Annotated in this window: 40 protein-coding genes and 1 other annotated feature (1 of these 41 only partly in view); of the genes, 30 read left to right on the top strand and 10 right to left on the bottom strand. The window is 49.0% G+C overall.

Annotated features, from left to right (window positions below):
• Window positions 1–1,420, top strand: a 1,420-nt coding sequence (gene yfcC, locus PUQ60_RS02285; RefSeq protein WP_273482824.1) for a putative basic amino acid antiporter YfcC, incomplete at its 5' end; no start/stop codon positions are given.
• 86 nt (window positions 1,421–1,506) lie between these two features.
• Window positions 1,507–2,655, top strand: coding sequence for a beta-aspartyl-peptidase (gene iadA / locus PUQ60_RS02280; protein ID WP_273482822.1), 1,149 nt, complete (start codon window positions 1,507–1,509; stop codon window positions 2,653–2,655).
• A gap of 677 nt (window positions 2,656–3,332) precedes the next feature.
• On the opposite strand, the gene PUQ60_RS02275 is transcribed toward iadA, so the two are convergent.
• Window positions 3,333–4,925 (bottom strand): PTS sugar transporter, encoded by a 1,593-nt coding sequence (locus tag PUQ60_RS02275; protein WP_273401229.1) that lies wholly within the window; start codon window positions 4,923–4,925, stop codon window positions 3,333–3,335.
• Window positions 4,926–5,593: 668 nt separating this feature from the next.
• Between PUQ60_RS02275 and pheS the strand changes: the two genes are divergently transcribed.
• Window positions 5,594–6,637, top strand: coding sequence for a phenylalanine--tRNA ligase subunit alpha (gene pheS / locus PUQ60_RS02270; RefSeq protein ID WP_273379376.1), 1,044 nt, complete (start codon window positions 5,594–5,596; stop codon window positions 6,635–6,637).
• 20 nt (window positions 6,638–6,657) lie between these two features.
• On the top strand, window positions 6,658–9,078 hold the full coding sequence (gene pheT, locus PUQ60_RS02265) for a phenylalanine--tRNA ligase subunit beta (protein WP_273379374.1): 2,421 nt from the start codon (window positions 6,658–6,660) through the stop codon (window positions 9,076–9,078).
• Window positions 9,079–9,308: 230 nt separating this feature from the next.
• Here pheT and PUQ60_RS02260 read toward each other — a convergent pair whose 3' ends face one another.
• Window positions 9,309–10,250, bottom strand: coding sequence for an ion transporter (locus PUQ60_RS02260; RefSeq protein WP_022359086.1), 942 nt, complete (start codon window positions 10,248–10,250; stop codon window positions 9,309–9,311).
• 350 nt (window positions 10,251–10,600) lie between these two features.
• On the opposite strand from PUQ60_RS02260, the gene PUQ60_RS02255 reads away from it, so the two are divergent.
• The 7 genes from PUQ60_RS02255 to yqeB all read left to right on the top strand — a co-directional run bounded on the left by PUQ60_RS02255 (window position 10,601) and on the right by yqeB (window position 15,749).
• Window positions 10,601–10,951, top strand: coding sequence for an arsenate reductase family protein (locus tag PUQ60_RS02255; protein WP_022359085.1), 351 nt, complete (start codon window positions 10,601–10,603; stop codon window positions 10,949–10,951).
• Window positions 10,930–11,766 (top strand): selenium cofactor biosynthesis protein YqeC, encoded by an 837-nt coding sequence (gene yqeC / locus PUQ60_RS02250; protein ID WP_273379359.1) that lies wholly within the window; start codon window positions 10,930–10,932, stop codon window positions 11,764–11,766. Before PUQ60_RS02255 ends, yqeC begins: the two co-directional genes overlap by 22 nt.
• A 5-nt stretch (window positions 11,767–11,771) precedes the next feature.
• Window positions 11,772–12,806, top strand: a complete 1,035-nt coding sequence (selD, locus tag PUQ60_RS02245; protein WP_273379356.1) for a selenide, water dikinase SelD — start codon at window positions 11,772–11,774, stop codon at window positions 12,804–12,806.
• A gap of 12 nt (window positions 12,807–12,818) precedes the next feature.
• The gene (yedF, locus tag PUQ60_RS02240) at window positions 12,819–13,436 is read left to right on the top strand and encodes a sulfurtransferase-like selenium metabolism protein YedF (protein ID WP_022359082.1); all 618 of its coding nucleotides are present in this window, start codon (window positions 12,819–12,821) and stop codon (window positions 13,434–13,436) included.
• Window positions 13,433–14,572: an aminotransferase class V-fold PLP-dependent enzyme gene (locus tag PUQ60_RS02235; protein WP_273379353.1), complete on the top strand. Its 1,140-nt coding sequence runs from the start codon at window positions 13,433–13,435 to the stop codon at window positions 14,570–14,572. The genes yedF and PUQ60_RS02235 overlap by 4 nt, the downstream gene beginning before the upstream one ends.
• A 16-nt stretch (window positions 14,573–14,588) precedes the next feature.
• The gene (locus tag PUQ60_RS02230; RefSeq protein ID WP_273400987.1) at window positions 14,589–14,819 is read left to right on the top strand and encodes a DUF3343 domain-containing protein; all 231 of its coding nucleotides are present in this window, start codon (window positions 14,589–14,591) and stop codon (window positions 14,817–14,819) included.
• A 114-nt stretch (window positions 14,820–14,933) separates the two neighbouring features.
• Window positions 14,934–15,749, top strand: a complete 816-nt coding sequence (gene yqeB, locus PUQ60_RS02225) for a selenium-dependent molybdenum cofactor biosynthesis protein YqeB (protein WP_107000533.1) — start codon at window positions 14,934–14,936, stop codon at window positions 15,747–15,749.
• Between the two features lie 235 nt (window positions 15,750–15,984).
• On the opposite strand, the gene PUQ60_RS02220 is transcribed toward yqeB, so the two are convergent.
• Together PUQ60_RS02220 and PUQ60_RS02215 are read right to left on the bottom strand one after the other, a co-directional pair.
• Window positions 15,985–17,034, bottom strand: coding sequence for a transglutaminase domain-containing protein (locus PUQ60_RS02220; RefSeq protein ID WP_273379347.1), 1,050 nt, complete (start codon window positions 17,032–17,034; stop codon window positions 15,985–15,987).
• A 29-nt stretch (window positions 17,035–17,063) separates the two neighbouring features.
• Window positions 17,064–17,333 (bottom strand): hypothetical protein, encoded by a 270-nt coding sequence (locus tag PUQ60_RS02215; protein ID WP_273379345.1) that lies wholly within the window; start codon window positions 17,331–17,333, stop codon window positions 17,064–17,066.
• A 311-nt stretch (window positions 17,334–17,644) separates the two neighbouring features.
• Between PUQ60_RS02215 and PUQ60_RS02210 the strand changes: the two genes are divergently transcribed.
• A complete protein-coding gene (locus tag PUQ60_RS02210; RefSeq protein WP_273379343.1) occupies window positions 17,645–19,042 on the top strand; it encodes a sodium-dependent transporter in 1,398 nt (465 codons plus the stop codon).
• 58 nt (window positions 19,043–19,100) lie between these two features.
• On the opposite strand, the gene PUQ60_RS02205 is transcribed toward PUQ60_RS02210, so the two are convergent.
• Complete coding sequence (locus PUQ60_RS02205) at window positions 19,101–19,286, bottom strand: hypothetical protein (RefSeq protein ID WP_273379341.1); 186 nt, start codon at window positions 19,284–19,286, stop codon at window positions 19,101–19,103.
• 394 nt (window positions 19,287–19,680) lie between these two features.
• On the opposite strand from PUQ60_RS02205, the gene PUQ60_RS02200 reads away from it, so the two are divergent.
• The 4 genes from PUQ60_RS02200 to PUQ60_RS02185 all read left to right on the top strand — a co-directional run bounded on the left by PUQ60_RS02200 (window position 19,681) and on the right by PUQ60_RS02185 (window position 22,926).
• On the top strand, window positions 19,681–20,325 hold the full coding sequence (locus PUQ60_RS02200; protein WP_118293482.1) for a hypothetical protein: 645 nt from the start codon (window positions 19,681–19,683) through the stop codon (window positions 20,323–20,325).
• 73 nt (window positions 20,326–20,398) lie between these two features.
• The gene (locus PUQ60_RS02195) at window positions 20,399–21,187 is read left to right on the top strand and encodes an ABC transporter permease (RefSeq protein WP_273418829.1); all 789 of its coding nucleotides are present in this window, start codon (window positions 20,399–20,401) and stop codon (window positions 21,185–21,187) included.
• A complete protein-coding gene (locus PUQ60_RS02190) occupies window positions 21,174–21,887 on the top strand; it encodes an ABC transporter ATP-binding protein (RefSeq protein ID WP_117796190.1) in 714 nt (237 codons plus the stop codon). The genes PUQ60_RS02195 and PUQ60_RS02190 overlap by 14 nt, the downstream gene beginning before the upstream one ends.
• Before the next feature lie 13 nt (window positions 21,888–21,900).
• Entirely contained in the window at window positions 21,901–22,926 is a 1,026-nt protein-coding gene (locus tag PUQ60_RS02185; protein ID WP_337626151.1) for an NrtA/SsuA/CpmA family ABC transporter substrate-binding protein, read from the top strand.
• Between the two features lie 105 nt (window positions 22,927–23,031).
• Here PUQ60_RS02185 and thrH read toward each other — a convergent pair whose 3' ends face one another.
• Together thrH and PUQ60_RS02175 are read right to left on the bottom strand one after the other, a co-directional pair.
• Window positions 23,032–23,634: a bifunctional phosphoserine phosphatase/homoserine phosphotransferase ThrH gene (gene thrH, locus PUQ60_RS02180; RefSeq protein WP_022359071.1), complete on the bottom strand. Its 603-nt coding sequence runs from the start codon at window positions 23,632–23,634 to the stop codon at window positions 23,032–23,034.
• Window positions 23,635–23,969: 335 nt separating this feature from the next.
• Window positions 23,970–25,706 carry a carbon starvation CstA family protein gene (locus tag PUQ60_RS02175; protein WP_117796188.1) on the bottom strand — a complete coding sequence of 579 codons (1,737 nt, stop codon included), beginning with the start codon at window positions 25,704–25,706 and terminating at the stop codon, window positions 23,970–23,972.
• A 113-nt stretch (window positions 25,707–25,819) separates the two neighbouring features.
• Window positions 25,820–26,074: a binding site (T-box leader), on the bottom strand.
• 313 nt (window positions 26,075–26,387) lie between these two features.
• Between PUQ60_RS02175 and PUQ60_RS02170 the strand changes: the two genes are divergently transcribed.
• Together PUQ60_RS02170 and PUQ60_RS02165 are read left to right on the top strand one after the other, a co-directional pair.
• A complete protein-coding gene (locus tag PUQ60_RS02170; protein WP_273379334.1) occupies window positions 26,388–28,145 on the top strand; it encodes a SulP family inorganic anion transporter in 1,758 nt (585 codons plus the stop codon).
• A 39-nt stretch (window positions 28,146–28,184) separates the two neighbouring features.
• Window positions 28,185–28,547: an MGMT family protein gene (locus PUQ60_RS02165; RefSeq protein WP_273379333.1), complete on the top strand. Its 363-nt coding sequence runs from the start codon at window positions 28,185–28,187 to the stop codon at window positions 28,545–28,547.
• Between the two features lie 130 nt (window positions 28,548–28,677).
• Here the strand turns inward: PUQ60_RS02165 and PUQ60_RS02160 are convergent, their stop codons facing one another.
• Both PUQ60_RS02160 and PUQ60_RS02155 read right to left on the bottom strand, forming a co-directional pair.
• On the bottom strand, window positions 28,678–30,045 hold the full coding sequence (locus PUQ60_RS02160) for an NAD(P)/FAD-dependent oxidoreductase (RefSeq protein WP_022359067.1): 1,368 nt from the start codon (window positions 30,043–30,045) through the stop codon (window positions 28,678–28,680).
• A 217-nt stretch (window positions 30,046–30,262) separates the two neighbouring features.
• A complete protein-coding gene (locus tag PUQ60_RS02155) occupies window positions 30,263–32,209 on the bottom strand; it encodes a DEAD/DEAH box helicase (RefSeq protein ID WP_273379330.1) in 1,947 nt (648 codons plus the stop codon).
• Between the two features lie 244 nt (window positions 32,210–32,453).
• Here PUQ60_RS02155 and PUQ60_RS02150 point away from each other — a divergent pair, with 244 nt between their 5' ends.
• Window positions 32,454–33,119: a Crp/Fnr family transcriptional regulator gene (locus PUQ60_RS02150; RefSeq protein WP_181357208.1), complete on the top strand. Its 666-nt coding sequence runs from the start codon at window positions 32,454–32,456 to the stop codon at window positions 33,117–33,119.
• Between the two features lie 68 nt (window positions 33,120–33,187).
• Here PUQ60_RS02150 and PUQ60_RS02145 read toward each other — a convergent pair whose 3' ends face one another.
• Entirely contained in the window at window positions 33,188–34,132 is a 945-nt protein-coding gene (locus PUQ60_RS02145; RefSeq protein ID WP_273379327.1) for a LysR family transcriptional regulator, read from the bottom strand.
• A 381-nt stretch (window positions 34,133–34,513) separates the two neighbouring features.
• Between PUQ60_RS02145 and PUQ60_RS02140 the strand changes: the two genes are divergently transcribed.
• The 11 genes from PUQ60_RS02140 to PUQ60_RS02090 form a co-directional block, all read left to right on the top strand.
• A complete protein-coding gene (locus tag PUQ60_RS02140; RefSeq protein WP_107000520.1) occupies window positions 34,514–35,191 on the top strand; it encodes a F0F1 ATP synthase subunit A in 678 nt (225 codons plus the stop codon).
• 39 nt (window positions 35,192–35,230) lie between these two features.
• Window positions 35,231–35,455, top strand: a complete 225-nt coding sequence (atpE, locus tag PUQ60_RS02135; protein WP_022359062.1) for an ATP synthase F0 subunit C — start codon at window positions 35,231–35,233, stop codon at window positions 35,453–35,455.
• Window positions 35,456–35,486: 31 nt separating this feature from the next.
• On the top strand, window positions 35,487–35,975 hold the full coding sequence (locus PUQ60_RS02130; RefSeq protein WP_273379323.1) for an ATP synthase F0 subunit B: 489 nt from the start codon (window positions 35,487–35,489) through the stop codon (window positions 35,973–35,975).
• Entirely contained in the window at window positions 35,962–38,034 is a 2,073-nt protein-coding gene (gene atpA, locus PUQ60_RS02125) for a F0F1 ATP synthase subunit alpha (protein WP_022359060.1), read from the top strand. Before PUQ60_RS02130 ends, atpA begins: the two co-directional genes overlap by 14 nt.
• Before the next feature lie 14 nt (window positions 38,035–38,048).
• On the top strand, window positions 38,049–38,951 hold the full coding sequence (gene atpG / locus PUQ60_RS02120) for an ATP synthase F1 subunit gamma (RefSeq protein WP_118522633.1): 903 nt from the start codon (window positions 38,049–38,051) through the stop codon (window positions 38,949–38,951).
• A gap of 41 nt (window positions 38,952–38,992) precedes the next feature.
• A complete protein-coding gene (gene atpD, locus PUQ60_RS02115) occupies window positions 38,993–40,393 on the top strand; it encodes a F0F1 ATP synthase subunit beta (RefSeq protein WP_117796308.1) in 1,401 nt (466 codons plus the stop codon).
• 6 nt (window positions 40,394–40,399) lie between these two features.
• The gene (atpC, locus tag PUQ60_RS02110; RefSeq protein ID WP_118491617.1) at window positions 40,400–40,813 is read left to right on the top strand and encodes an ATP synthase F1 subunit epsilon; all 414 of its coding nucleotides are present in this window, start codon (window positions 40,400–40,402) and stop codon (window positions 40,811–40,813) included.
• A 118-nt stretch (window positions 40,814–40,931) separates the two neighbouring features.
• A complete protein-coding gene (locus tag PUQ60_RS02105; RefSeq protein ID WP_022359056.1) occupies window positions 40,932–41,891 on the top strand; it encodes a LysR family transcriptional regulator in 960 nt (319 codons plus the stop codon).
• Window positions 41,892–42,130: 239 nt separating this feature from the next.
• Window positions 42,131–43,498, top strand: a complete 1,368-nt coding sequence (locus PUQ60_RS02100; RefSeq protein ID WP_273379317.1) for an MATE family efflux transporter — start codon at window positions 42,131–42,133, stop codon at window positions 43,496–43,498.
• Between the two features lie 14 nt (window positions 43,499–43,512).
• A complete protein-coding gene (locus tag PUQ60_RS02095; RefSeq protein WP_337366973.1) occupies window positions 43,513–44,106 on the top strand; it encodes a cytidylate kinase-like family protein in 594 nt (197 codons plus the stop codon).
• A 409-nt stretch (window positions 44,107–44,515) separates the two neighbouring features.
• On the top strand, window positions 44,516–45,095 hold the 5' portion of the coding sequence (locus tag PUQ60_RS02090) for an RNA methyltransferase (protein ID WP_118524525.1). Its footprint extends 254 nt past the window's final position; 580 of the gene's 834 nt are visible here — the first part of the coding sequence; its start codon is at window positions 44,516–44,518; its stop codon lies beyond the right edge, outside the window.

Below are 45,095 nucleotides of genomic sequence, written 5' to 3'. Positions count from 1 at the left end.
TCTGACATTTCTTGTACCAAAGGGATTTTACGAAACACAGGATATTTCATATATGATCAATGGTGTTGAGAAAACCCGTACAGTAATCAAAGACGGAAGTTTCCAGTATCTGACAGATGATGCAGGAAATGTAGTAACAGAAGGAGTAGCACTCTTTAGCGGAGATGGTGGAACAGGATTCTTCAACTATATGTATAACGGAATCGTAAATAGTTCTGCAATCGAGATTATCGCATTCCTTATGGTAGTAGGTGGTGCATTTGGTATCATGATCCGTACAGGTGCGATTGAATCTGGATTGATCGGATTGATCCGTAAGGCCAAGGGAGCAGAAAAACTACTGATTCCGATACTTTTCGTACTGTTTTCTCTTGGTGGAGCAGTTTTCGGAATGGGAGAAGAAGCGCTTCCGTTTACTATGATTCTTTGTCCGTTGTTTGTAGCAGTTGGATATGATTCAGTTATCGCAGTTCTTGTTACTTATGTTGCCACACAGATTGGTTTCGGTTCATCTTGGATGAATCCGTTCTCTGTAGGCATTGCACAGGGTATTGCAGGTATTGACGTATTCTCCGGTGCAGGATTCCGTATGGTAATGTGGGTCGTATTTACAGCACTCGGCTGTGGAATGACTATGTTCTATGCATCAAAGATTAAAAAGAATCCGACAATCTCAATCGCATATAAGACGGATTCATATTTCCGTGAGCAGAATGAAACAACAGGAATTGACGAAGGACATTCATTTGGTCTTGGACACATTTTAGTCCTTCTGACACTGGCTGTTACAGTAGTATGGGTAGTTTGGGGAGTTATGACTCAGGGATACTACATGCCGGAGATTGCAACACAGTTCTTTATTATGGGAATTGTTTCCGGTGTGTTTGGAGTTATCTTTAAACTGAATGATATGAAACTGAATGATATTGCAACATCTTTCAAAGATGGAGCAAAAGACCTGATCGGTGCTGCCCTTGTCGTTGCTATGGCACAGGGAATCATGCAGGTTCTTGGTGGTTCTGATCCGACAACACCTACAGTTATTAATACAATTATGTATAATATTTCAAATGCATTGTCTGGAGTTTCCGGAGCAGTTGCAGCCGTACTTATGTATCTGTTCCAGTCCGTATTTAACTTCTTCGTTGTATCCGGAACAGGACAGGCTGCCATCACAATGCCGATCATGGCTCCGCTGTCAGACCTGTTAGGTGTTTCGCGTCAGACAGCTGTAGTTGCATTCCAGCTTGGTGATGCATTTACAAACCTGATTGTTCCTACATCCGGATGCTTGATTGGATCTCTTGCAATTGCAAAGATTGAGTGGTCTAACTGGATTAAATTCATGTGGAAATTCCTTGGTGTCTTAATGATTGGTGCAATCATTACAGTTCTTGTTGCAGTTGGAATTGGATTCTAAAATATGTATTTTATCTCAGTCGAGAAGACTCCCACCTCTTTTGGTGGCGAGTAATAGCAAATTTGTCTCAGTGGGAGTGATTTGTAATGAAATTAATTCAGAATATTGATGTTTATGCTCCACAGCATCTGGGGAAAAAAGATGTACTTATAATCAATGATAAGATTGTTAAGATTAAAGATACGGGTTCTATATCCGCAGACGGATTTCTTTCTGAGACAGAAAGGATCAATGGAGAGGGACTACTTTTAACTCCGGGATTCATTGATAGTCATGTTCATGTACTCGGAGGCGGTGGCGAAGGCGGATTCGCCAATCGTACTCCGGAAGCAACCATGGAAGGACTTACGAAGTTTGGAGTGACAACCGTTGTTGGCTGCCTTGGAACAGATGGAATCGGTCGTGATATGTGTGCACTGGTTGCAAAGACAAAAGGATTGAATGAGCAGGGAATGTCTGCATACTGTTATACCGGAAGTTATCAGATTCCGGTCCGCACGTTGACTGACAGTATTGTGAAAGATATTATGATGATTCAGGAAATCATTGGAACGGGAGAAATCGCGATCTCTGATCATCGTTCTTCACAGCCGACTTTCGAGGAATTTGCACGTGTCATTGCGGATACAAGGCTTGGTGGTGTTCTTTCCGGGAAAGCTGGCATTGTAAATGTTCATCTGGGCGATAGTCCGAGATGCTTAGATCTGATTGAACGAGTAGTCGATGAGACGGAGATACCGGTAACTCAAATACTGCCAACACATATCAATCGAAATGAGATGCTTTTTGGCAAGTCGATTGAGTATGCACTGAAAGGCGGAGCAGTAGACTTTACTGGAAATGAAGATATTGACTATTGGGAAACTATCTGTGATGAGGTACGTGTATGTAATGGTATCAAACGGATGTTAGATGCAGGAGTAAATCCTGACCGCATGACAATTTCTTCTGATGGACAGGGAAGCCTTCCGATGTACAGTAGTGATGGCAAATTCCTTGGAATGGGCGTTGGACAGTCCAGCTGCCTTCTGAAGGAAGTAAAGGAATGTGTATTTAAAACAGAAATTCCTTTAGAAATAGCAATTTCTACAATTACATCGAATCCAGCAGATATTCTTTGTCTTAAGGGAAAAGGTAAGGTTGAAGAAGGCTATGATGCGGATCTTTGTATTCTCGACCAGGAACTTCAGCTTGTTGAAGTGATTGCAAAAGGGAATACAGTTTATAAAAAATAAAGGATATCAGATGTGAGAAGCATCAGTCACTTAGTTGGCTGGTGCTTTTTTGCGTGCTTATACAGTTGATAAAATGATAACCTTGCATAAAAAGAGATGCTGTCTGCTGGTAGAATTAAAAAGAAAAAAAGTTGTTGACATACACCACAAATATAATAACAATTCTAAATGTTTGAATTATAATTATTCTATATGATAGAAGAAGGAGATAAATAATAAATGGATGATTCCTTTCACTACTTGGGAGAGTTATTCTTTTATCTATTTAAGCGACCAGCTTAAGGCAAAGTTGACGGTATATCGGACGTTTTGTCCGAAACCATAGCCTGATCCCTTCTTTTACATACGACAGTATGCCTGAGATACCTTTAGCCAGCCGATAATAGCTGAAATGGATTTTTTCTTTTATAGGGTCTGCTTTCTGTATGATTGCAACCTTCAGGGCATGCGTTTCTGATTTCATGGACATATGTGCCAGAAATGCCATGCACAGGGTAATATAAAAATTTAGGGCATTGATTGCAGTGAGCTTCCTCACACGGAAGTTTTCAAACTGAAACGTCTGCTTTTTTAGAGGTTTCTGGGCTTTGTGCTTGCAAAATGCTTGCAGTTTGAAGAAAATGCAACGAATAAACAAGCAAGGAGCCGATAGGGCTCCTTATGAGGGTAGGTAGGCGCTATTGCTGTTTGTTCAGTAATAACGCCTCTTTTTTCCTTCTTTCCACCATATTTGCCACCATCGTAACCACAAACGCACAACCCATTGCAGCAATCATTGCAACCACAAATGCCAGTCCCTTCCCTTCATTTGCCATAAATGGCGCAAGCACCGCCGGTACATAGGCGGTTCCTTTTACGTTGAAGAGTCCCACAATGGCGCCTCCGACTGTGGCACTGGCAAGTGCACCGGCGAATACGATTTTATTGGAGAACATAAAGGGATAAGAGGCCTCTACAAATGTTCCGAAACAGATATTAATAATGCATCCCGGAAGTGCAACGGCTGCCTCGCCTTTCTGTTTTGGCATAATGACGTTTGCCAGCGTGATGCCGGCAGATACCATAACAAGTCCTGTCATATCAATCGCTCCGAGGAAACTGAATCCCATTTCCTCCATTTCCAGCAATACAATAGGAAGAATTGCCGCGTGGTATACACCGCCGATGATGGCAGGCCAGATGAGAAGTCCTGCTACTGCTCCTGCAAGCAGGGAATTATAAGCAATGCATAGATTGATCAGGGAACAGATTCCGTTGCCGATCCACAAGGCAACCGGGGCAATCAGAAATTTTCCCACCAGACCGGCTGCCAGACCGCCGAGACCGCCGGAAGCGATATTGACGGTTGTGCCCGGCACATTGTGACGGAAGCAGAACACACTGATATAGTAGGCAAGTACACCAGCCAGGATTCCGATCACCAATCCGCCAAGAATTCCGCCGTCTACAGACAGAATGCCGGCTACAATACCTCCAACGACTCCCACCTCGTCCAGACCGGAGACTTGTTTGGCGGCGATAGCACAGATAACGATAGGAATGGAATTGACTAAGGTATCAAAGACATCGGACAGCTTTTCACATCCCGGAATTTTACTGCATGCCAGACAGAGTGCCATGGCAATAAATGCAGGAAGACTTGTCATCATAATTCCACGGAAATTGATGCGTTTCCAGATATTTCCCTGATTTTTTGCAGCTGCATTTTCACCGGTGTTACCGATGACAGGCATATATTTAATGTTCCAGTATTTTGCAAGCGCTGTTGTGAATGCAACCGCTCTGGTCCGGTTGGTTGTACCGGTGGTTCCAGATGCAGATAACACATTGCAGCCCATATTCTGTGTCAGGGCGACACCGCTTCCACCAGTTCCGGCCATTGGAATTTTGGCTCTTGCACAGGCTTCCATGGTTTGTCGGTTGGCACCGTCCGGGCTGGCACTGACGAACATCACTCCGTCAATCTCACCATCATTGATTTTCTTGGCAAGCTGAGCATCCACTTTCGCTGCCTCGGCATCGACCTCGCGCAAAGTTCCCTGAAATACGGGCTGCACTTCTTTACCATTCCAGGTAAATAAAGTTGCCGGGCTGTCCGGACCAACATTATCCAGACTGCCAGATGCCAGTACATACTGGACAAATACAATCTCCATATCTGCGGCTTTTGTCTGTCCAAAGAGTTCCTTCATCATTGCGGGAAGATCATTTCCACCTTGCTTGTAAAGATTTCCGCCGCTGCTTCCTATAAAAGCAATTTTCTTTCCCATTCTTATGTTATCCTTTCCCGTTTAAGTTACGGCTCATCTGTCTGATATCAAACTAATATGATAACGTGCTAAAGTGATACAGCAAGTTTACCATCTTCAAGTGTATTTGTAAAGGAAAAATTAAATAGATGATATTATAAGTAAAATTTCTTATAATTTGAAAATATCAATGAAAATATCAAGGAAAGAAATCCCTTGACATTTCCCACCAACATGCCTAAAATAATAAACAGATTGCATACATGAAATCAATCAAACCAAACAAACCAAAAGCTATGATCGTGTTCTATAAGATACTGTTTCCGGTCAGAGAGAAGAGGTCAGCGGCTGTGAGCCTTTTTCCGTTCAGACAGATATCCGAATTTCCCACGGGAGCTGCATTGCTGAAATTTAGAGTAGGCATTGCCGTCTGGTGTACGTTACATACCGGAAAGTGTCTGTGGCAGACGAAGAAATGACCTGCCGACAGGAAGCTGGGTGGTACCGCGGTATAGATATGATCGTCCCTTTGCACGTTTTGTGCGAAGGGATTTTTTTATGTCATGTCGCAAGCGACCGCGCGAGACGCCCGAATGTGCCAGAGAACATCCTTTATGCACAAATTCGTGTCCACAAGTTAAAGCAATATCAAGATAAAAAGCAACAAAAGTAATAGAAGGAGAGAAATCATGCAGGATTTAAAAGAACTGAATGAAGTGATCACTGCGATCAAAGAGGAAATCCGCCAGGGTGCGGATGCTCTGACGACTTCCAAGAGTGTCTATGAGTTTAAGAAGACCTTTTTGGATAATAAGCAGGGCAGAATTGGTCTGCTGATGAAAGAAATGCGCAATGTTGCCAATGACCAGAAAGCGGAATTTGGTAAGACTATCAATGGCGCCAAGGAGTGGGCAAACAATTTCTTTGACGAGCTGGATCAGAAATTAAAAGAGAAAGAGCAGCAGCAGCGCTATGAATCGGAGAAGATTGATATCACGATGCCGCCGGTTAAAATCCGTTACGGTAATCTGCATCCAGTTACGACGGTCCGCAATCAGCTGACGGATATCTTCACCTCTATGGGATTTGAGGTATATGAGGGAACCGAGATCGAGACCGATTATTATAACTTTACAGCTTTAAATACACCGCAGGATCATCCGGCGCGCGATATGCAGGATACATTCTATCTGTCTCCGGAATTCTTGCTCCGTACCCAGACATCGGCTGGACAAGTTCATGTCATGGAAGCGAAAAAACCGCCGATCAAGGTTGTTTCCCCGGGTAAAGTATTCCGTTCTGACGATGATGCGACCCATTCTCCGATGTTCAGCCAGATGGAAGGTCTGGTTGTTGATGAGGGCATCACCCTGTGTGATTTAAAGGGTATGCTGGATATGTTTGTTCAGAGAATTTTCGGTAAGCAGACAAAAACGAGACTTCGTCCGTCCTATTTCCCGTTCACGGAGCCGTCTGTTGAGGTCGATGTAAGCTGCTTCCAGTGCGGTGGCAAGGGTTGCCGTCTGTGCAAGGAAACAGGCTGGATCGAGGTTCTCGGCGCTGGTGTGGTAAATAAGAAGGTACTGGAAAACTGCGGCATTGATTCCAATAAATACAGTGGATTCGCATTCGGATTGGGTCTGGAGCGTATCGCAATGCTGAAATACGGCATCAACAACATCAAGATGCTTTTTGAGTCTGATCTGCGTGTGCTGGATCAGATCGATGACTGATCAGGACAGGAGGATTAGAAATGCTTGTACCGTTAAGCTGGTTAAAAGATTATGTAGATATTAATATTTCCGCAGATGAGCTGGAGAAGAAGCTTTTTGACTGTGGATTTGAGGTAGAAGAAAAATGGCAGGTTGGCAAGGATATCAGCGGCATCGTCGTTGGTTATGTTGACTCCTGTGAGCCGATTCCGGAAACACATCTTCATGTGTGCCAGGTCAATGTAGGTGCTCCGGAACTCTTACAGATCTGCTGTGGCGCTGACAATGTAAAAGCTGGCGGAAAATTCCCAGTTGCCATGATTGGCGCGAAAGTATATGCAACTGCAAAAGATCATGTGACGATCGAGGGCGTGGCCACCATTAAAAAGGGTAAATTGAGAGGTTATGAGTCCCAGGGTATGCTGTGTTCCGGTACCGAGCTTGGCTTAAACGAGGATCTGTATCCGGGTGCTGGTTACAACGGATTGCTGGTTCTGCCGGAAGATGCGGAAATTGGTTCGGATGTCAAAGAGCTGACCGGCTTAAATGACTGGATCTTCGATGTTTCTATCACGGCAAACCGTCCGGACTGCCAGAGTATTTTCGGTCTGGCAAGAGAGGTTGCTGCCGCACTGGGCGAGCCGCTCAAGACACCGGCACTGGATTACACTGAGACAGAAGTTGAGAAAGAAGGCTTCAACGTAACGGTAGAGGCACAGGATCTTTGCCCGCGTTACATTGCACACTATGTATATGACGTAAAACTGGGTCAGTCCCCGGCATGGATGAGACGACGTCTGGCTTTGGTAGGAAATAATTCCATTTCCAATATTGTTGATATTACAAACTATATCATGCGTGAGTTAGGTCAGCCGCTTCATGCGTTTGACTGCGATTATCTGGAGGGCAATGCGATCAATGTAAGACGCGCGGCCGAGGGCGAGAAGATCGTGACACTGGATGAGAAAGAATTTACCTTAAATCCGAACAATCTGGTTATCTGCGACGGCAAAAAGCCGGTAGCACTTGCCGGAATCATGGGTGGTTTAAATTCTGAGGTTCGTGATACCACGACGGAAGTGATGTTCGAGGCAGCTAAATTTGCCCGTGACAACATCCGCAGAAGCTCCCGTGCATTAGGACAGGGATCCGACGCGAGCCAGCGATATTCTAAGGGCGTCGATGAGTACACAACCGAGATGGCGATGAAACGTGCCCTGCATCTGGTTGAGGAGCTGGGAGCTGGTAAGATTTCCAAGACCCATAAAAATGTAAATACCGGAAACTCCTTAGAGCCGACTACATTCAAGACAAGTGTTAAGAAGGTAAACGCTGTTCTGGGTATTACCGTTCCGGATGAGGATATTCTTCGCATCCTGACTGGCTTAAACTTCCAGCCGGAGATCAATGGTGATGAGCTGACCCTGCATTTCCCGGCATACCGCGAGGATATGGAAGATTATCCGGATGTAGCCGAGGAAGTAATCCGTATGTATGGCTATGACCATATCGTTTCCACCTTTATGCCGACTGCAAAGGTAACCATCGGCGGAAGCAACCTGCGTCAGAGAACCATTCTGAAGGTAAAGAGAACGCTGTGCAGTGTTGGCGCATTTGAGGGAATGCATTATTCCTTCTTCTCCCCGTCGGATCTGGATGAAATGGGATTTGCAGAGGACGCGCCAGAGCGCAGGGCGATCCGCATCATGAATCCGATCAACGAGGATCTGTCCCTGATGAGAACAACACTGGCACCGCAGATGATTCATGCGATGGGACGCAACCAGAAGAGAGGCATCTTCGAGGGACGTATCTTCGAGATTGGAAATGCATTTATTCCGAAGTCCCTGCCTCTGACGGAATATCCGGAAGAGCGAGAGACGCTGTGCATCGGTGTATTTGGTAGGGAAGAGTCTTTCTTTACCTTAAAGGGAATGGCAGAGGCAGTTGCCGATGTTTTAAATATTACTTTTAACTATGAAAAAGCAGAGAAACCGTTCCTGCATCCGTATCAGACCGCAGCGATCTTCTGCGAGGGCGAGGAGATTGGTTACCTCGGTAAGGTAAAATATGAGATCATGAAGGAAGAGGCAATGCGCGAAGATGCGTATGTGTTGGAGATCAGCATGAAAGCGCTGGAGAAATGGTATGGAAAAGCCAAAGTATTTGAGCCGCTTCCAAAATTCCCGGAGGAAAAACGTGATCTGGCGCTGGTTATGGACAAAGACATCACCTGCGGACAGGTTGAGGGCTGTATCCGCGAGGCTTGTGCTTACGTCAAGGATGTTAGCCTGTTCGACGTATACGAGGGCAGACAGATCGCAGCCGATAAGAAATCGATGGCATTTACCGTTCTCTTTACTCCGAAGGAAGAGGCGTTCAAGGCAGATACCGTTGACGGATATGTCAAGAAAGTGCTGAAACAGCTGAATAAGACGTATGGAATTGAGCTGAGAAGCTGATTTTGAAGGAAAGAAAAGGCTGCTGTCCAGAGAGAGAAACTTTGGACGGCAGTCTTTTTGTGTAATAGGAAATTCCTTGGAATTCCCTATTACACAAAAAGGCACTAACGTGCCAATGATGCGCACTCGCGCGAAGCAGAAACATGTCGCAAGCGACCGCGATCGGCGCGAGAATGTGCCAAGGCACATTCTTTTTCACGTTCATAAAAAATGTTTGATGATAAGTTTGATTACGCTTCATTTTCTATTCGTATAATCACAATATCATTTAATTTCAAAACCATATTTTTCTGCGGAAGCACCGACAGATCATCGCGCAGCACCAGAAATATCTTGATATTCTGCTCTTCTTCCATCTCTTCAATGGTTTTTCCGGCATACCGTTTATCGACGAAAACCTCGGCAATTTCCTGAATATCCGCGTCCTTCATGCTGGACAGGCTGCTCTTGCGCTGGTACTGTTCGACGAAACCGGCGCTTATGATACCGGTTGGGATCGCGACGGCACCGACTCCGAGGTAGGCGATGCAGATCGCCATCACGCGCCCAAGCGTTGTGACCGGGTAAATATCGCCGTAACCGACGGTCAGCAGCGTGGACATACTCCACCAGATGCCGCTGAATGCATTGCGGAAAATGTCCGGCTGAGCGTTGTGCTCGACACTATACATGCACATGCTACTCGCCAGCATCAGAACCATGACGATGAACACAGAGGAAATGATCTGGTTCCGTTTTTCATAGAGTACGGTGGTAATGATGTTGAACGAGTCGTATTTCGCATTGAGCCGGAACAGATGGAAAATCCGCGCCACGCGCAGCATACGGAAAATGATGAAGCCCGACAGAAAAAAGACCGGGATGATCGTCAGCAGATCCACCACTCCATCAAAGGAAATGAGAAAGCAGAACCGGGCGCGTCCCGGTGTTTTTTCTGGATAGAGATAGTCGGCAGTCCAGATGCGCAGCGCGTATTCAATACAGAAAATCAGGACACTGGCATGTTCCAGCATGGTAAACAGACCACCGAAGGATGTTAATTGATCGAATGTTTCCAGAAACGTGACAATGATATTGCAGATGATCGTGAAGGTGATGAAAATATCGAATGCACGGCTGATACGGTTGCTCTTGTCGCCGATCTGGATGATGTTAAATATTTTTTCTTTCATAGTGGATATTTTTATAATAATTTTTGGGTGAATGTGTTTCCCTGTTGGTATAAAAGAGGGAGGTTATCTCAGTCGAGAAGACTCCCACCTCTTCAGGTGGTGAGTAATAGCAAATTTGTCTCAGTGGAAGCCTTGTCTCCGACTGAGATAAACGCTCCGCGAGGTTGCACAGTGATTCTGATAGGAATATGTCAGCTTCGCTGACCAGGATCACGCGCCAAGTCTCACGGACGTTCGACTTGAATATAGTTGCAGATACTATTATTGTATCATTTTCAGGCATCCCTTGCAATCTTTCTGGTGTCTGGGTATAATTTCCGTAGGTATTTTAAAAGGTAAGGAGGAATACGATGCTGTTTATTTATTATCCAAAATGCAGTACCTGCCAGAAAGCAAAAAAATGGCTGGATGCACAGGAAATTTCATATACAGAGCGCCATATCGTGGAGGAAAATCCGACGTATGAGGAATTGAAGAAGTGGCAGGCGAGAAGCGGGCTGCCGATCAAGAAATTTTTCAATACGAGTGGGATGCTATATAAGGAAATGCAGTTAAAGGATAAGCTGCCGCAGATGAGCGAGGACGAACAGTTGAAGCTGCTTGCCACCAATGGGATGTTGGTAAAACGCCCTGTCATTGTGGATGGAGATACTGTTTTAACGGGATTTCGGGAAAAGGAATGGGAAGAGAAGCTGCGGTGATGGACTGGGAGCAGAAGTTTCCTTTCTTACGTGAAAAAGGACACGTGGTCTCGCTGATTGGCGGAGGCGGAAAGACGACGCTTCTGTATGCGCTGTCGGCGTACTGCACGGCGAAGGGATGGCGGGTGCTGACGACGACGACGACGCATATTCGGAAGCCGGTAAATGTGCCGTGGATTGCGGTAAATGAGGAAGAAAATACCGCGTGGGAGAATGCCGGAAAAGAGCGCGATCGTCTCTGGCAGCAGGGAACCTACGTCGTAGCCGGAACCCCAGCCCCACACGAAAAATTGACAATTCTGCCAGAATCGATTCGAAGCGAGTGGATTTCGGATGCAGATATCACATTTCTGGAGGCGGATGGCGCGAAATGTCTTCCGTGTAAATTTCCGGCGGCACATGAGCCGGTGATACTGCCGCAGAGCGATATCGTGCTGGCGGTCGCGGGGCTGAGTGCCCTGTATCGTCCGCTGGGGGAGGTGTGCTTCCGGGCGGAACTGGCGATTGAGGCGTGGAACAGGGATGTGTGCGAGTATGGGGACGCAGCTTATCCCAAAGAAGGAAAAAGACTGCTCAAAGAAGTGCCTATTTCGAAAGATACGTCTTTGACCCCAGAACTTCTGGCGTGGCTTCTTGGTAGCGAAAACGGTGCCAGAAAAGATATATCGGGGCGTTCGTTTTTTGTGGTTCTGAACCAGGCGGACACGTCAGAGCGCCGGGAGGATGGCAGAAAGGTACTGGATATCCTGAAACATAGCTACGGAATTCAGGGAATTTTAACTTCCTTTTCAGGAACAGAACGAAATCGGGAGTGAGAGAGATGAGTGAGAAAAAGGATATCGTATTTTGTACGGGCGGAGGCTGTACGGCAAAGCTGGGAGCCGGTGTTTTAAGCCGCATTTTGGAAAAACTACCGCGCGGCGAGAAGGATCCGAATCTTTTGGTCGGATATGACAGCCGGGACGATGCGGCAGTGTATCAGGTCACGGAGGATCTGGCGCTGGTGCAGACGGTTGATTTCTTCCCGCCGATGGTGGACGATCCGTATATTTTTGGACAGGTTGCAGCGGCAAATGCGCTGAGCGACGTGTACGCGATGGGCGGTGAGGTCAAGACGGCGCTGAATCTGGTGTGTTTTCCGGAATCAATGGATTTGAATGTTCTGGGACAGATTTTACAGGGCGGTGCGGAGAAGGTGGCAGAAGCAGGCGGCATTCTCGCGGGCGGTCACTCGATCGCGGACACGGGCGTGAAATACGGTTTGTCCGTGACGGGACTGGTAAATCCGAAAAAGCTGTACGCCAATGATGCCGGACAGCCGGGCGACCGCCTGATTTTGACAAAGGCATTGGGTGTTGGGCTGATTTGTTCGGCAAACCGCGTCGGAGAAGTGACAAAAGAGCAGATGGACGGGGCGGTACAGTCGATGACGACGCTCAATAAAACAGCGGCGGAAATCAGCCGGAAGTACACGGTTCACGCGTGCACAGATGTGACTGGGTTTGGTTTTCTGGGACATCTGCATGAAATGATGGGGCGCGGGCTGTCGTGCGAGATTGATGTGAACCATATCCCGGTGCTTCCGGGCGCACGTGAGTCGGCAGACGCGTTTTTATACACGGCGGCAGGACAGAGAAACCGCAACCATGTCGGGGCGGCGGTGCAGTTTGAAAATGTACCGTTTTCAATGGAAGAGGTCTTGTTTGACCCGCAGACCTCCGGCGGACTTCTGATGGCAGCTGCCCCGAATGAGGCGGAGAAACTGGAACAGGAGCTGCAGAACGCCGGGCTTCCGGCGCGGATCGTGGGAACGATCACGGAACCGGGAGAGGTTGAAATTTTTGTACGAGGATAGGAGGAAACAGAAATGAAGAAAGTAGATGCAAGAGGAGACGCATGCCCGATTCCGGTCGTAAAGGCAAAACACGCGATAGAGGAACTTTCGGGTGCCGGACAGGTGGAAGTGCTGGTGGATAATGAGATTGCAGTTCAGAATCTGACGAAAATGGCAGAGCAGAAGGGCTATCAGAGCAGTGCAAAGAAGCTGGCGGATCAGGAATATCAGGTTATCTTTACGGTGGGTGAACAGACAGAAGAGGAAAAAGCGCAGGCAGGAGCCGGATGCGAAGCCTGTATTCCGGACAGCCGTACCGATACCGTGGTTGTGATTGCCAATGATAAGATGGGCGAGGGCAGTGAGGAACTTGGAAAGACGCTTTTGAAGGCATTTACATTTGCCCTGACCCAGCAGGACAACTTGCCGAAAACCATTCTTTTCTATAACGGCGGAGCCAGTCTGACCTGTGAAGGATCTCCGATGCTGGAGGATCTGAAGACACTGGAGGCAGAAGGTGTGGAGATCCTGACCTGCGGCACCTGCCTGAATTTCTATGGTCTGACCGAGAAGCTGGCAGTCGGCGGTGTAACCAACATGTATGTCATCGCTGAAAAAATGCTGGGCGCTGGAAATGTGGTAAAACCATGATTTATATGGACAATGCGGCGACTTCGCTTCAAAAGCCGCTGCAGGTGGAACAGGCAGTCCTTGAGGCGCTTCGCACCGCAGGAAATCCGGGGCGCGGCGCGCATGAGGCAACCTTACATGCTTCAAGACTGGTGTACGGGGCACGTGCGGCAGCGGCAGAATTGTTCGATGCGGAAGATGCGTCGCGGATTGCCTTTACGGCAAACGCAACGGAGGCGCTGAACATAGCCATTTCCGGGCTGATCCGTCCGGGCGATCACGTGATCACGACGGTCTGTGAGCATAATTCGGTGCTGCGCCCTCTTTACCGTCTGCGTGATCAGGGAGCGACGCTTAGTTTTGTGGGTGTGGATGCGCGTGGAAATCTAAAATATGAAGAGTTGGAAGCATTTCTGCGCCCGGAGACGCGTGCGGTGGTAATTACCGGCGCGTCCAACGTGACAGGAAATGTGACGGATCTTTCCTATATTTCTTCGTTTGTTAAACGGAATGGACTGCTTCTGATTGTGGATGCGTCGCAGACTGCAGGGGAAGAACTGTTTTCCGTGCAGAAGCTCGGAATCGACGTGCTCTGTTTTACCGGGCATAAGGCGCTTCTGGGACCACAGGGAACCGGCGGGCTGTATGTGAAGCCGGGACTTTCGGTGGAACCGCTTCTGGTTGGCGGCAGCGGCATTCACAGTTATGATGAACACCATCCGAAGGAAATGCCAACGGTACTCGAAGCCGGGACGCTCAATGTCCATGGTCTGGCGGGGCTGGCAGCAGGCATCCGTTACCGGATGGATCAGGGGATCGAGAAATTGCAGAAACGGGAGCGGGATTTAACACGCCGTTTTTACGAACAGGTGAAGGAAATTCCGGGCATCATTGTGTATGGAGATCCGGCGACAAAATGTCATGCGCCGATCGTCTCCCTCAACCTTGCTGGGGAAGATTCGGCACGTGTGGCGGATGCACTCTGGGAAGAATACGGCATCTGCGTCCGCGCGGGGGCACACTGTGCGCCGCTCATGCACCGGGCGCTTGGAACGGTCGGTCAGGGAGTGGTGCGGTTCAGTTTTTCGCATTTTAATACGGAAGAGGAGATTGAGAGGGCAGCAGAAGCAGTTCGGGCGCTGGCAGAGGAAGCGTAGGGGAGAAATTGGTAGTATGAGAGAAAAAAATCCATTTATCGTACTGTCCTTTCAGACAACTGTGGCGGCGATGGAATGGGAAAAACGATGTATGGAAATGGGCATTCCGGGACGTTTAATTCCACTTCCGAGGGAGATTTCTGCCGGCTGTGGTCTTGCGTGGCGGATGCGTCCGGAAGAGTGGGAGCAGTGGAGCGGACGGATAGATACTTCTGTTTATGATAAGGTGTCGTGTGTGTGGCAGTAAAAAGAATTACTCTAAAAGCAGAAAACACAATCAAAAGAATTATTTGAAGAAGAAGCTGCATAAACAGGTAATGGAAATAATAGTAACAAAAGTGAGATAGGAGAAGGCATCCTCATGAAACGAGATGATTTAATTATTGTGCGCGGCGGCGGTGACCTGGCAACTGGGACGATTCATCGGCTCTGGGCGGCAGGGCTTCGGGTGCTGGTGCTGGAGATTGAAAATCCGGCGGCGATCCGGCGACAGGTAGCTCTGTGTGAGGCGGTTTATACAAAAACAACTGAGGTCGAGGGGCTTCGTGCTGTCCGGATTGATCGATATGAGGAGGCAGAAGCGGTCTGGCAGGAAAATAGCGTGCCGATTTTGATTGATCCGAAAGGTGTGTCGATTGGAGCGCTGAAACCGGCTGTTGTGATCGATGCGATTTTGGCAAAGCGAAATCTTGGAACCCGCCGGGATATGGCACCGCTCACGATTGCACTTGGTCCGGGCTTTACGGCAGGTGAGGATGTGGATGTTGTGGTGGAGACAAAGCGCGGTCACCGGCTGGGGCGAATTATCCGCGAGGGTGCGGCAATCCCGAATACGGGGATTCCGGGCGTGATCGGTGGATACGGTGCAGAGCGGGTGATTCACGCGCAGGCAGCGGGTATTTTCAAAAATGTGCGTGTGATCGGTGATATCGTCGAAGCCGGGGACACGATCGCGGAGATTTGGCAGGAGGACGGAACGAAACTTCTGGTTCAGACACAGATCACGGGCATTCTGCGAGGTCTTTTGCGGGATGGTTATCTGGTGACGGAACATTTCAAGGTAGCAGATGTCGATCCGAGAAAAGAGGAACTTTCCAACTGTTTTCTGATCTCGGACAAGGCGAGATGTATCGCGGGAAGTGTACTGGAGTTGGTGTGTGCCCAGTTATGGAAGTAAAAGAGAGACTATAGCAATAGTTCCTTTGAGAAAAATTCTAAGAAATTTCATCCTAATCATTGACGTATAGTAAAAAAATAACGTAAAGCTTTCTGGATAAGCTCCTTTGGCAGGTAGCTTTGATAAAAATCAGGATCTGGTTTTGGAAGATGATCCCTATGATTGTTAGAATCTTCATGTCATAGGAAACTTCGTCCTATGACACAAAAAATGCTCCGCGGAAAAGCACAGCGAACTATAAAGACGCTGTGCCTTCCGGGGTTTCTTCCCCTTCATTTGCTTCCTCCATGGTGACAACCGGCTGGATCGGTTCATCGGTGTAGCGGACGCGCAGGACAGCCTGGGGCCAGTTAAGCTTAATGAGAGCTGTTTTCTGTCGTTCTTTTCCGGCTTTTTCGATTAGGTCGAGCAGTTCACGCAGAACTTCCTTTGTCAGATAGCCGCCGCGCCAGTGAAACGTCAGTGTTTTTCCTTTTTTGGCCGCCTGTAAGGAGCGCTTGTAAACATCCTCCTGTTTGGTAAAGGAAAGCTTCTTTTCTTTGTAGTAGAAATGATCGCTGTCCGTGCAGGCGGGAGCCGGTGCGATAAGAGGTTCGTGATCCCGGAAGATGGCTTTATCATCCAGATTGAAATAATCGTAGCGGATCTCCTCTCCGGTCTGGCTGCATTTGCCGAGACTGTTGTCGAAGGTAGCATCCAGATGGTAGTACGTTTTTCCGATCTTGACGATGTTCCAGGTATGGCGGTATTTGATGCCCTTTTCAGGGTTATTGCCGCAGAGCGCGATCATGCACCAGATGCCGAGCGTATCACAAAGAATTTTGACCGATTTGGCGATGCCCTCGCAGACGCCGACGCCCTGTCCCAGAGGTCCGATGATCTCATGGGAGTAGGGCTTTTTTAATTTGTCATAGTGAACGTGTTCGCAGATAAAATCGTGGATATAGCGTTCTTTTTCCAGTTCAGTCAGCTTCATTGCCGGGCGGGCAAGTTTTTCGACGCGGGCGCCCATCGCTTTCTGATGTTCGCGGATCTTGCCCTTGTCAAAGAGGTATTCCGGTATCAGGATCAGGTTCGGGGAATCAGGGTAATACTTATATTTAAAGCCGGAAGCCCAGAAAATCTCCGGGTGATCGAGCCGCAGTTCAAAAAATACATTGCTTAAATCCTTTCCCTCCAGGCGCGGAATCTGAAATTCGTCGGAGAGATTGGTAAGCCCCTGCTGCATGGCGCGGTAGACGGCTTGCTGGTTCTTGTTCATGTGATTATAGTAAAATGGTTCCATTTTGATATTCCTTTGTAACTCTTTATACTTTAGTGTGATTCAGCCGCTTTCTCAATCTGCCCGGATTCCGGGTCAAACCAGACGCGATCGCCCTCATCGATTCCGGCATCATAGAGTGCCTGATCCGCGATGCGTATCGTGTATTCTGGATGCTCTGAGAGGTTTGCATTTTCAGTTGTGTCCAGCAGACGGACACAGACCATCGTTTCCTGTCCGTCCGGGCGTTCTTCACAGCCAAAATCGGCTTCGTATATTTCTAAAACCCGGCAAAGACGCGGGAATGTTTGATTGTTGTTCATTGTATATATGCCTCATTCCATGGGAAAATTTCTGTTTTTATCTTTTTAATTTTAGCAGAAGATGATAAGGCAGGCAAGTAGAGATGAAGGGGGGAATAAATTAAATGCGAAGCCACGGCAAAATCCGTTACTGGACACGTATGCGTGAACAGTAACGATGGGGCGGCTGGGAAGAAAAGCGGGAGGGGGAGAAATTTGAGGAGAAAATTGCCGGCAGATACTTGTAATTCTAATAAAAACAGGTAGAATAGAAGCTGTCTATGTCCGCGGGAGACGGACATAAAAGTTACAATCACGGGGGTTATAAGTAAATGGCAAAAAAGAAAAACAGCTTCAGCGGTTCGCTGGGCTTTGTGCTGGCAGCAGCCGGAAGTGCCGTCGGTGTGGGAAATATCTGGCGTTTCCCGTATTTATGTGCGAAAGACGGAGGCGGACTGTTCCTGCTGGTGTATCTGGTGCTGGTGGCGACATTTGGATTTGTGCTTCTGACGACGGATGTGGCGATCGGCAGAAGAACGAAGGAGAATGCGCTGCGGGCGTTTGGAACGCTGCATCCGAAGTGGAAGTTTGTCGGATATCTGACGTTTCTGGTTCCGATGTTAATTATGACGTATTATTCGGTCATCGGCGGATGGATCACGAAATATTTCTTTGAGTATTTGAAGACATCCGGCAGGGATGTGGCGGAGGACGGATATTTTACATCGTTTATCACGGAAAAGAATGCGCCGCTGATTTTCACGGGAATCTTTCTGGCGCTCACAATCTGGATTGTATACAGAGGTGTGGAGAAGGGAATTGAGAAATTTTCCTGTTTTATCATGCCGGGACTGATCCTGTTAGTCATCGGAATCGCGATTTTTTCACTGACGCTTTCCTACACGGACGCGGATGGGACGGTCCGGACGGGAATACAGGGATTCCTCGTCTACGTGCGCCCGGATTTTACGGGACTGACGGTAAAAGGATTTCTGGAAGTACTGCTGGATGCGATGAGCCAGCTCTTTTTCTCACTGAGTGTGTCGATGGGAATTATGGTAACATATGGTTCTTATGTCAAAGATGAGATCGATTTGAACAAGGCGACCAACCAGATTGAATTTTTTGATACAGGTGTGGCGCTTCTGTCCGGTATGATGATTATTCCGGCGGTCTTTGTATTTTTAGGACGCGACGGCATGGCGTCCGGTCCGAGTCTGACCTTTATTTCGCTTCCAGAGGTATTTCAGGCGATGGGCGGTGCCGGTCATATCGTGGGACTTGCATTTTTCCTGATGCTTGGCTTTGCGGCGCTGACATCCTGCGTTTCTGTCATGGAAACGCTGGTTGCCAACTGCATGGAAGTGTTTGGAAAGACGAGAAAACAGATGTGTGTGATGGTCGGAATCTATTCCCTGATCACGGCGGTTCTCATTTGTCTGGGCTACAATGTTCTGTATTTTGAGTTGAAGCTGCCGAACGGTTCCACCGGACAGCTGCTTGATGTGATGGATTATATCAGCAACAGCTTCCTTATGCCGATCATTTCCTTCTTAACCAGCATCCTGATCGGATGGGTGGTCGGACCGAAGTGGATCGTGGAAGAAGTCGAGAAAAATGGGGAACATTTTTCAAGAGCAGGTATGTACAGCTTCTTGATCCGGTATATTGTGCCGGCTGTCATGCTGGTTCTTTTCCTGGTATCGACCGGGTTTATTAATATGCTGTAATGAAAAATGGTTTTAGCTGGTTTTCACGGTAAATATGTGAACTGGTTAAAACCTTTTTTCATAGACCTCGCGTCCCGCTGCGTAGCGCACCGGCGCGTTTTAAAAGTTCCGGCAGTTCGCTGTCCGGACCCGCTAGGATCGCGATCGCCTCTTCGCGGGTCAGAACTGGATCAGCGGCGGTAGTGCTGGATTCGGTAGAAGGACATTCGGTGGAAGAGGTCTGGGTAGAAGTAGCTGTACTCATAGAAAAATCTCCTTTGTGAATTATGTAATCAATGTATATAAATTTTTAAAGTTATGCAGCATATGGTATGCCAGCAGTAAACAGAAGTAACTAAATTCCATCATTTTCCAATCAAAAATTTTTTGTAGGATTCAAAAAAAACAGGAATCCGTTCGGAATAAACCTATTAAAGATGTATGAAAATAGGAATCATTAAAACCGATTTTATCATTTTTACCGGCTAGTGTCAACTTATAAAATTGTGAAAGTTTACAATCAAAACTGGACAATATATTGATTTTTTGCTATGATAAGCAAGTTAGAAAAAACTAACTTGCAGGGAACGTGAAAACGAAGTAAACTAGGTGCATAGGTGTGAAAGCTAGGCAGCCTGATTGGATAGAGTGGAGAAACAATGCAGTATTTGTGGATAAATCCGGTTTCTGCCGGGATGTGTGAGGAAGATTCGCTGAAGCGTTTTTTAGAACGGCATGGTCTGACGCGGGTCGAGTGCCGGGGCGATTGGGGACGGATCGTCCGGGAAAGATATGAAGCTAGTCTGCGGGCGGGCGTGACGCTTGCGGATGCGCGCTGTCCGGAGGCGGTTCGGCTGCTTGAAGAGATACAGAAGGAGCCGGAAAACGAATCTGGAATTGAAAACCTGAAAGTTGCCCCGATCGAGCCGATTTTACTTCACTGTGCGCGGGAATTAAGCACGCGTCCGGATCTGGCGGATGGGGAGAAGATCATCACGACGCCATGCCAGAGTCTTGCGGTGCTTGGAAATTCGCTGGGACTTGAGAATACGCGGTTTATCGCATGGAATCGTCTGGCGGGCGGTGAGGTGCGCGTCCGGGCGATCGAAGACAGCCCGATTCCGCCGGGGTATTTTGCGGGAATCTGCCGGAAAGATGGACAGGCGGCGAAGGTAGAGAGTGTCAGCAGTCCGGAGAAAATCCGGGCATATGTGGAGAGCGGAAGCTGGAAGCAGGCGGATCTGCTGGAACTTTTGTATTGTAAGGATGGATGCCATCACGGGGATGGCGTGCAGACAGAGTGAGAGAAATCTGCGGTTCATGGAAAACGCTTGAGGAAGCGGAAAATGCATGAATTGCGGCAAAAGAATGGGAAGAATGAAAGAAACGAAGAAATTCAAGGATAATTGGCAGAAATACTTCGGTCCGGCGCTGGGAATCGGAGCGGTATTTCTGATCTGGTATTTGGTCTGCCGCATGGAGGTTGTCAGTGCGTATGTGCTACCGTCCCCGGCGCGGGTGTGGACGAGCTTTTTAAAAATGGTGAAAACCGGGGAACTGTGGCGGGATATTTCAATCAGTTTCCTGCGTGTCATGAAGGGATTTGCGATTGCGTTCCTGTTTGCCTTTGTGCTGGGAATGTTTAGGGCGCTGTTTCCGGGCAGCAGCGTTTACTATGAGTATATTGTGCAGTTTTTCCGCAATGTCCCGCCGCTCAGCATGATTCCGCTGCTGATTCTCTGGTGCGGAATCGGAGAGACGACGAAGACGGTGATTATTGTGCTGGCGTCCTTTTTCCCGATGTACTTAAATATCGTGAAGGGATTTACCGGGTGCGATTCGAAACTTCTGGAAGTGGGCGATATGTTCGGCTATTCGAAGCGCCGCAAATTTTTCCGCATCATTCTGCCCTATGCGATGGCAGATATTCTGGTCGGAATGCGGATCGGGCTTGGCTATAGCTGGCGCGCCATTATCGGTGCGGAGATGGTGGCGGCGTCCACCGGGCTTGGACATATGATTTTATTTGCACAGCAGATGTCGCGGACCGACAAGGTGATCGTGGGGATTCTGGCGATCGGGGCAGTCGGATATGTGACGGACCGCCTGTTTGGATGGATGATAGGATTTGTGCTGAAAGGATCCGGGGAAAATGGCTGGAATTGAACTGATTGATATTCATAAAACATACCGGGTGGATAACCGGGAGATTCCCGTTTTAAACGGGATCAACCTGTCGCTTCCGGCGGGGAGAATCACCGTGATTCTGGGGCAGAGCGGATGCGGGAAAACGACGCTTCTGCGGCTGACCGGAGGACTGGAGACGGCGGACAGCGGAGAGATCCGCTGGGAGAGCGCCCACAAGACGGCATTTGTCTTTCAGGAACCGCGCCTCATGCCGTGGTTGACCGTCTGGGAAAATGTGGTGTTCGGGCTTTCAAAAAAGGAGACAGATCCGGGGAAAATAGAGGCGGTTATCCGCACGGTCGGATTATCTGGATTTGAAAAAGCATATCCGGCACAGCTCTCCGGCGGAATGCAGCAGCGGGCGGCGATCGCGCGGGCGCTGGCGTATGAGCCGACCTTTATCATGATGGATGAGCCGTTTGCCGCGCTTGACTATTTTACAAGGGAACAGATGCAGAAAGAGCTTCTGCGCGTCCAGCAGGAGCGCAGTGCGAGCATTCTGTTTGTGACGCATAGCATCGATGAGGCACTGATTCTGGGAAGCCAGATTGCGGTCATTGAAAAGGGCATGGTCAAGGCGCTCTATGAGGTCAAGGCGCCGCAGGAAGAGAGGAATCTTTTGGAGGATGAGATGATAACCCTGAAAAGGGATATTATAAATAATTTACATTTTATTTAGAGGAGGAACGATTATGATGAAACGATGGATGGCAATGGGAATGGCACTCTGCCTTACCGCAGCTTCCCTGGCAGGCTGCTCCGGTACAAAAGATGCGGCTGAGAGCACGCAGGCAGAGGCAGAAACCAGCGCAGAGGAGGCGGCAGCCGAGGAGGAGACAGCGAAAGAATCTGATCTGGATAAGCTGACCTTTACGTATGTAACTTCTCCGCTCAATGTGCCGACGATCATCGAGAAAAATCAGGGTATTTTTGAAAAAACATTTGGCGATATGGGGATTGAGGTTGATTATGCGGAGCTGACCTCCGGGGCAGATCAGACACAGGCGCTGGCTTCCGGCGATGTGCAGGTTTTGTATGCGGTTGGCGGTACTTCGGTGATTCTGTCTGCAGCAAATGGAGCGGATATCAAGGTATTAAATATGTACAGCCGTTCTCCGAAGGCATTCTGTATGTATTCTAAGGATGAGTCCCTGACGACGCCGGAAAGTCTGAGAGGAAAGACAATCGCAGGACCGACCGGAACCAACCTGCATGAGCTTCTCGTTTCCTATCTGGCAACGGCTGGCATGACGATCGACGACGTCAACTATGTCAATATGTCGATCCCGGATGCAAAAGCAGGTCTGGACGGCGGCAGTGTAGACGTGGCTCTGGTTGCTGGCGCAACTGCTTACAATGCAGGGCAGCAGGGTTACCACCTGGTAGCCGACGGCGAAGGTCTGATTAAGGCGATCATTGCAGTGGCAGTGACACAGAAATTCTATGACGAGCACCCGGAGATCATCGAGAAGCTGGAAGAAGCACAGACCGAGATTGCTGATTTCATGGAAGAAAAACCGGATGAGACGATGCAGATCGTAGCCGATGAGCTGGATCTGGACACCGATGCAGTCAAAAGCATGTACGATCTCTATGATTTCTCTACCGAGATCACAGATGATGACAAAGAAGGCTTCCAGAAGACCGCTGATTTCATGTATGAATCCGGCATGATCGACGAGGCATTTGATGTAAAACAGTTATTTATTGAAAAATAATCAGTGAACATTTGAGAGGATAAACGATTGAAAAGCAGCTCCCGGAGTGTGGATTCCGAGGGCTGCTTTTACGATTGCATATGCAATTATGAAAATACGGAATGTTTACGCTAATACCTTTTTAATCGCTTCTAACAGCTCATCATACGTCTCATAAGCCGGAATCTGCGGATATTCTGCCTTGATCTCCTCCGTCGTGCGGAAGAGGAAGCCCGCCTTGCTTGCCTCAATCATGGCGAGGTCGTTGTGGCTGTCGCCGCTGGCGATCGTCTCGAAGCCGCAGGACTGGAGTGCTTTGACGGTTGTATATTTGGATTTCTCACAGCGCATCTTAAAATCGGTAATCTCACCATTTTCGCTGACAACCAGAGAGTTGCAGAAGATGGTCGGATAGCCAAGTTTCTTCATCAGAGGTCCGGCAAACTGGGAGAAGGTATCGCTGATGATGATTACCTGAGTGATTTCTTTTAATTTATCTAAAAACTCCCTTGCGCCCGGAAGCGGATCAATTTTAGAGATCGTTTCCTGAATTTCCTTGAGTCCCAGTCCGTGCTCGCGCAGGATGTTTAAACGGTAATTCATCAGTTTGTTATAATCCGGCTCATCGCGGGTGGTGCGTTTTAACTCCGGGATTCCGGTTTCTTCAGCAAATGCGATCCAGATTTCCGGCACTAATACACCTTCTAGATCTAAACATACAATATCCATGTCTCCTCCTGTCTGATACAACGCCTGTCAGCGTTGTGCTCGGTTGAAAAATTTGCTTCCTATTATAGACGAAATGCAGGGGAAATACCAGAGAAATTTGAGAAAAGATGAAAGAATAGAAAAAAGTGCGTTACTGGGCACGTATGCGTGAACAGTAACAAAAGTGCCAATTATTCGCGGTGAGAAAGATTCAGAAGTGAAGAGTTGGCATCATATAGTGGCAGAGTGGTTATCAATAGAATTAAAAAATACCAAAAAAGGGAGTCTCTTTTCGTGAGCAAGAGACTCCCTTTTTGGCACCTATAGTCGGGTTATAATTGATTTTGATGAAATCATTAGCAATGCGCCGGTTTATTCATTTCAGATCTTTTATCGTTTTCTGTCTTCGAAGCAGTCGATTTCGAAAACAGTACTTTACCGGAATGAACCACAATAATGACACCCAGAACCATCAGCAGAACCGCGATGATAAGCTGCAGTCCTTCTACCATAAAGACAGCGGTTCCGGCATTGTAAGCCTTTACCAGTGCGATGCAGCGCTCAACGAGTGCGGTGAAGGTAACGCACAGCATAACAACCAGCGGAACCAGCAGCGTGCGGTTTTCGCGGCCGGTGACGCGTAAGAAGACGCACAGGGTGATGAGAACCAGAGCGCTTAACAGCTGGTTGGCGCTGCCAAACAGCGGCCAGATGTTGGAGTAGCCAATCTGGGTTAAAATGTAGCCGCATACCAAGGTGATAACAGTTGCAAAATATTTGTTGCAGAGAAGTTTTCTCCATCCTTCGGCGTGTTCCATGTCATCGACACTGAACAGCTCCTGGAAGGACATACGTCCGATACGTGCAACGGAATCCAGGCTTGTCAGGGCAAGTGCGGAGACGCACATCGTCATAAAGCACTGGGCAGCGTAAACCGGGATGCCGAACATCTCCAGGAATCCGGCAACACCGGAGGAGAAGATAGCAAACGGAGTACCGGTTGCAGGCGTGCCATCAGCGGAAGCGGCAGCACCGGCAACGCACAGAGCTAGGACAGCCAGTAAACTTTCCAAAAGCATAGCGCCGAAGCCAACTTTCGGCATATCCTTTTCATTGGTGATTGCCTTGGAGGAAGTACCCGAGGAAACCAGGCTGTGGAAACCGGATACGGCGCCGCAGGCAACGGTTACAAACAAAATCGGGAACAGGTCACCGGATTTCTCATTGTGGAAACCAGTGTAAGGCGCCAGGTTCATTGCCGGATGTGCGACAAGCAGTCCAACGACGGCACCGATAATCATACCGGCAAACATAAAGGTTGTCATCAGGTCACGCGGTTCCATCAAAAGCCACATCGGAAGAACGGCTGCGAGGAAAATGTAAGCGAATACCATGTAGGACCAGTTCGCCTTGGTGGTAATGAGCGGGCAGTTCATGCCGATGACGAAAGCAGCTACCGTGCAGACAAGTCCGAGCAAGGTCTGTTTCCAGCCATGGAACTGAGCCTTTTTCTGAATCAGTCCAAATACAACGGCAAAGGCAATGAACAGAAGGGAAATGCTTCCGGCTGCGCCGTTGACAGTTGCGGCGGCGGATAAGCTGGTCACGCCGTCTACCGTCTCATATGCATTGAATGTACCGGCAACCATGTCGGCAAAAGCGGCGGTTACAATTAAAGTAAAGAGCCAGCAGAACAGAAGGAACAGTTTTTTACCGGTTTTGCCGATGTACTGTTCAATCAGAAGTCCCATCGATTTGCCTTCATTTTTAACGCTGGCGTACAGGGCACCAAAATCGGTAACAGCGCCGAAGAAGATGCCGCCGAGGATGATCCAGAGAAAGACCGGAACCCATCCAAAGACAGCCGCCTGAATAGCACCGGTGACAGGACCGGCACCGGCGATGGATGAAAACTGGTGGGCAAATACAACCCAGCCATCGGTCGGAACATAGTCCTGACCATCTTCTTTTGTGACAGCCGGTGTTTTGGCGTTTGGATCAATGCCCCATTTATGGGCGAGCCATCTGCCGTAGAGCAGATAACCAGCCGCCAGACAACAGGCTGCGATAACTACGATAACTAATGTGTTCATAAAGATACCTCCATTCCCATAGGTCAAATGGTTTTTAGTGTCCCGGCAGTTTGCCGGAGTTTCGGGAGCGGGGAAACAAAAAAGCCTCCGTCCTCCTGAAACTTTTAAAAGTTCAAGAAGACGGAGGCATAAGCATCCGCGGTACCACTTCTTTTACCGGCTGTAAAGCCGATCTCTCAGCCATATCCATCATTCTGAATATGTTCCTCTTTAACGGTAGGAATCCGGACCGGACTACTGGTATCCTGCATGCGTTTGTCCGATCAGCTCACAGGGGATAATTTCCATCGGCGTTACTGTCTTTCATCGCCCGGCAGCTCTCTGAAAACGTGGAGAATTGGAAATCGTGTCCTGCTCAATGCTTTTTACAAGTACGAATTATAGACTTTTTTAAAGGAAAGTCAATCGAAAAAATAGCCGGAAGTTTGTGACAGAAATTTTACAAATCCGTCATTTTGACAAAAAAATCACAACCAAGAAATTTAACAACTGCTTATCTAGAAGTCTGCGTTACTGTTTACGCATACGTGCCCAGTAACAAGTCGGAAGCATTCCTGTGTTAAAACTTCGAAAAAACTGGACACACCCTTATTTTGCTGTATAATAGGTAATTGTCGGTCCTTTTTAGGGCTGGCAATTACTTTTTATTTAAATTGGGAAGAAAAAGGGAGAGTTTGAGGTATGGAAAAAATACGTCCAATGTTGTTTACAACATTGAAGAAGTATTCCGGCGCACAGCTGATGTCAGATGTGGTAGCGGGTATCATCGTAGCGATCATCGCGCTGCCGCTTTCGATCGCGCTGGCGCTGGCTTCGGGGGTAGGTCCGGAACAGGGTATCTACACGGCGATTGCAGCCGGATTTGTGATTTCATTTTTAGGGGGCAGCCAGGTACAGATTGCAGGTCCAACGGCGGCATTTGCAACGATCGTGGCAGGTATCGTGGCGAAGAGCGGCGTGGAAGGGCTGGCAGTTGCGACGATCATGGCAGGTATCATCCTGGTTATCATGGGATTCTGCCATTTTGGTTCACTGATTAAGTTTATTCCGTTTACAATCACGACCGGCTTTACTTCCGGTATCGCGGTGACGATCGTTATCGGTCAGTTGAAGGATTTCTTTGGCGTAACCTATCCGGCAGGCATGGAGACGATCGAGACGATGCAGAAGCTGAAAGCGTTCGCAGCTGGATTCGGAAGTGTCAACCTGCACGCGATCATCGTCGGCGTGGTGTGTCTGGCGATTCTGATTGTGATGCCGATGATCACGGAAAAAATTCCGGGATCGCTGGTAGCGGTTATTGCAGGTATTTTAATGGTAAAATTCCTGCCGCTGCATGTGAATACGATCGGCGACCTTTACACGGTCAGCAACAAGCTTCCGGCGTTCCGTCTGCCGGTGTTTAGCTACGATGTGATTCAGGGTTCCCTGTCGGATGCGTTTACGATTGCAGTTCTGGCGGCGATTGAGTCTCTGCTTTCCTGCGTGGTAGCGGACGGCATGATCGGCGGAAAACACCGTTCCAACACGGAGCTGGTGGCACAGGGCGCGGGTAATATTATTTCCGCCCTGTTTGGCGGTATTCCGGCGACGGGCGCGATCGCGCGTACCGCAGCCAATGTCAAAAATGGCGGCCGTACCCCGGTTGCAGGCATGGTTCATGCGGTTGTCCTGCTTCTGATTCTGGTAGTTCTGATGCCGTGTGCAAGCTGGATCCCGATGCCGACCATCGCGGCAATCCTGTTTATGGTTGCCTACAATATGTGTCAGTGGAGAACCTTCGTCCGTCTGACCAAGACGGCTCCGAAGAGTGATATTGCGGTTCTGGTGCTGACCTTCTTCTTAACCGTTATCTTCGATCTGGTTGTAGCGATCGAGATCGGTATGCTGTTATCCTGCCTGCTGTTTATGAAGCGGATGAGCGATGAGACGGGCGTCAGAAGCTGGCTCTATGTCGAAGAAGTAGAGGAGCAGAAGCGCAAAGAGCAGGAAGTAAGAAAAGCGAAAAAAGCCGGAAAAGAGCTTTCAGTGGAAGAGGCACAGCTCTTAGCGGCAGCTGCAGAAGATGAAGAAGCAGCCATGAAAGAACAGGCACGTCTGCGGGAGATCCCGAGAGAACTGGCTGTTTATGAGATTACAGGACCACTGTTCTTCGGTGCAGCAGACCGCATCAACCAGATTGAAACCCGCGAGGAGACGAAATGCCTGGTTCTTCGTATGCGTGCTGTTCCGGCAGTTGACAGTACAGCGATGAATTCGATGGTTGCCCTCTATGAGCGCTGCCAGAAGAACGGCGTCACATTGATTTTGTCCCATGTCAACGAGCAGCCGATGCACGTGATGGAGAAGGCAGGATTTGTGGATATGATCGGACGCGATCATTTCTGCCCGAATATCGAGGCAGCACTTGACCATGCGGACGAGGTGCTGAGAAAATAAAGCGGAATGGTGGATTCAGAGCGGCGGGAGAGGACAGAGATGGACATCTATCGGAGAATGGAAGAAGTATTTAGGCGCATTCCGGACGGCTGCGTGACGACTTACGGTCAGATCGCGCTCCTGTGCGGTGCACCGCGCCATTCCCGTCAGGTGGGATATGCGCTCCGCACCAACCGTCTGGGCGATGTCCCGGCATTCAGGGTGATTAATTCCAAGGGCTTTCTAAGCGGCGCAGCGGCGTTCGACTATCCGGGACAGCAGAAAAAACTGCTGGAACAGGATGGAATACGGGTGGACTCCACCGAGGACGGTGACCGCGTCGATTTAAAACAATATGGATGGAAACCTTCGATGGACGAGGCAGAAGAATTGTATGCGTTGTTTCGGAAGTTGGGGATCTGAGTGGGAATCAAGGAAAATGCATCTGAATGGGATGTTGGTAAGCGAAAGAAGTGAAATGAGATGGATAAGATGGCAGACGATAGGGGCTGCATCTTATCCATTTTTAATAGACATTTCTGACCGTTTATTATTAAATTGCCTCCGCGATCTGCCGTGCCACATAGACACCGCTGGCAGATGCATGGGAAAGGGAATGGGTAATACCGCTGCCGTCACCGATGACGTAGAGTCCATCATGACAGGTCATCAGGTTGTGATCCACTTCCACCTCCATGTTGTAGAATTTTACCTCCACTCCATAGAGAAGAGTGTCATCATTCGCCGTACCCGGTGCCACCTTATCCAGGGCATAAATCATCTCGATAATACCGTCCAGAATCCGTTTTGGGAGAACCAGGCTCAGATCACCGGCAGCCGCATTGAGGGTTGGAACCGTAAAAGATTCATTGATTCGCTGCTGCGTGCTTCTTTTTCCGCGGATCAGGTCTCCAAAACGCTGCACAATTACACCACCGCCCAGCATGTTGCTGAGTTTTGCAATACTCTCTCCATATTCATTGGAATTCTTGAAGGGCTCTGAAAAATGTTTCGCTACCAGAAGGGCAAAGTTCGTGTTATGGGTCTGCTTTGCAGGATCCTCGTAGCTGTGACCATTTACCGTTACGATGCCGTTGGTATTCTCATTTACCACAGCTCCCTTGGGATTCATACAGAAGGTGCGCACGTAATCCTCGTATTTTTCCGTACGATACACGATCTTGCTCTCATAGAGTTCATCTGTAAGATCCGAAAAGATCTCAGCCGGCAGTTCAACCCGGACCCCCAGGTCGACACGGTTGGAATTCGTATGGATATCCAGGTCCTTGCATACCTTCTGCATCCACTTACTGCCGCTTCGGCCGGCGGAAATGATACATTTCGTACCCTCAAAGGTTGTATCATCGCTGTAAACCTTGTAACCCTTCTCCGTTTTCTCCACGGTTTCGATGGCACAGTCAAAATAGAAATCCACCTTATTCTTCAGATGATCATAGAGGTGCTCCAGAACAATATAATTAATATCCGTACCCAGATGGCGGACCGAAGCATCCAGAAGATGCAGGCCGTGCTGCATACAGGTTTTCTTGAATTTTGTTCCCGCAGTGGAATACAGCTTCGTGCCCTCCCCGCCAAAACGGAGGTTGATTCCATCCACATATTCCATCAGTTCAATGGCTGTCTTTTTTCCGATATACTCATAGAGAGTGCCGCCGAAATCATTGGTAATGTTGTATTTTCCATCAGAAAATGCACCGGCTCCGCCGAATCCACTCATGATGGAGCAGCATTTGCAGTGAATACAGGACTTGATTTTATCACCATCAATGGGACATTTACGGTGCTCCAGCGGATGTCCTACCTCAAAAACAGCGATCTTTAAATCCGGTTTACGTTCCATCAGCTCATAGGCAGAAAAGATACCGCCGGGACCGGCGCCGATAATTAACACATCATACATATTGAAATTCTCCTTGTGTTCCTAAAATTTGATTCCCTCTTTCTGTATTATAGCATAAATTTCGAAAAAAGAGGCAGCACGTCATGCGCTGCCCCGAAACAGTATCCCCTATGTCGTCATGGCATCTTCCGTTATTATATCATCACCTCAGAATAAAGATTCTTTTACGGCATTGGTGGTGTTGAACAGCCGGAACGTAAAACGGTAAAATCAGGGGCTAATCGATAATGGAACTGTGATGAAAACACGGCTCACAAATCTTAAAAGGATATCCAACCGGCAGCATCCGTCCGCAGCGCTGGCAGCGGGCGATATAGCTTTTTTTGCCCTTGGACAAATACTGCATGATCGTGCCTTCAGTGCGGCTGCGTTCCTGTTCGAGCCAGTCCTCGTCGATGATCTTGTCAAAACGGTGGGAGAACTGGTAGTAGAGGTCGAGCTTGCGGTAATATGTTTCGTATTTCTGCAGCCCCAGCTTGGAGCCGGCGCCTTTGTCCGGGTGTTTCAGGCGTTTGTCCGCCGGGTAATCCTTGCAGTAGCGCAGCCATTGCAGGACAACCTGATGATCCTTGATATCGATCGGACAGCTGATCATGCGGTAGAGAATCCGTTTGTCATCGAATCCGTAGATATCGTCTCTGTAGCGTTCTGCCTGCGCATAAAGGCTTAAAATCTCATCGACGCTGACCTTTTCAAACGGAGGCGTCGGCTCAACGGATTTCCAGACTTTGATGATAACGTCCAGCGGCTCGTCCAGATCGAGGAGAATCTGTGGGAAACCGAGGCTGACTTTTTTGATTGGTTCTTCCTCCTGAGTAAGCTGTTCCCGGATATAATCGAGGGATTCCTGCCCCATCGCGTTGACGTAGCCGGTGTCAAAGAGTCCGAAGCGTCCGGCGCGCCCGGCGATCTGCTTGACCTCCGGTACGGTCAGACCGCGCCGGGTGGTACCGTCAAATTTCTGGGTCTGGACAAATACGATACGCCGGACAGGCAGGTTGAGTCCCATGCCGATCGCGTCGGTGGCGACGACCACCTTGGTTTTGCCGCTGGTAAAAAGCTGCATCTGGCGGCGGCGGATCTCCGGCGGCAGGCTTCCGTATATAACACTTGCCTTGATACCTTCTTCTTCCAGACGGCCCGCCACATCCAGCACAGATTTTTTGGAAAATACGACGAGTGCATCGCCGGGAAGAACACTTTCCGGGAAGGAAAATGGCGTGTCCTCACAGATGAGCGCAGTTTTGCGCTGATACCGGCATATGGCAAGGCTGTCGCCGCACAGATGGATCAAGTGTGTGACAGCAGATTCAGCGGCGGGACTCATGCAGACATGGATTTCGTGAGCTTTCAGTCCCAGAATCGCCTTCGTCCAGCAATGCCCGCGGTCTGGATCGGCGGTCAGCTGTGCCTCATCAATCACGGCAATATCGTATTCCTCGGAGAAATCTGCCATCTCGATCGTCGAAGCTGTGATCCGGCTGTCATCGTCGGCGATACACTCCTGACCGGTCAGCATGGTGCTGGGAACGCCGTAGTCGTGCATTTTTTCATATACCTCAAGCGCCAGAAGGCGCAGCGGACCGAGGTAAGTGCCCTTTTTCGCTGTTTTTAAGCGTTCCAGCGCGTGAAATGTTTTGCCGCTGTTGGTCGGTCCGATGTGGAGAATGAAACGGCGGTTCATCGCCATAGTCTCCGGAAATTCCAGCTCTGGGCGGGATGGGACGAGATCCATAATTTTATACTGGATGACGTAGCGCTTATAGATCTGGTAAAGCTCCAGAAGTGTCTGCGTGCAGAGCTGACCATCCAATTCTGTTTCCAGATAATTCAGAAAATCCACGGAAATATCATCGCGCTGGGCGGGCAGAAACATTGCCTCATCCAGGCGGATGAGCTGTGGCAGCAGGCTGGTTTCAATGAGCTTTGTGACAGCATCGTTGTGCGAACGGTACGCAAAATAAGCCAGATTTTTGATCTGGCGGTGCCATTCCTCCAGCGAGAGGCTGGTGACCTGTGTCGGTTTGGTGCGTTTCAGAGTTTTAAACAGCCGGTTGGTCCGCTCGCTCAGATCGCGGGGGCGGGAACTGGTCTTTCTTTTTTTCTTGCTTGCCGCCTGATACTGGCGGATATATGTCTGAAGAAGCTGGTTTGGCTCGATCATTTGAAAGTCTCCTCTTTATGTAAATATCCTGTCCAATAAATCTTCTGGTTTAAAGCTTCATTTGATATAGGAATGTTTCTATTATCGCAGAAGTTGCATGGATGTGCAAGAACGGGAAATCAGATTGCAGAAAAATATAAAAATATTTGATATAATAAGAACACTTAGTTAAAACAGAAAGGTCAACATCTATATGGCATCAAACTATAAAACGGGCGCCAGCCTGAATTTAACTCCCTTCGAAATGCAGCTTCTAAGCCGCAGCCCCCTGTTTCGAGGCGCGGGCGAATCTGGAATCGGGGAGATGCTGTCCTGTCTGGGGGCGGAGGAACGCAGTTATGAAAAAGAAGAAATGATTTATCGCGCGGGGAATACGGTCACATCTCTGGGTGTGGTGATGCACGGAAGTGTGATGATTGTCAACGATGATCTGTGGGGCAACCGCAGCATTCTAGACCGGGTAGAACCGGGACAGATTTTTGCGGAGACATATGCGTGCGTGCCGGGGGAAAAGCTGCTGGTCGATGTGTTTGCAGCGGAGGTGACGGAAGTGCTGTTTTTAAATGTTGGAAAAATGCTGTCGCAGTGTCCCAATTCTTGCGGACATCACACGCAGCTTATCCGCAACCTGCTTGCAATCTCGGCGCAGAAAAACTTGCAGCTGTCCCGCCGGATCTTCAATACATCGTCGAAATCCATCCGGGGACGGCTTCTGTCGTACCTCTCCGATCAGGCGGTAAAAAATGAGAGCGAGAGATTTGATATCCCATTCAATCGCCAGCAGCTCGCCGACTATCTGGGTGTGGACCGGTCGGCGCTGTCGGCAGAGCTGGGGAAAATGCAGCGGGAAGGGCTTCTGGAATTTAGAAAAAATCACTTTCATTTATATGAAGAGGTTAGAAGCTTGTAGATTACAAACAAAAATACCCTGTCAGGAGCATTAAAATCCGACCGACAGGGTATTTTTAGTGAAAATCCCTATGGGTGTAACAAGATCGGCTGTTCATTCCCTATACTTTCCTGCACCGGCTGTTTCAGCATATCCAGAAATGTCTGTGCCGCCGGCGTCAGCGGGCGCATCGGGTTTTGCAAGACGAGGATCTGGCGCTTCGGGATAGGGATATTTAGGTGAAGCTGGAACACGCGGTAGTTGAGCAGGTAGTTCCGGGCAAATTCCGAGGGAACAAAGCCGATTCCCAGATTGTGGGAGACGGTCGGGGCGATCAGGTCGTTGGAAGAAACTTCGATGCTCGGGCGCAGATCCAGCCCCTGTTCCTCAAAGAGATTGTCCCAAAAAAGCCGCGTCGTTGTGCCGGACTCCATGCTGACAAGTGGGTGCATACAAAGCTCTTCGAGAGAGAGTGTGCGGTTTTGCAGCTCGGAAAAACGGTTTCCGGCGATGACGATGTCCTGGAACTCGGCAACCGGCATCACGTGAACCAGATCCAGATCCTTCATGATCTCGTGGATCGGAGAAATGATGACGGCAAAGTCATTTTCCCCGGCCTTTAAGGAAGAAGCGGTGATCGGCGCAGAGTTGGAATGAATCTGCACGGTCACATTCGGAAAACGCTGCTGGAATTGTTCAATATAAGGAAGCAGAAAGAAGCGCATTGTCAGCTCGCTCGCACCGATCGAAACCTTGCCGCTCTGACTGTTCGTGTATTCTTTTAAAAGCTCTTCCGCTCGTCCCATCTGCTGGCAGGGACGGTTGATCTGGCGGAACAGGATCCGCCCTTCATCGGTCAGGGTCACGCCTTTTTGGGAGCGGTTGAAAAGTTTGCACTGAAGCATATCTTCTAAATTATGAATGTATTTTGTTACGGTTGGCTGCGTGAGGCAGAGATTCAAAGCCGCCTGGGTAATATTCTGGCATCGAGCCACCTCATAGAAAACCTTGTAGTAGTCGAAACTGATATCCATGTATGTAGTTGAAATCCTTTCTGTATGCCGGACTGTTTCTGCCTGATTGAAACAGTGTTTATCTGATTTTATATCTGTACGTGTATTTACCAAATATAGTCACACTTTATCGTATTTTTCCAGAAATGTCCAGCCACAATAACGATTACCAATAACTATCACCATTCATTTTATCTATGGATATAGGAAAAAAATATAATTTTACCATTTGTATTTCTGGGAGTAAGATCGGGAACAGACGGGAAGAATGTGGAGACACAGGAGAAAACGTTACTGGGCACGTATGCGTGAACAGTAACTAGAACACGTGGCGGCATCGGGAAATGAAAAAAATAGCCGAGGCAGCCGCGGGAGAACAACCCGGAGAGAGGAAGTGACAGTATGGGAGATCTGGGTGCGACCCTGATCAAAGAATTGAACTGTGAGACAGCCTTTACAATTGGCGGGATCGGCATATCAGAATCCGTTGTGGTTACATGGATCATGATGGCAGTGGTGCTCGTGGTTTCACTGATTGTGACGCACGGTCTGAAAGTTGAACATCCCGGACGCGGACAGCTCCTTCTGGAGAACGCTGTTACGTGGCTGCAGGGCATTGGCGAGGGAATCCTCGGAGAGGAAGGAAAAGGCTATGCGCCGTATCTGACATCCGTGCTGATGTACCTGGGCGTGGCGAACCTGCTTGGTATACTGGGGTTCAAGCCGCCAACCAAGGATTTGAACGTCACGGCAGCACTGGCGCTGATGAGTATTGTGCTGATTGAGACAGCAGGGATTCGGGTCAAAGGTTTAAAAGGATGGTTAAAGAGCTTTACAGAGCCGATCGCCATCGTGACACCGATCAATATCATGGAGGTATTTATCAAACCGTTGTCGCTGTGTATGCGACTGTTCGGAAACGTGCTGGGCGCGTTCGTCATCATGAAATTGATTGAATACATCCTTCCGGTAGGGCTTCCGGTATTGTTCAGCGCTTACTTTGATATCTTTGACGGTCTGATTCAGGCGTATGTATTTGTCTTTCTGACAGGGCTTTTTATCAAGGAATCAATCGAGTAATAGAAGAGAAATAGAAAATTACAAAAAGGAGACTTTATTATGGGTACAATCATTGCAATTGGAGCAGGTCTGGCAGTTCTTGCAGGCGCAGGAGCCGGAATTGGTATCGGAATCGCCACATCTAAGGCGACTGAGGCAGTCGCAAGACAGCCGGAGGCAGAGGGAAAAATCACAAAGATTCTATTGTTAGGTGCGGCACTTGCCGAGGCAACTGCTATTTATGGTTTCGTTATTGCCCTTTTGATTATTATTCTTTTAAGCTGATACGATAGAAAACGAAAGGTGGGGCAAGGCTATGTTACGGTTGGACATCAACCTGGTTTTTACGATCATCAACCTTTTAATCTGGTATGCAATTATCCGTATTTTCCTCTTTAAGCCGATCAACAAAGTGATCGATAAACGGAGTGCAGCCATTCAGGAAAAGTATGATGAGGCAAAAAAGATGCAGGAAGAAGCGCAGGCGGAGAAAGAGAAATACGCAGCCTGCCAGGATGAAATAGAAGTAGAGAAAAACAAGGTGCTGGATGCGGCGCGTGCGAGTGCACGTGAGGAAGGACGCCAGCTGATTGAAAACGCCCAGAAAGAGGCAGATAAAGTCATCCGTAAGGCGGGCGAGGATGCACGCCGGGAGAAGGATAAGATGCTCGAACAGGCGAAGCATGAAATTTTGTCGCTGGTTCTGGACGCGGCGGCTGGTTCGATGAACAAGAAGTCGGATGACAGCGCTCTTTATGATGAGTTTTTGAAGAAAGCGGGTACGACGGAGAATGAAGAAACTTGATGTCTATTTACAAGAAATAAAGAGGCAGAAGATTTCTGTCGATGATCTGCAGCATGCGGCTGAGATACTGGCTGCGACACCGCAGCTTCCGGCAGAGCTTGAAAATCCGGATTTGACCCGTGAGAAGCGGGAAGATCTGGTTCGTAGCCTGTTTCCGCTGGCAGTCCGGGGAATCATCGAGGTGCTGGCACAGGATCAGACAATGAAAATGATGCCGGATCTGATTAAGGAAGCGGAGGCGTTTGAAAAGCCGGATAAATATCTGCGCTGTGTGCTGGAATATGTCAAAGAGCCGGATGAAAAACAGGCAGCCGGAATCCGGAAATTTCTCTCGGAGAAATATCCGGGACGGGAACTCCGGATTGTGAAGGAAGAAAAGCCGGAGCTTGGAAGTGGTTTTATCCTCCGGGTCGGAAGTGAGGAATATGACTGGAGCACGGAGGGAAGAAAACGGGCGCTGGCAGATAAATTAAAGAATCTGGCAAAAGAGCCGGATTCGGGTGATTTCCTTACACAGAAGGGAATCATCGGGATTCTGAAAGGAAATCTGGATGGAATCGACATTTCGGTCCGTGAGATCGGAACGGTCAGCCGGGTGGGCGACGGCATCGCCTATGTGGATGGAATCGACCATGCGATGTACGGTGAGATTGTGGCGTTTGACGGCGATGTGAGAGGCATGGTACAGGATATCCGGTCGAAGGAGATCGGCTGCATCCTATTTGGACATGCGAACACCATCGGAGAAGGAAGCCGCGCGATGCGGACCGGCAAGATGGCAGGTATCCCGGTTGGCGAGGGATTCTTAGGGCGTGTTGTAGATGCGCTGGGCAATCCGATCGACAATAAAGGGGAGATTGAGGCAGCCGGATACCGTCCGGTGGAGTCACCGGCGCCGGGTATTATCGAGCGTCAGTCAGTTGATACCCCGATGGAGACAGGTATCCTTTCGATCGATTCGATGTTCCCGATCGGACGCGGACAGCGTGAGCTGATCATCGGCGACCGCCAGACCGGTAAGACCTCGATAGCGGTGGATACGATGCTGAACCAAAAGGGAAAAGACGTGATCTGCATCTATGTGGCGATCGGTCAGAAGGCTTCAACGGTATCGAGACTGGTTCATACACTGGAAAAACACGGGGCGATGGAGTACAGCATCGTGCTGGCAGCGACGGCGAGTGATCCGGCGTCCTTACAGTATATCGCGCCGTATGCAGGAACGGCGCTGGCAGAATATTTCATGCATCAGGGAAAAGATGTTCTGATTGTCTATGACGATTTATCGAAACACGCGGTTGCGTACCGTGCACTGTCTCTTCTGATGGAACGTTCCCCGGGACGTGAGGCCTATCCGGGCGATGTATTCTATCTGCATTCCCGTCTGCTGGAGCGCTCGGCGCGGCTTTCGGATGAGCTGGGCGGTGGTTCAATCACAGCGCTGCCGATTGTCGAGACACAGGCGGGCGATGTGTCGGCGTATATCCCGACCAACGTTATTTCCATCACAGATGGACAGATTTTCCTGGAAAGTTCGCTGTTCTTCGAGGGCATGCGCCCGGCGGTCAATGTAGGGCTTTCGGTATCGCGTGTCGGCGGCGCAGCGCAGACCAAGGCGATGAAGAAGGCAGCCGGAAGCGTACGTATCGACCTGGCACAGTACCGCGAGATGGAAGTATTTACACAGTTTAGCTCCGATCTGGATCCGGCGACTAAGGCACAGCTTACCTACGGCAGCGGTCTGATGGAACTGTTAAAACAGCCGCTTGAGCATCCGCTCTCGATGGAAGAACAGGTTGTGATTCTGTATGCGGCGACGAGCCATCTGCTGGTAGATATTCCGAAGGAAAAGCTGAAGACATTCCAGGGCGGCCTTTACGAATATATGAGAAGCTCCTACCCGCAGGTGGGCGATGCACTCCGCACGACGAAGACACTCAGCGAGGATATCCAGCGCGAGATTGCGAAGGCGGTGGGCGAGTACAAGGCAAAATTCCTGAAAGCACAGGGAAATGCGCCGGAGGCAGCCACAGCGGATGCAAAACTGGATAAGCAGTAAGGCGGTGATGGAAGATGGCAGGACTCAGAGAGATCCAGAACCGGATCCGGAGTATTCAGGATACGCGCAAGATCACGAACGCGATGTACCTGATATCTTCGACGAAATTAAAGAAAGCCAGAAAAGAACTGGCAGAGACGGAGCCGTATTTCTATGCATTGCAAAATGTCATCCGGCGTATCCAGAGGCATCTGCCGAACATGGAAAGTCCCTATTTTGAAAAAGAAGGGCACCAGTCGAAGAAAACGGGGCTGCTGGTTATTTCCGGCGATAAAGGGCTGGCGGGTGCTTATAACCATAACATCATGAAGATGGCGGATACATTTTTAAAGGATCCTTCCCGCGAGGTACATCTGTTTGTCATCGGTGAGACGGGGCGGCAGTTTTTTGCCTCCCAGCACATCCCGATTGAAGAAAATTTCCAGTATACGGCGCAGGATCCGACGTTTAACCGGGCAAGGTGGATTGCTGGAATCCTTCTGGAACGATATTTGTCGGGTGATTTGGATGAGATCCATGTCCTGTATACAAGAATGGAAAATGTGATGCAGAGTGTGGCGAAGGATAAAAGGGTGCTTCCGATTACCAAGCCGGATATGCACGGGATGGCGATTCCGGTCGATGTGCGGCTGGAGGAGTTTTCCCTCCGGCCAACGCCGGAGGAAGCGATGAATGCGATCGTTCCGAACTATGTAGCCGGATTTATCTACGGCGCGCTGGTTGAGTCGTTCTGCAGCGAACAGAATGCCCGTATGATGGCGATGGATGCGGCGACGGATAATGCGGATGCACTTTTAAAAGATTTGAATACGATGTACAACCGGGCGCGGCAGGCGGCGATCACACAGGAGATCACCGAAGTATGCGGCGGCGCGGCTGCACAGAGACGAGAACGAGAAGAGGAGATGAGAGTGTGATGGGAGAACAGGCGGCAAAGACAAAAAAGACCGAAACCAGCCTGCCGGAAGGCAAGATTGTCCAGGTTTCCGGTCCGGTTGTCGATGTGAAATTTGAGAGCGGTCCCCTTCCGGAGATCCGGGACGCGCTCACAGTAGAAAATCAGGGAAAGACGTGTGTGATGGAAGCTGCCAAGCACATGGGAAATAATATCGTCCGCTGCATCATGCTGTCGGCAAGCGAGGGCTTGAGCCGTGACATGAAGGTAACACCGACGGGAGAAGGTATTTCCGTTCCGGTTGGCGAAAAGACGCTTGGACGTTTGTTTAATGTTTTAGGTGAGACGGTAGATGGAGGACAAAAGCTGGATGGTGAGGAGCACTGGTGTATTCACCGGGATCCGCCGCCATTTGAGGATCAGAGCCCGGTCGCGGAGATTCTGGAGACGGGCATCAAGGTGATTGATCTTCTGGCGCCGTATTCCAAGGGCGGAAAAGTCGGTCTGTTTGGCGGCGCGGGCGTCGGAAAAACAGTCCTGATTCAGGAGCTGATCCGGAATATTGCGATGGAGCAGGGCGGTTATTCTATCTTTACGGGTGTCGGTGAGCGTTCCCGTGAGGGCAATGACCTCTGGAGTGAGATGAAGGCATCCGGTGTTCTGGAAAAGACAGCGCTCGTGTTTGGACAGATGAACGAGCCGCCGGGAGCTCGTATGAGAGTTGCAGAGACCGGGCTTACGATGGCAGAATATTTCCGTGACAAAATGCACCGGAATGTGTTACTATTTATCGATAATATTTTCCGTTATGTACAGGCAGGTTCGGAGGTTTCAGCGCTGCTTGGGCGTATGCCGTCGGCGGTTGGTTATCAGCCAACGTTAGCGAATGAGATGGGCGAGCTGCAGGAGCGGATTGCCTCGACGAAAGATGGTTCGGTCACTTCAATCCAGGCAGTCTATGTACCGGCGGATGATTTAACCGATCCGGCACCGGCGACTACCTTTACCCATCTGGATGCGACTACGGTTCTTTCCAGAAAGATCGTAGAACAGGGTATCTACCCGGCGGTCGATCCGCTGGAATCCTCGTCCCGTATTCTGGAACCGGATGTGGTCGGAGAAGAACACTATGAGACGGCCAGACGGGTGCAGGAGATTTTGCAGAAATACAAGGAATTGCAGGATATCATTGCAATTCTGGGTATGGACGAGTTGTCTGAGGAAGATAAGCTGACCGTCGGCCGCGCAAGAAAGATACAGCGTTTCTTATCCCAGCCGTTCCACGTGGCGGAGAACTTTACCGGTGTACCGGGCAAGTATGTGCCGTTAAAGGATACCGTCAAGGGCTTTAAGGCAATTCTGGATGGTGAGATGGATGCGTACCCGGAGGCAGCATTCTTCAATGTCGGAACGATCGAGGATGTAGTGGCAAAGGCGAAGGCGTTAGAGAAACAGGAGGCGTAGGAACGGATGGCAGATTTTCATGTAAAAATCATATCCAGCAACCGGACATTCTATGAGGGAGTCTGCCACTGTCTGATCCTTCCGGCGGTGGACGGTGAGATGGCTGTCATGGCGCACCATGAGAGCGAGATCGTGGCAGTCAAAGCGGGAGAAATGCGTTTCCAGGCGACAGAGGACGGTCCGTGGGAGGCGGCAGTCGTCGGGCAGGGCTTCTGTGAGATCGCCAACAACCGTGTTATGTTGCTGGCAGATACGATCGAGAAACCGGAGGAGATCGACCGGATCCGGGCGCAGGAGGCATTAGAGCGTGCGAAAGAGCGGCTGCGCCAGAAACAGAGCATTTCCGAGTATTACAGCACCCGAGCGGCGATGGCGAGAGCGCTGGTTCGTCTGAAAGAGACGGAAAAATTCGTAAACTAGGTATTTCAGAGACAGATTTGAGTCTGTTTTATGCCTGTGAATGAAAAAAAATATGATTCTGTGGCAGATGCGGTTCAGAAAGAAATGACAGAAAATCAGTAAGAATGGAGAACAGGGCATGACATTACTTCAGTTAAAATACGTGGTGGAGGTGGCGGCAGCCGGAACCATCAGCGGGGCGGCAAAAAAACTTTATATTGCACAGCCGAGCCTCACGGCGGCGATCAAGGAACTGGAGCATGAGATTGGATTTTCCCTGTTTACCCGCACGAACAAGGGCGTGGTGATTTCCCCGGATGGGGAAGAATTTCTGGGGTATGCGAGACAGGTGATCGAGCAGGCAAACCTGATCGAGGAGCGCTATTTTGGCGCTGTGCCGCAGAAACGCCAGTTCTGTGTCTCCACCCAGCACTATTCCTTTGCCGTTGAGGCGTTTGTCGATCTGATCCGCGAGTACGGCGGAGAAGAGTACGATTTCCGTATCCGCGAGACGCAGACGTATGAGCTGATTGAGGATGTGGCGAAGCTTAGGAGCGAGGTTGGCGTGCTGTATCTGAACCGTTTTAACGAGACGGTGATCCGCAAGACGCTGCGGGAACACGACCTCAAATTTACGCGGCTTTTTATGGCAAAACCGCATGTATTTATCGGTGCGGCCAATCCGCTTGCAAGCCGCAGTTCTATCACCTTGTCGGATTTGGAACCTTATCCGCGTCTGTCCTATGAGCAGGGCGAGCACAATTCCTTTTATTTCTCCGAGGAGATCCTCAGCACGCTGGACAGCCGCAAGGACATCCTGGTGTCCGACCGCGCGACCCTGTTTAATCTTCTGATCGGGCTGAATGGGTATACGATCTGCAGCGGTGTCATCAATGAGGAACTGAACGGACCGAATATTGTAGCGATTCCGCTTGATGTGGACGATTATATGGAGATCGGTTATATTACCCACAATCGCGTGACACCGGGACGGTTTGCGGGACTGTATATTGAGGCGTTGAAGCGGAGAGTGGGAGTGCCGGTTCCCAAAGTGTCTGCCCGTGAACCAATAACCAGAATTCCTGTTTCCGACAGGTGATTTTTTGGTTTGACTTTTTTTAAAACAGGAAATATAATAATACCGAAACGAGTAGCAAACGAGCGTAAATCCAGTTTTTGCTACTCTTTTTTTATTATTCCATAAAGAATGTACCAAGGTGCATTTTTTATTAAATTTTATAAAAATGCCATTAAAAAGTGTGTTGCCTATCAGCGTAAGTCCAGCTTATGAGATAGGTGCACACTTTTTTATGTGGAAAAAAGGAGGATTTATTTAAAATGGCAGAAAGCAACAAGATGAAGGATATGCCGGTAAATCAGCTCATGATCCAGATGGGCATACCGATGATTTTATCGATGGCATTGCAGGCAGTCTACAATATTGTGGACAGCGCCTTTGTGGGAAATATGAGGGTAGGAAGCGAAGCCGCCCTGAATGCGCTGACACTGGTGTTCCCGATCCAGATGCTGATGGTGGCAGTGGGAATCGGAACCGGCGTGGGAACGAATGCGCTTCTTGCGAGGATGCTGGGACAGGGAAATAATAAAAAAGCTGCAAAGGCAGCCGGAAACAGCCTGTTTCTGGGTGTAATTATTTATGTGGTATGTCTGTTATTCGGACTCTTTGGAGTAAACGCATATATCACGTCGCAGACGGTCGATCCGGAGGTTATTTCGATGGGAACGGAGTACCTTCGGATCTGCTGCGTGATTTCGTTTGGAATCGTATTTTTCTCTTTGTTTGAAAAATTATTGCAGGCAACAGGGCGTTCGTTTTATTCGACCATCGGTCAGGTTGTGGGAGCAGTGGTAAATATCATTCTGGACCCGATTATGATCTATGGAATTGGACCTGTCCCGGAGATGGGAGTTGCGGGCGCTGCCTATGCAACGGTGATCGGGCAGGTCATATCGGCGGTTTTATTATTTGTTTTTCATATGAAGTTAAACAAAGAGTTTGAGCATGATTTCACATATATGAAGCCGGATGTCGGAATTATAAGGGAAATCTACGCGATCGGACTTCCGGCGATCATCGCGCAGGCGCTCATGTCTATTATGGTGTATGTGATGAACCTGATTTTGAAATTCAATCCTTCCGCCCAGACGGCGGATGGACTCTTCTACAAAGTACAGCAGTTTGTATTGTTCCTTGCGTTTGGTCTGCGCGACGCCATCACACCGATCATCGCATTTGCATACGGAATGCATAGCAGAAGGCGGATTCTGGATGGAATCAAATATGGACTGTTCTATACGGTTGTTCTGATGATTGTGGGCATGGCAATCACAGAGGTTTTCCCAGGGGTGTTTGCCGGATTATTTAATGCCGGATCGTCCAGAGAATACTTTATCGGGGCAATGAGAATCATTTCCATCAGCTTTATTTTTGCCGGAATCAATGTGGCATATCAGGGCATTTATCAGGCGCTTAACAGTGGCATCCAGTCGCTGGTGATTTCACTGCTCAGACAGTTTGTGATTATTCTGCCGTTGGCAGGCATCTTTTCAATCTTTGTGAGAAACGGTCAGGCAGGTGTTTCGCTTATCTGGTGGGCGTTTCCGATCACAGAGCTCGCCGCCTGCCTGGTGGGATATGGTTTTTTGAAGAAAATCAGAACGAATAAAGTGGAACATTTGGAGTAAGGAGAGAGGATAGGATGATGGGAAAAAGAATTATTACGATCAGCCGGGAGTTTGGAAGCGGCGGACGTTTTATCGGTATGGAAGTGGCGCAGAAACTGGGTGTGAAATACTACGATAAGGAGATGATCGGACAGATTGCGGAGCAGTCCGGATTTTCACCGAAGTATATCCAGGAGAATGCGGAATTGTCACCCAAGAAGGGGTTATTTGCCTATGCGTTTTCAGGGCGCGACCAGATGGGACGATCCGTCGAAGACATGATCTATGAAGCGCAGAGAAAGATCATTTTGGATATTGCGGAAAGAGAAGAGTGTGTGATAATAGGTAGAAATGCGGATTTTATTCTGAAAGATCGGGATGACGTCCTGAACGTATTTATACACGGAAATATGCCGGAGAAGGTAAAGCGGATTTGCGGCTTATACAATGTTACGGAACAGGAAGCGATCAAAATGACAGAAGACATTGATAAGCGCCGTATGAGCAATTATCGCTTTTACACGGATCAGAAGTGGGGGATGGCAAGTAATTATACACTGTCGCTGAACAGTTCAGTGCTGGGGTATGAGATGTGTGAGAGGATTATTATGGAGTGTGCGGGGCGCTAGGAGAGGGCTGACAATAGTCTTTTGTTCTTATAAGTAACAGAAAAACCAGAACTGTGTAGCTGATTTAGTCGACAGTTCTGGTTTTTTTGTTTTGGAAGTCCCACATAGATGTGTCAGAACCCATTTTTTATTTCTGAACTTTGTGTGAAATCTTTGCCCAGATGATTGACATAAAGCGGGGGTTCAGCGTTATGATAGGCGGTATGGAAAACAGGGATGAAAAAGTAAAATCTTTTGCCGAAGATAGATTTACACGGAAATAGGAACGGAATCGGAAAGAGGATGATAGAATGCGGCAGAATAGAGAAATGATTTCATGTCAGCGTCCATAATCGGCACTTCCTTTTTGTAAGAAATGTGGTATACTCGATAGAACATGAAAACCATATTAAAAAAGGTGAAAAGCAGAATGAATCATATTTCAATTACAACCCTGGAAGCGCCGGAGCTGGATATCTACGCCCGGCTGAGCGAGGGGCAGTTATTTCATTATAATGAACCAAAGGAAGGTCTTTTCATTGCGGAAAGCCCTAAGGTCATCGGGCGGGCGCTCGACGCGGGATATGAGCCGGTTTCTTTTCTGATGGAAGAACGCCATATCGAGACAGAAGGGCGGGAGATTCTGGAACGCCCGGTGTGTGCGGGAGTGCCTGTGTTTACGGCACCATTTGATGTGCTGACGCGCCTGACCGGCTTTAAACTGACGCGCGGGATGCTGTGTGCGGTGAAACGGAAGAAAATGCCGGGGATCGAGGAAATCTGTGCAGGTGCCAGACGGATCGCGATTCTTGAGAATGTAGAAAATCCTACGAATGTGGGGGCGATTTTCCGGTCAGCGGCGGCGCTCTTTATGGATGCGGTGCTTCTGACACCGGGATGCAGTGACCCGCTGTACCGCCGTGCAAGCCGTGTCAGTATGGGAACAGTGTTTCAGGTGCCGTGGACGTACATTCCGAAGGGCGACTGGGCGGAGAACAGTATGGAAACGC

Origin of the sequence: Clostridium sp. AF02-29 (assembly GCF_934835585.1) — a bacterium.
GTDB classification, from domain to species: Bacteria; Bacillota; Clostridia; order Lachnospirales; family Lachnospiraceae; genus Otoolea; species Otoolea fessa.
This window is presented reverse-complemented; position numbering and strand designations above follow the sequence as displayed.

Bases quoted from the DNA above. Each gene is read 5' to 3' on its own strand.
- PUQ60_RS02095 (WP_337366973.1), top strand. From the start codon at position 43,513: ATGATGGGAAAAAGAATTATTACGATCAGCCGGGAGTTTGGAAGCGGC.
- thrH (WP_022359071.1), bottom strand. From the start codon at position 23,634: ATGGATATTGTATGTTTAGATCTAGAAGGTGTATTAGTGCCGGAAATC.
- yqeC (WP_273379359.1), top strand. From the start codon at position 10,930: ATGGGAAGAGAAGCTGCGGTGATGGACTGGGAGCAGAAGTTTCCTTTC.
- PUQ60_RS02100 (WP_273379317.1), top strand. From the start codon at position 42,131: ATGGCAGAAAGCAACAAGATGAAGGATATGCCGGTAAATCAGCTCATG.
- atpG (WP_118522633.1), top strand. From the start codon at position 38,049: ATGGCAGGACTCAGAGAGATCCAGAACCGGATCCGGAGTATTCAGGAT.
- selD (WP_273379356.1), top strand. From the start codon at position 11,772: ATGAGTGAGAAAAAGGATATCGTATTTTGTACGGGCGGAGGCTGTACG.
- atpE (WP_022359062.1), top strand. From the start codon at position 35,231: ATGGGTACAATCATTGCAATTGGAGCAGGTCTGGCAGTTCTTGCAGGC.
- PUQ60_RS02205 (WP_273379341.1), bottom strand. From the start codon at position 19,286: ATGAGTACAGCTACTTCTACCCAGACCTCTTCCACCGAATGTCCTTCT.
- pheT (WP_273379374.1), top strand. From the start codon at position 6,658: ATGCTTGTACCGTTAAGCTGGTTAAAAGATTATGTAGATATTAATATT.
- atpC (WP_118491617.1), top strand. From the start codon at position 40,400: ATGGCAGATTTTCATGTAAAAATCATATCCAGCAACCGGACATTCTAT.
- PUQ60_RS02105 (WP_022359056.1), top strand. From the start codon at position 40,932: ATGACATTACTTCAGTTAAAATACGTGGTGGAGGTGGCGGCAGCCGGA.
- PUQ60_RS02130 (WP_273379323.1), top strand. From the start codon at position 35,487: ATGTTACGGTTGGACATCAACCTGGTTTTTACGATCATCAACCTTTTA.
- PUQ60_RS02220 (WP_273379347.1), bottom strand. From the start codon at position 17,034: ATGGAACCATTTTACTATAATCACATGAACAAGAACCAGCAAGCCGTC.
- yqeB (WP_107000533.1), top strand. From the start codon at position 14,934: ATGAAACGAGATGATTTAATTATTGTGCGCGGCGGCGGTGACCTGGCA.
- yedF (WP_022359082.1), top strand. From the start codon at position 12,819: ATGAAGAAAGTAGATGCAAGAGGAGACGCATGCCCGATTCCGGTCGTA.
- PUQ60_RS02160 (WP_022359067.1), bottom strand. From the start codon at position 30,045: ATGTATGATGTGTTAATTATCGGCGCCGGTCCCGGCGGTATCTTTTCT.
- PUQ60_RS02170 (WP_273379334.1), top strand. From the start codon at position 26,388: ATGGAAAAAATACGTCCAATGTTGTTTACAACATTGAAGAAGTATTCC.
- PUQ60_RS02275 (WP_273401229.1), bottom strand. From the start codon at position 4,925: ATGGGAAAGAAAATTGCTTTTATAGGAAGCAGCGGCGGAAATCTTTAC.
- PUQ60_RS02150 (WP_181357208.1), top strand. From the start codon at position 32,454: ATGCAGCTTCTAAGCCGCAGCCCCCTGTTTCGAGGCGCGGGCGAATCT.
- PUQ60_RS02165 (WP_273379333.1), top strand. From the start codon at position 28,185: ATGGACATCTATCGGAGAATGGAAGAAGTATTTAGGCGCATTCCGGAC.
- PUQ60_RS02175 (WP_117796188.1), bottom strand. From the start codon at position 25,706: ATGAACACATTAGTTATCGTAGTTATCGCAGCCTGTTGTCTGGCGGCT.
- PUQ60_RS02235 (WP_273379353.1), top strand. From the start codon at position 13,433: ATGATTTATATGGACAATGCGGCGACTTCGCTTCAAAAGCCGCTGCAG.
- PUQ60_RS02255 (WP_022359085.1), top strand. From the start codon at position 10,601: ATGCTGTTTATTTATTATCCAAAATGCAGTACCTGCCAGAAAGCAAAA.
- PUQ60_RS02155 (WP_273379330.1), bottom strand. From the start codon at position 32,209: ATGATCGAGCCAAACCAGCTTCTTCAGACATATATCCGCCAGTATCAG.
- PUQ60_RS02210 (WP_273379343.1), top strand. From the start codon at position 17,645: ATGGCAAAAAAGAAAAACAGCTTCAGCGGTTCGCTGGGCTTTGTGCTG.
- PUQ60_RS02185 (WP_337626151.1), top strand. From the start codon at position 21,901: ATGATGAAACGATGGATGGCAATGGGAATGGCACTCTGCCTTACCGCA.
- PUQ60_RS02190 (WP_117796190.1), top strand. From the start codon at position 21,174: ATGGCTGGAATTGAACTGATTGATATTCATAAAACATACCGGGTGGAT.
- pheS (WP_273379376.1), top strand. From the start codon at position 5,594: ATGCAGGATTTAAAAGAACTGAATGAAGTGATCACTGCGATCAAAGAG.
- PUQ60_RS02260 (WP_022359086.1), bottom strand. From the start codon at position 10,250: ATGAAAGAAAAAATATTTAACATCATCCAGATCGGCGACAAGAGCAAC.
- iadA (WP_273482822.1), top strand. From the start codon at position 1,507: ATGAAATTAATTCAGAATATTGATGTTTATGCTCCACAGCATCTGGGG.
- PUQ60_RS02215 (WP_273379345.1), bottom strand. From the start codon at position 17,333: ATGAACAACAATCAAACATTCCCGCGTCTTTGCCGGGTTTTAGAAATA.
- PUQ60_RS02200 (WP_118293482.1), top strand. From the start codon at position 19,681: ATGCAGTATTTGTGGATAAATCCGGTTTCTGCCGGGATGTGTGAGGAA.
- PUQ60_RS02140 (WP_107000520.1), top strand. From the start codon at position 34,514: ATGGGAGATCTGGGTGCGACCCTGATCAAAGAATTGAACTGTGAGACA.
- PUQ60_RS02195 (WP_273418829.1), top strand. From the start codon at position 20,399: ATGAAAGAAACGAAGAAATTCAAGGATAATTGGCAGAAATACTTCGGT.
- PUQ60_RS02145 (WP_273379327.1), bottom strand. From the start codon at position 34,132: ATGGATATCAGTTTCGACTACTACAAGGTTTTCTATGAGGTGGCTCGA.
- PUQ60_RS02230 (WP_273400987.1), top strand. From the start codon at position 14,589: ATGAGAGAAAAAAATCCATTTATCGTACTGTCCTTTCAGACAACTGTG.
- atpA (WP_022359060.1), top strand. From the start codon at position 35,962: ATGAAGAAACTTGATGTCTATTTACAAGAAATAAAGAGGCAGAAGATT.